Here is a 54,260-nt window from a genome sequence, read left to right as displayed (position 1 = left end):
TCCCCCAGCACCAAAAGCATGGCCGATTTCACTTCATAAGGGATATCATCGGGTGATTTCCATGCCGGTTCATCACACCATCTCAAACAATAATTTAATGCGCTTTGAGCATAAAATAGAATCTGCTCATCACGATCATCACCGCTGTATTCGAGATGCTGTTTTAATAAAGAAAGAGGAATGACATCTAAGATATTCATGATGTAATACGGGATAGTTACCTACCCCGACCTATTACTTAAGCACTTCTTCCAGACGTTGGAAAAGTCCCTTTGATTAAGGCTTGAGGGCGATAATGGGCTAATGCTAAACGCTCTTCACACAAAATGGTCAGCATATTCTTCACAAAGTTATCACGATCTTCTCGACTCACTTCGATAACTGCATTCATTCGATCCCATACTTGAGACGCCAAATCAAATGCACCAACAGTAAACTCACCTTGTTTTTGTGCTTTTGTTGGAACAACAGGTAATCCCCACATTACATTTGAAGTAAACGCTTGTGGGCCCCCGAAAATATAACGCCCTTCTTTATCTTTCATTAACGCAATTGCATGCCAATCACGAGGATTTAAAATAATACCAGAGGCGCTAAATTCAGATTCTGTTACCTGATAAATGGCATGAGCAATCAAGTCAGCATGCGTGTCGCCCGTAGCACTCAACGTGGTATCATAAGCAGTGGCAACATGGTTAATCCCCGTCAAATTATCCGCTGTACCGTCACCATTGAGTAATTGCTCCTCTTCCACTAATGCTAAGCCATACAATAAGCGGTTATTAACGTAAGACTGTAACTGCACAGCATCATCCATCACTTGGCGAGACGCTTGGATCCAATGAGCAATAGTGATCACATTTGCCGTTTGTTTTTCAAAAGTCAGATTAGATTCTGGTTTTTGAGCCTTTTCTTTCACGGGTACCGCGCTATTGGTAAACAATTTTTCACGTACATATTCCAGTGAGTTACTGGAAATACGACCTTGAGCTAATAAATCGCGGATAACTAAACGACGCATACCCGGCATAATAATACCCGGTACTTGCATCGGCTGAATGAGAACACCGGCTGAGCTCGCATCACTGCCTAATGATTTATTAAAGGTTTTCACTTCATAAGAAGCCTGACTCCCATTCCATGATTTTGTCAGCGCTTCTGCTGCTCGCTCAGAAAAATCTTTTTTCGCATTAGGATCATCAGCACTCGTTGCTCCTTTCTGTTCTAAATCAAACAGACGTTCACCGGCTTTTTTTAATTCCTCTTGAACTAAGGCTAAATCTGTTTGTAATTGCTTTGAAACTGCGCCAGTAGCTTCAATTTCTTTCTTCTGTGCATCGAAGAGTTCTTGCACCTTTTTTTGTGATCCTTCGATGGCTTCTTGGATAATAGCTAAGTCAGACATATTCTATCCTTTCAGATTAAATGCATTAATTTGGTTAACAATGGATGCGACTAGGGATTGTTGAGTGTCATCGGACTCACTCCGAATAGCGGATTTGAAGCGGGAAATAAAACCAACTGCTTCTGATTTTGATAAACCGGCTGACTCTCTCAGCCAATCCTCAATATCTCGGATCGTTAATAACCCATCGATGCTCTTGAGTGATGAAACCTGTGCTTGGTCATTAGCGGGAAATGTACAAATACTAATTTCACGTAACAGGGAGATATTTTTAAAAATACGGCCTGAAGGTGTTCGCTCAAAATCATTACGCAGACAACCAAATCCGATAGAAAGCCCGTCAACCGTGCCATGCTTCATTGCCGCTTTTAGATCTTGAGCCGCACTATGACCGGGTGTCAGTTGTCCTCTCACACGTAATCCTTTTTGATCTTCCTCCATGTACTCCCATTTCCCCACAGGAAGCTCCCAGACTCGATGGTTATAAAACATAGCAACTTTTTGTTTTTGCTTATCTAAAACATGCTTAAACGCACCGGGTAAAATAATGTCACCATCGAGATCTTGATGACTAAATACAGAGGCATAACCTTCGAAAACGCCTTGTGTGCCATCACCCGTAAATTTGATTTCCGCTTCATCAAAATTTAGTGTTTTTCTAATATCAGGCATTGAACCCCCATAAATAATTAAGCCCCACTTTCGTGAGGCTCTTTATTGAGTTGGTTAATCGGTAAATATTGTGCTTGCCGGTAAGCGACATCTCCACCTTCAAGAGGAGGATAATTATCGAGCCGTCGCATTTCATTAATAGTTCTTAGCCCCGATTCTCCCATCGCTTTCATAAACGCGGCGCGTGAAGTGGAATCGCCTCGCAATAATCCATCAAGGTTATGTTCAGCATGGTATTTCCCCACCTCGGGTGGTTTTAGAAGCCAACGTGCAATGCAGTTTTCCCATCGGGAGATATAGGGTTGTAAGGTATATTGAAGAAAGCCTAAGTTTTGTTGCTCAATACCTGTTCCCCAACTTGTTGATTTTTCAACATCACCGACTAAATGCGGGGGAACACCAAAGAAACGTGCTAATTCACTGACTTGAAATTTGCGGGAAGACATTGTTTCTGCATCTTGAGGACTAACACCAATATCTTGTGCTTGAAATCCCCCTTCTAAGATCCACAATCGTTTTTTAACGGGGCCACCCGCAATTTCTTTGAAATTCTCTTCAAGTTGGCTACGTTGCTCTTTATTTAATACCTTATCACCCGTTGTTAGAATTTTAGGAGACTTAGCCCCATTGGCATAAAACTCACGTTGTTGATCTTCCATCGCAACGGCCGTGCTTGCTGTCTTACACGCGTAAGCAATAGGCGACAATCCGACTAACCCATTAAAACCAAATCCTTTTAAATGAAAAATTTCATGTTGTTTAAATTTCGCAAACTCATAATCACGCTGATATTTATAGATAATATTCTTCCCCTCCATGCGTACATCCATATTGGCAGACAGCAGAGGAAGCAAGCTGATCACATCACCGACTTTATTTCGCTCAATCAACGCGAAAGCATTACCATAAAAGCAAAGCTGCATAGTCATTGCCTCTCGGAATTCTTGAGCCGTCATATATTGATTGGGCGAATATCGCAGTAATCGAGCCAATGGGTTACTTAAATCAACTTTGGTTCTATTTCCCTGTTTATCCGTTTCGAACACATCCAGTGGCAAACAAGCCGTTAACGTCGAAATTAAGCTAACACAACGCCAAACCGTTGATATTTGGAGTATTCGCTCATCATTTACAGAAGAATCACCAAGCGAGCCTTGCGCTGAGATAACGCCTGATTGTGAACCTTGTTCAGGTGTCACGAGTCTTCCCCCAACAAAGAAGGAAGCCAGACGCGCAAACCAACCATGATTAGTGCGCAAATCGATTGAATATTGTTTATCTGTCATCACATACTCAATGGGTTAGAGAAAAAATCTTCAAGGTTGCCATCATCAACCTCACCTTCCGCAGCACCAATCGCCATTGCTGATGCCACCACACCATCAATTCGACCGGTGCTTTTTTTCTTGGCAAAGACGCGGTTATCTTTTTGGTCAGCCTCAAGCACAGCGGATGCGGCATTCCATCTCAAACAAGGATTGGTGTGGATCTCAATCTTCTTGTCATCAATGAGCTGTTCAAATAGTTCGATAGAGTGTGGCATCCATAGCCCTGAGTCCTTAGCTTTGTAATATCCTTGTCCATGCGGAGTTAAAGGAACCGTCACACCCGCTTCATCGAGTTTGGGTTCAAGGTATTTAATGCGATAAGGGTCAAAGGCAATGGCTCTCATGCTGACGTGCATCGCCATTTCAGCAATGCGTTCTGCCACAAATTCATATCTCACCGCATTCCCTGGCGTGGTATGCATAAAACCTTGCCTTACCCATAAGTCGTAAGGCACTCGGTCGGTTTTCGCTCTATCCAATAAGGTGTCTTTGGGTGTCCAAAATTCAATGTAAAGACGTTTGAGGCGAGGAAAATACAAGGCTAATGCGGTTAAATCTTTGGTTCCCGATAAGTCCAGCCCGCCATAACATTCTTCACCTTGAAGATCATCGAAGGTGAACGTATTTTCACACTGCATCCATGTTTCACTGTTAATCCATGGATTATCGGCATCCACCCACTGACAAAAATTAAGCCGACGCACAATGCTTTCTTTTGCGGGCATACCTCGAGCTTGTGTCACTTGTTCACGTAAGTAGCGATCAGAAAAGGTGTAGCCCAATGACGGATTGGCTTTCTCCCAGCAAGACTCATCCTTAAAGGGATCATCGCCCTCATCCAGTGAGCAAATATAGGAAAAGAAGCTGTCGTCTTCGATAGTACCTTCGGCGACTTTTCGACCGTATTCATGGTAGTCATAACACACGCTGGTTTTATCATGGCCACTATTGGTGATCATAAATATCAAGGCTTGTCGCCGACCTTTAGTACCCGCTCGCATCATCTCAACGGCAGTATTATTTTTGTGCTCATGAATTTCATCAATCAACGCACAATGGGGACGAGGCCCTGATTGCCCATCATCTGAGCTAATCGGGCGAAAGAATGAACTCGTTTTCAAATAAGCCAAGTTCCACTCTTTACCTGTTCCGCCTGATTTGGTGATCCGCTGACTTAATGCGGGAGATTGATCAACCATCGCCACCGCATCACGAAATAAAATCATGGCTTGGTCTTTTTTCGTGGCTGCCGCATACACTTCGGCACGCGGTTCACTGTCGGCGACTAAACAATACAGCCCAACGCCACCCGCCATCGGTGATTTTCCTGAGCCTTTGCCTGATTCAACGTACACCATGCGAAATCGGCGTGTACCGTCAATCATTTTCCAGCCAAAAATGGAGCCAATCACAAAGCATTGCCAAGGCAATAAAATAAACGGTTTTCCTTCATGCTCCCCGCCATTGAGCTTTAAGACTTTCGCGAAAAAATCGATCACTCTTTTGACGGCCTCGACATCCCAGACTAATCCTCGTTGCTCGGCTTCGTTTAAATCTTTAAGATGACGCGCACATGCATGACGAATATCAGGCCCCGCTAAGATTTTTCCTTGATGCACGTCTTGCGCGTATTGCGTTGCGGGATCAACCGAAATATTGGTTGAGCGGATCTTCCTCTTCTTCTCCACCATCCATCTTCACCTTCGAACGAGCGGCGGGGGTTAAACCAAACTCGACTAAATAACTTTTAAAACGGCGATCTGCATCAGCTAACATGGCAACGGCAGGATTCGCTTTAATTAAAAAATCCCCTGATTGCGTTTTTGTGGTGTATGTCCGACCTTCAATCGCAATGGTGTCTCGCAATTGAAGAATATCGGCGTAGATATCACACAGCCGTTCTAATGCCAGCGTGTCAGCCACAGTTAAAACACCCATTCCATCGAGTAGTAAGGTTAATTTTGCCCACGCCATTTTCCCCCAATCCGTTAAATGTTCGGGCGGGCTTGGAATTTCACGTTTGGGCTGGGGTTCTTTATCGTTGAGTTTTCGTTTTCCCGGATTACCGGTGACCACCTTCAAGTGGGTCGGTTTCGGGCGTCTTCCTGCCATCGGAACCTCCCAGAAAAAAACTTTTCATTTCGCGGTTGTGCACACAAATGAGGGTGCTAGGTAATCAGGGCAAAAGTGTTTGAACTTTTACCCTGCCCCCACCCTGTATTTCATGGTGTTATTGATGCCAATGAGAATTGGGATCGAGTGGAATGCCATCCGCATTACAACCTATGACTTTGCCACTCTTTTCGATACGTTGTTTGGTTGAGTTATGATGCAGTTCGCATAAGCTTTGAAAGTTCTTTGCGTCCCAGAATAAGGCTTGAGCTTTTGCGATACGTTCTTTATCACCTGATTCAAGTGCTTCTTTAAGGCGATGCGGAATAATGTGGTCAACTACGGTGGCAGCAGTAATACGTCCTTGCTCTTGGCACATAACACAAAGTGGATGTTCATTGAGAAACGCTAATCGCACCTTTGCCCAGCGACCACCATAGACATTGCGTTTTTTCATGGTTTATTTCTGACTGCACCATGTTCTGTTATTTAACTCACTCATGGCTTTTGACCATGCTTGACGTTCAGCTTCCCTTGCTTGCATTAACTCAGTAATGATGGCATCTTGCCGATCAGCTTGTCGGTGCAACTCTGCCAATTGAGTTTTGATGCCCTGCTCTAATTTATCGATTGTAAGCACACCACCAAATACCGCATCTCCTGACACTGATCGCGCTGATTCTGACTTCACACCAATATCTTGCATTAGCTTTTTAATGTGAGTGAGTTGCTCTTCTAACTTATCTAACTCCGTCATCTCAATTTTGTTAGGGATGTTGATAGTGAGCTTTTTAGGTGCATCCAAGTTACCTATAACAAACTTAAAATACCCATCTCGATCATAATAACCTTCATAAGAATTCGTCTTAACATCAACGGAGCCATCATGTTTAATATTCACAATCATTAAATTTCTCCAATAAAAAAGCCACCAGCGGTTAACTGATGGCTATCTATATAAACTCTATCAACATCACTCAATGAATCACATTTATACACAACATTTCTGACCTACTAACCTTAGTAAAGTAAAATGAATCCTAACTTTTTATGGCACGAGGTTTGTTCATGCGTAAATTCATTGTAACCAAAAAGCACATATCCGAATTCCCCAATCCAATCAATTTCAACAAAGGAGACACTATATCAATTGGTGACGAATATGTAGGTGATGAAGGGTGGGATAACTGGATTTATTGTAACTTTAATGAAATTCAAGGATTCGTCCCTAAACAACTCATTGATTTTATTGATAACAATCAAGGGGTAGCCAATGAAGACTACACAGCACATGAGCTTTGTGTTGCTCCTGGTGAATTACTTTTCTCATCAAGAGAGTTAAATAATTGGATTTGGGCTAAAAATGAAAATAATGAGAAAGGTTGGGTGCCACTTTCAAATGTATCAGAAATCATAGAGTAATCATTACTATCTAATTAATAATTTTGTTTTCTATGTTTTTTAACTTATGTTGCAGGGCCTTATTTTAGTAATTATACTTAAATTTCTATCAACCCAGAGTTGATATCTAATATTCATTTTAACCGCCCTGTGGGAGCTCAAACTCACAAGGTTATTTTTATAGATTAAAACCCCGCAATGATACCGAATATATTTAACCCACTATGTTTTAATCAAAAACATTATTAATAATTGAAGTGACTATCGCTGTACTTAATGCGATCAATACCAAATCATTTCCAACAATGCGCCATTCGTAACCAGGATAGTAAGGTAATTGGCTAAGCATTTTTTCAGGAACCATTTTCTTCGCAATACCCGGAGGCAATGGCTTTCCTCTTACTAAATTTTTAGCAATACCTGGAGGGAGTGATGAATATCCAGTAAATCCACCATTCAACGCAATTGCTCTAGCCTCATAATAAGATAGAGAAATTGAGAAAGAGGTTTCATTATCAAAGTGATTATTTTGTGATTTATTATGCCATTTGTTTGGCTTCTCTCCTTGATATCCTTTATTTTGACCTCTTCCATGCCCATTATCTGGATCTGCATAAGAAGAAACAGATATCATCGACAAACCTATAATCACCAACAATAAGTTACTTATTCTAGAAAGAATACCCATGACTATGACCTCAGCAATTAATTTTTCACAGAATATCCTTCGAGTTACACAACTACCATAAGTAATACTCCTAGAAAAAATAGCTGACAGGTGTCATTGTTGCTAACTTAGTTGCGAATACATAACTAAGTCTTTTTTTATTTCAAACACTCCAGCCTTATATAATCTTGTAGCCCTAATATCATCTGCTCTGACTCTGCAATTCGCTCTATGAGTAACCAATAATTTCTGATAGCGGTGTTAGTAGGTCGGGCGGTGGTTGCATAAGCCAAGCTGGTGGAGGGAGTGGTTTTGCTTTTTGGGCACTCGGCTTTGATATACACCCGCTCAGGATGACGCTCACTAATATCACGCAAGCGACTAATTTCATTCTTAACATTCACTAACTCCTGCGTATATTGAATATCCAGTTGGTTTAACCGCATTATGCGTGCTTGATAATCAGTATTAATAGATTTCTGTTCTTCGAGAGCCACTGTCAGTTTTTTGTTGGTATCTATCAGTGAATTAATCCTGTTAGCTTGCCTGTTAATCACCCAATAGCTACCCACAATAATGCCTACCATCGCGATGATGGTATAGAGTTTCCCGTATTTCATGATTAGTACCGATGATATGAGAGTGCAATCTGACAGCGTTTTTCTAAACTAACTTGGTCTTTAGTACATGAGTTATCAATCAAGAGATAAATACCACCAGCGACTGTAATGAGTAATGCAAGAATAAAGCCGATAATGATGATTAAAGGTTTCCATGACATAGTGCTGACTCCGCCTCTCGACGACTGACAAGCCCTCGCCAAACCTTTCCTCCTGCATAAACCCAACGTTTTATTTCTTCACAGGCACCCGCACTATCACCCGCGTTTAATTTCTTGAGTAATGTTGAGCGAGCAAATGCTGTCGTTCCCACATTAAAAGTAAAGGAATATAAAGCAGCTTTGGTGTAGTCATCGAGTGGTACTTTGATTAATGCATCGACTTGCTGTTGTGTCTTAATAAAATCGTTTTGTAAAAACGCATCACATTCTTGTTGTGTGTATCTCTTACCTTGAATAATGTCTTTACCTGTGTGTCCGTAACAAACCGTTAGAACACCCGCCACATCACGATAAGGTTTATAACGCACACCTTCAAAATGGGCTATTACTACTAATGCGATGACTGTTGCTCCCGCAGTTGTTAGCGCCGCTATTTTCTGTTTGAGAGACATTAAATATCCTTTGGCGCTTTCACCATTAATTCAGCAAGCCTTTTTAACGTTTCGGTCGGGTTTTGTGGGTCAACATGACGAACAAGCTCTTCAAATAATTGAGTGCGTTTTCGTTGCTCTCGACGAGTCATAAAGTAAGTGGCTAAACCCAGAACCATGCTGAACGCCATCCCGATAACAAATCCCCATTCATATAAAGAGAGGCTTGCAAAAAATGCCGTTAGGCCTGCTGTTCCGTAAGTAACATTAGTTAATTTTTCCATACGCATAGTCACCCCCAGAGGAGTGTCCGTTGATGATGAGTGTGAGAGAGTTAAATATGTGAAGGTGAAACTTGAACTAACGTTATGATTTAGATTAAAACGAAAGTTTACAGTTCTATTAAGGATAATGTTTTTACAAAAAAAACTTATTTGACTTAGTGCAAATTTCTATATTAGTAAAACGAGTAAACTATGAGAGATGGCTAAAGTTTAGTTGATATATAGCTAATCTATTTTAGTTATCGATTGCTTCTAATTATTATATAGTATCGCTATTAAAGCCTTCGTCCGAGGGCTTCTTTTTTATAAATCTCATGAAACGATCGTTACTCTCCCTAAATCACAGCATTCATTATCTAAGGTAAGGTTGTCTCTTCTAAAATTTAAGTAATACCTTTAGAAAAACTGTTTTTAAAATTCTTTTTACTCACAATATGAGTAACATTATCTTAATGTGAATTTCTCTTGGAATATGTATAAAATATTTTTCTGATATATATCCATAGCATAATACAAATAACAAAAACATTAAAAATCAAAAAGTTAGATAATGACAATACTCCACCATGAATAAGCATTGGTATTAAATTAAGTAGTACAATGGTAAATATCAACCAAGCTATTCTTATTGATTTAAACATTACTTTTGATTCATGTTTATCCGCATCCGCTATAAGCTTATCTGGTTCTTTAATTTTCATATCGCCTCTTATTGTTATTCAAGCCTCATCAATATAAAAATAATACTTATTAGTCTTTTTACTTTAAAGATGTTTTTATTATAAGATCACGATCATTAAAAGACTCATATATTAGATAGCTTATAAAGTTAATTTAAACCAATAAGTTACATTCAAGAAAGACTAGCATATTTTGAATGAATTAATGTTAATAAACCTTCAGGCAATTGCTCTTCCAGTGACGCATTAGAAACAATCACAAGACCATACATAGATATCCATGTATTCGTTTGTTGTAAGTGCCCTTGAATAAATTGCTTCGCTTTCTCTAACAAAAACACACAACTCTCTTGTGTGTTTTTACGCCAATAGGATTCAATCGCCACCAGCAATGGAGCACCAGCATCACTAATTTTTTGCAAGCCGATTCGATATTGCTTTTTACCTGCGGGAGATGTCGTACAAATTAGTTGTGTGAGTTGTTGAGTTTCGCCATCAGCCGTATGGATATTCGCCGTTAAAATGACGGAGGTATTCTTTTCACTGTCTGTTTCTGATGCATAGTGAAGACTAAACTGTAATTCGCTTATCTCTTTTGACATAAATATTTACCGATTTATTTAGATGAAACAAATTGATATTTTTATATTACAATTAATTATTTTTGTAATATAGTTATTGAATTTTCATTTTATTTTGTTTATTAATAATAATGTCATTAATGCTGTAGATTTATATATTCTAATTTGTTCATTTAGTTAATATGATCTCTTTTTTATATGTTACATAAATCAGCATGATTTTCCGTTTAATTCGTTTAATCCATCTATCCCAGATGGATTTTTTTTATCCTTACATAATGAAAATATCCTCATGAAATATGAAAGGATTAAATTAAACAAAGTCTAATAAAAATACATTCTAGAAATTATAAGCTTATTTATTAAATCACACTCAAACTAAAAATGATAAATTAATAATTCCAAATGATAATTTTCATTCTTTTTGTTGTTTTTTACTTACTTCGTGTTATTTTCAATAATGTACATTACAACTCACATTAATTCTTCCTTTTCCCACCTACTTACCGTAGGTGGTTTTTTTATTTATCAACGTTTTATTTTTTATTATTCAAGCTATCTTTATTAATGATTTTTTACATTTAAAATTAGGAAATTAAAAATATAAATTTGTGATCAAAATCAATAAAATCATTAACAACAAATATTGACCATTATAAAAAAATAATTTATTAATAATATCGAAATTAATTATTTATACAAAATGTGTAATCATTGATTTCAAAAATACTTATTTAAAACAAGTATTTAAATTCCTTCCTACTGCATATTTTATTTGTTTTTTTAAATCCATCTCACTCAGATGGATTTTTTTTATTATTCTTGTTTTTATGATTTTTTGATATTTTTTTATTACAACCCTTCTTTATTACCATATAGTTATTGCATTTTTATTTTGTTTATTTTATTAATAATACTGTTAATGCATTAGATCTCATTTAAATATTTATTTCATTTAATTGTCCTCTTTTTTGTAGATATGTTCTCTTCATTATATGATTGGTACTAGTTGTACTTTTAATCCATCTTCTCCTGATGGATTTTTTTTATCCTTAAAAATCCTTACCCATAAAAAAGATACGATTATTTTTATAATACTTTGATATTTTTTTATCTCATCTTAATAAAAAAAACAAAAACCATAGAAATTTAAATTATTTTATAATATAAAGAAAATTCATAATCTTTTTCTTATTATAACTATATAACCCACTTCCCCCAACTCATCTTGGGGGCTTTTTTTATTGGATGATTTACTTAATAAATCGGCTTTGTCTATTTTTACATTTTTACTGAGGTCAAATTGTAACGTAAATTGCCCTTGGGATATGCATCAGTGGATCCATTTATCATTGTCTTCTTCTGGTTTTTCTTCTTTTTCCTTTCAATCAATAAACGACTTCCTTTTAATGACAGAGGTTCATTTCACCATCTATTTCTAAGGCATACTGTAAACTAAAACTATAATCCGCCATAACATTTACCGATTTATTTTAGTTAATAAGGTGCCGACTCACAGCTCTTGTGTGAACGGTATAAGTGAGTGTTGATTCTGTGGTCGGCGTAGACGGAAAGGCTACAAAGTAACCTTATTTAATTTAGGGTTGAATATATTGATGAGAATAATTATCATTACATACATATCAAATTGACAGGTTTGATATGAATTAGTACGACATGACTTACATTGCTTCTTGCGTTTATTTTATATGCCGATATGACTCCTAGCGTATCGGCATTTTTTTATTGTATTGAGTAATTATAGTAATAATTTAGATGTTATATCCTGACACAGAACTAAATCTAATCTGACAGTTCTCTCAGTGCCAGAAGCGTATATTATTTCAACCACGTAACGATAATTCTAACACTGCAAATATGTGCTATATTCATCCTACTGATTATCTAAATTTATGATATTAACGCATACTTTAATACGTAGATTCACGAGGTTTCTATGGATGTATTCGTCACTAAAAGTACCTTATATTCTATATCTGGAGTATTAGACATAGACTATGAAAGTTCATCTAGAGCAAGTAAAGCTATTGATGAAATAATAAAAAAATACTCAACAATTCCAATACTAACTACTCCAGAAAAAAAGGCGTTAGCTAGAATGATAGTAGTGAATACCATTTTAAATTCAGAAACACCAGAAAATATAAAAACTAAAGTTAAAAAAAGTATATACGAGAAAGCAAAAAAAGAACGAGTAATTTTTTTACATAAAAATCCGACATATCACTACTACAATAATTGTCCTAAAATTACGTCTGATTACAAAAATTTCACCATTCCTGATGAAATACCAGAAGATAGAATTGATGAATATAGACTTTTTTTCATTGAAAACATGGAGTTGTTTTTTCAGAATGTAGACGTGTTTTATCTAAATGTCGCTCACAAATTTGGTGTTAAAATTAGTGCTGTTGGTAGAATGAATCATAGGAACAGTGGTCGCTCAAACACTCAAGATATGTTGAAATTACTTGAGTCAGATAATGAACCATGTACAGAAAGTATTTTAAAAGCATTGGCTTTATTTCAAGAAAATAAAAAGTTAATAAGAATGTTTGGTAATGCCTCCCATTTACGTGATAATTATTTAAGATTGAAAAGAATAAATGAGGAAGAACATTCTATTATAAGTGAATGGCACCATATAAAAGATAAGGTAAAAGGTGATATATTCCAAAAAATCACAAAAATAAATAAAATAACTGACAATATATTCTCAGACAAGATTCTTGATGCATTAGGTTTTTTTCCATGTACAACCTGCTTAGAACTAAAGAAAAAAACTTTACTTTGAATTGATTGAGATATAAAACCAATTTTCCAATTGCGCTCTACCTACATGATCTGTCAATCAAACTCTCTGTTAATACAATTTAGAACCCCTGACAAAAACAATTAAGGCTACACATTTGCGTAGCCTTAATCTTATTCACATTATCTAACTCAATTAACTTTTATCTTTATTCTCTATCGCTATTGTTTGCCGTTTTTCTTCTTCAGGTAATTCATACTCAATAGCAATAGTCAGAAGTCCACTTGATAAATCGGCTTTTTCTATTTTAACATTTTTACCGAGGTCAAATTGCAATGTAAATTGCCCTTGAGATATGCCTCGGTGGATCCATTTATCATTGTCTTCTTCTGATTTTTCTTCTTTTTTCCCTTCAATCAATAGACGACTACCTTTTAATGAAACCGATAAGTCATTTTCTTGATATCCAGGCACACTTACTGTCAGTTCATAATGGTTATCATCAATCTGTTTCAGGTTATAAGTCTGTACAGGTGATGCAATGGGCTTACTGCCTGTTAACTGACTAAACAGGCGATCTATTTGATCAAAACGGTTTGAAAGTAAGTTGTCAGATAATGTTGGGAATAATGAAAAAGGTTTAATGTTAGGCATATAACTCCTCCTTCAGTATTTAGTGAATTATGGGTGGTATCTTATTTACCCAAAATATAAATATGAACGAGCAAGTGTTTTTCAAGCCCTAAAACCTAAATTTTTTATCTTTAGCCAATATGAGATTGTAGATAGCAAAAACCCCGCCGAAGCGAGGTTTTATATATTCAACTATTTAATGCTTAACTCATTTGAGCTGTCATCACACTTTTGCAAAAGATACATTTTGCGCCGTGTGGATTGTTCACTGTGACATCAAATTGTGATGTTCTATATTGTGAACTGCTACAACAAGGGCATTTAAAATAGAGGCGAATAGTAATAGCGCCTTTAGAGAGCCACCACATTGCCTGCTGCTGGGCCTTTCATACCATTTTCCATGGTGAATGAAACTTGTTGGCCTTCCGCTAATGTTTTGAAGTTATCACTTTGGATTGCAGAGAAATGTACAAAGACATCTTTGCTGCCATCAGCTGGAGTAATAAAACCAAAACCTTTACCTTCATCGAACCATTTTACTGTACCAGTCATTGTATTAGACATAGAATTTCCTTTAATTTATTTAATTTGCCATAAGGCATATGCGGTTTGTTTTGTATTTTTACTTATGGGAATTAATTAGAAGGAATTCACAATGAAGAGGTATCGAGGATAACGCTAAACGGGAACAACTTTAAACTTACTAACATAAATAGGTCTGTACTTCCAAACCAATGACGCTATTAAGCCATAGAAAAATGCAGATAGCAAACTTTATTTTTTAGCGATGAAACTACTTGTATACTATCAAAAATAAAACCCTACTAATATTAACGAAGACTTCAATCAATAAGGTTCTGTAGTCGGCGTAAGCAGGCAGTAAGGCGACTAAAAGTAAACTTCTTTAATTTAAATGACCCGTCCTAAATAATAAAAAGACCACTCAAGTGGCCTATGTAAAAAAGTATTACTAATTGATTACAATAGTTTATTTATGACAAAGTGTTTTAACTGCTTGGAGCGTGGTCCCTAGTTTTCTTACATAAATATCAGAACCAGCTCCGCTATCTGAGTGGGCCACCATTACAACTTCAAACATAGTACCTTCCTCATTTATGTCCATTTCAACCCACTCGCCAATTCTAGGGTGGGTCTTATAAAGTTTTACTCCAAGTCCTTTAGGAGTGTCAGAGGAAACATCTATTGTTATTAATTCGTACATCATGCCTCTCTTAATCTTGCGTTGAATTATGCGTCTAAATCTGCATCTGAAGACAACCACTGCAATATGAGATCAACCATCTGGTATAGAGTAAAAATCAATAATGTAAGCGATAAAAATGGTAAATATGTTGGTAATAGCAACACATAATGATTAGATGAAAACCCAAAAAGAAACTGGGATATAGACGTCAAAAAGCAACTTGATATAGCGAAAGCTAGAACCCATGATATAACAACTAAAGGCTCATATAAGTTTTTCTTTTTAAAAACAATCAATCCATTTTTCTTTTGCCAACTTTTTTTTGCAATATCAATATATTCTTTAGAATCAAACATTTTTTCTTTTAAATTAATAACGACAAACGTCAGCAATGATAACAAAAAAGAAGCTACTGCAAGGAATGCCGTAAAAATATATCCACGAATGCTTTCAGAATATACTTTTACAACTCTTTCCCAAGCACCATCATTTATATCAAAAAGTACATATATAACCACGGCATACAAAAAAGCGGAAATCCCTAATGATATCAGTACGTTGAATAAAACTCTTTTGTTAGGCTTCATAATTGTTACCTATCATTTTTGCTGTGATGTTATTAATTTGTTTTTATCTACCTTATCTATCAACACATCACATAAGCCAATATTTCCGAAATCGCTCATTTTCACATTATCTAAATCTTTTAAGTACTCATCATGTTCAATTGTATAGATACTGTTTATTGTATCTATAACATCGATCGTTTCACCATCCATCGCGCCACTATATCTACCTTTGACACTAATTGATGACCCATGTTCCTTTTTTAGCTCTTCGATGTAATCATGAAGCTCTTCTTTGTTTTTTCTAATCTTCATTGATACACCATCTGTTCTAAAGCTTAACCTAACAGTTTTAGCTTTTTCATAACTCGACCCATTAAGAATACGGTCTCTCACTGTTGTACCAGTTAGTGTAACATTGAGCTCATCGACAAAGTCAAATTTAGATAATTTATCCATCAAAGTCGAGTTATCAACCAATCGTTGTATGTCAAACCTTTCTTTTCTAGGCACTCTTTTAGCTTTAGCTCTTACTTTTTCATAAAAGAAATTTCTTAACTTGACATCAAGACGAGCAAGCCTCATTGAGCCTTCATTGTAAACATATACTCCAGATAGATTGTCTTTTCTAAATAACAGTATGTTACACTCTAAAATGCCATTCCCATCTAATTCTTTGTAGCTTAGCAGTAGTTGATCAAGAGTATCAAACTCAGCTTGACAAAAAGATTTTGTCTTTTTCATAGTTATAGCAACAAAGATAAAGTGATTATCTCTTTCAAATGTAGAGAACATGACCTTTCTATCAACGGTCTCATAATCCATTTGATCTTTATACACATTAGCAAAATCATGAAAGAAATCAGTCACTGGATAACTAGCGACTGACGAACGTATTTTTATTGGAGTACAATAAACTTTCATTAATTTATCTCATATAAAGTAATAATAATTATATATGAGATTAATTGTACAATGTTCAAAATAACAATCAAATATAATAATCTTACTTCACCGCTGAATAATCTCACTCAAAATAAACAAAAAACACTATTGCTGAAGTTCATAGACTAATTGGTTTTGATGTTAGTCTTATCACAATATCAATTATTTTACGATCGTAAAGTCTTTATATAACTTTTTTTACATATCGATCCATTTCCAATGGAATCTCAAGCATCATCAACATTCCTTCAATGATACCTTCCGCTTTTTGTAGTTTTTTTCCAATGTAAGTATCAGAGCAATGATGTTTTTTGGCTAACTGAATGAAAGTCATTCCAAATAAATAATAATCAAGTAAGAGATCATGCATATCACTATTTTTTTTATTTAATTGGGCCATACAACTGGAAATTATCATTGCATCATCTTCACAGCACTGAGGACGAGATTTTACTTTATTAGGTATTAATCCTTTAAAACCTGTTGCGATAGAATACCATTGAACTGATTCAGTATTATCAGCACACCACGCTCCCCAACGCGATAAAACTTCCTGCATATCTCTCATATTTAGCCCCCCCGTGCCGTATACACGTTAAACCAATGCCCCTATTCCTAATGAACGGTTTAAAAAAGAAAATAACAATTCGATTTGATTGCCATAAGTGGCTTCCCACAATTTCGGATCACGATGCAACTCATCATGATGTTGCCGACATAATGGAATAGTGAATAAGTCATGAGCTTTCGTTCCCATGCCTCCCATACCATGGCCGATGATATGATGTGGATCATCAGCTTGTTGTCCGCAAACACAACAAGGCTGTGTTTTTACCCATTGAAGCCATTGGGTATTCTCCCAACGGCGCATTTTAGGTTTAAGAAGAAATGAGGCTGGAGGTTCCGGATCGACAGTCACATTAATAACGGGTTTTATGGTATCTAAACGCGCATTCATTACTGATAGTGCTGTCACTTCATTTGGAACAATATCAGCTTCAGGAAAACCGCCATGCACCCTACGCTCTTTAGGTTTATCAGACCAATTTAGAATACGACGCAATATGGCATCAGGTAATTCATCAACCAGTTTATGCATCACGGCAAAAGCAAAAAAATCAGGTATCGTCAGCGAATGGTTATCATTTAATCTCAAACGACTGCGAATAGTGTCTATCATCCAAGCAATACGATTTTTATACGCTAATTCAGCAACCCACCCCGCCGATGAATTACGAATATGATTATCATGGTACCAACAAGTCCGTATCGCACCGTCTTTATGCCATGTGGTTGTTAATTCATGATGATGATAACTGTCATGCTCATCGTTGATCTGGCAGCAATGGATATTTCTGCATACCCACATATTCATCGATGCCAGCTCGCCCATAGCTTGGATCACTTTTTCATTATTCAAAAAGCCAATAATGTCCTTGTTATTCAATAATGGTTGTTCATTCCCTGTTAATGCACCAGAAGGCCATTTATCTAAACTCTTTGGTACATCACTAATAATCACACGAGAATGTTGTTTAAGTTGCTCAAGCAACTCCGCTTCAGGCTTCAATAAAACAACACCAAGATCGGACTGAATATAGGGTGTTAATAATAATTTCATACACTCACCTGTTTATTCAGCATCACCATACGGATCAATTCATCCGTTTTACTTTCAAAGAAATGGGGTTGAGTTTCACGAGGATTATTAGGGCTGGTCATGTTCTTCCCAAACTGACAACCTCGAGCAGTCACAGACCAGAACTCTTTCACTTTGTTTGCGGTTTTCGTACTTGGACGAGATAAACGTTCAACAATGCCAAGATCGGCTAATCGTTTATAAGCTTGTTGCGCTGAAATAGGTAATTGATATTTTCTAATCAGTGTTGATAAAGCTACTGTTGGACGACTTGAACCATCCATTGATCCGCTTGGCGCATCAATCGCATACACAGGGGCTAATTCGGGTAAGCCTGCCATGGCTTGTAATTTTTGATACGCCCCTAGTTTCGAAGAGTTTGAGAAATTCAGGCTTTTAGCCATCGATTCAAGCAATATAACCCCAGCTTGAACTTTATCGGCTAACTTTTCGTCGTGTTGCTGTGTTATCAATGCATCAAAAGTACGGATCACTTTTAAATGAAATGAAGGACTTATCCACATTGCATAGGCATACACTAATTCTTTGCAAACATACGTTCCTTGGTTAAGTCCACCAACAATGGTCACAATGGGAACCGCTCCTGTGATCTCAGGAGCGGTTGAAATTTCATCAATCAACTCTTTAGTTTGAGTCAAAGCACTCCAATTCGACGGTTGATGCCGTTTTTCACCACCTGAGACTCGATGAAGGTCATTTAAACAATAACGCCCTGCGGTATCTCGACGAATTTGAACACCATCAATAACAATTAGTCCATTCATGTTATTTTTCTCCACTCTCGTTTATAGCAAAACTTCCTGAGCAACTTGTTCTGCGACTTGTTGCCAAATACCTCGCCACGCAGCTAAACCTGCAACTTCATTCATTCGACCTAGACCATTTTTCTTTGCCTGAATAGCGGCTAATTCTTGGATTTTATTTTTAGGTTTCCAACCTGTACCCCAGATAAGCCGGAATGTTTCATCACGCTCTACGGAATCGATTGTGATTTTTTTCTTACCCGCCAAACGTAAGGTTAAATCATCCCATTGAGCCCTGAGTGTACGAGGACACTGAACATTCTTTTTCCAAAAATCATCTTGCGTAATTCGTTTATAGAACTGACAAATTTCTTTGTGAGTATGCCCATCAATCGTTGTCATTAAGCGAATATCATTAGCCCAATCAGTGAAATTTGGCTCTTTAGGCGTTTTTAATCCCATCTCTTGAAACACTTCGCATTTACGACTGAATAGCCATGTAGCGCACTTCAAATCGTCAGCGGAGCCCCATTTTTGAAAATTGGCGCTGTAAATCACAGCTTCAGGATAACGAGTTAAAAAATCATTTTTGGGCTGGTCGCTGGATTCGCCAGAATTCTGCGACGAAGAATGATTTATTAATGGATCATATTTTGAAGTTACTGATGGATCGCCCTCAGGAGCTGGCGGGTCAAAATCCCTATTTTTGCTCGATTCTGAAGGAACAGAATTTGATGCAACAAATTTTGATGGGTCAGATCCTGATGCGTCAGGTTTTGACACGTCAGATTTTGTTGGTTGAAAAAGCGCTTTCTTTGCTGATTGGTATAGTTTCTCTACATTCAGCTGATAGATATTGCTTGCGTTGCGATTGCCTTTTCTACGCTTTTCGCTGGTTAACCATCCTTCTTTTTCCAACTGTTTTATTGCTGTGCGCACCGTGCTTTCACCCGCACCAATTTGGCGAGCAATCGTCACAACAGAAGGCCAACAAATACCTTCATCATTAGAAAAATCAGCTAATCTTGCCATGATAGCGACTGATGTGAGTTTTAAACCTGCATGGGCGCAACCATCCCAAACATAACTAGATAATTTAACACTCATAAGAGGCCTCACTTAACTCGGGTATATCTCTCTTTAAATCTTTGAACCGGCTCGCATTGTTCGTATTCACAACCATCAATCATAAAAATAACGCGCTGTTTTTCTCGATCATAACGAATGACATGAACAAGGACCCCTCGAGGGTTTCTGTAATAGCGATCAAGACGATTGGGATCTTCATTTCGCATTGCATTTTCCTCCACTCAAGAAATAGAAATCAGCCCATGACTTTTTCAGTGTCCTCTTATCTACCAAATCGATATTTTTTCGGTAGTTGTGTGATCGATTGTCACTCGGTATGCTTTCTACATAGCGAAATGTTCCCTCTTTAGTTAAGGGTAAACAGCGAAATTGCTTTTTAGGTATTAGATGCGCTAATCTACTCATGCTTATTTCTCTTCACATCATTGAAATTGGCAACCGAAGCCAGAGGCCGTATACCTTTGGCTTCACCCTTTCTTAGTCGCTTCCTGTTTTTCACCGTATAACACTTTCAGTGAATCCAAGAACCCAATTGCATACGCAAAAACTTTTCCTGCTTTTCGATAAATACGCCCTATTTCTTCATCCGTTAAAACACCATCAACAAGGCTTTCTTGAATTAAAACGGCGAGTGAACCTTGCATAGCAGCCAATGTCATTCGCATATCAAACAACTCTACTTGATCTATCTTTTCTGCTTCTATTTTTGGTAATGCACTCATGCCATGGCGATCTAGATGATATTCCACCAGCAACTTAGTGCCTGAAATGTCTTCCATAGCTTCTTGTTCATCAATATCAAAGAAACGACAGCCATTTTTTTCGTATAACTTGTTATTAAACGTCTCGAGTGACATACCTAAAGCCCCTGCCATAGCAGAACGTCCACCCGGCAGTGCTTTGCACATTTCTTTAATAACTTCTTTAATTGAATGTTTGCTCATATCTACCTGCTCTATCTTTTATTGGTAGTTAATTGCCTTATGCTGTTTTGGTATTTTTTCTATAAAGTTCAGGGTTATATTTAAGTTTTCCCTCTGTTAGTAAGTCAGCTTCAATTGCTCGATTTTTAGGTATTAATTGACCTGGTCTTTTCTTCCATTGATAAAAGGCTTCTGGCGTAATTTTAAAAAAACTAGCGACTTTGCTAGCATCACCAAAGTAAACTTCAACTTCACTAGTTGTCATAAGTACCTCCAATATAAGTTTTATTAGATATTAAAATATAAGTTTTCTTTTATCAATAAAAACTAAGATAACTTAGTTAAAAACTAACCTCGGAATGAAAATGGATACTGTTGGAAGCAGAATAAAAAAGCTTCGTAAGACAACCAAGACGACACAAAATGAACTAGGGAAATACTGTGGCGTATCTGGTGTTGCGGTTGGCTATTGGGAAAAAGATCTTAATTTGCCAAATGGTGATGCTCTAATAAAGCTTGCTCAATTTTTTAATACAACTGAGTCTTACATCCTTTACGGCATATCATCGAAGGAAAATATTTCTGTGATTACAACAATGAGAAAACTTCCCGTTTTGTCATATGTACAAGCAGGTAAATTCACTGAATACCTAGCAACAGAGATTTATGATGAAACATTGGAATATCTAGAAACTTCTTTAAAGGTATCACCTTCAAGCTTTGCCCTTACAGTAAGAGGTGATTCGATGACTAATCCCTCGGGTATGCCTTCTATTCCAGAAGGTGCAAAAGTTATTGTTGATCCCGCAGCAGAGGCAATTAGTGGCAAAATTGTAGTCGCTCGCCTTACAGGAAGTGACGAGGTAACAATTAAAAAATTAATTATTGATGGCCCTAATAAATACCTATCTCCACTCAATCCCCGCTATCCAAACATCCCGATCAATGGCAATTGTGAAATTGTTGGTGTTGTAAAGGGTGTTCAGTACGAATTGTAATCTCATTATCACGCAAATCTAAATTTACTTAGATTTGTGTTGACATGAAATATAAGTTTTATTAGATTTGATTCTAACAAAACTTAGTATTAGATGAAGAGTCTTTCCAACTTCATAGAAAACAGCAGAAACCGCCACAACTTGAGGTAAGCAATAATCAAGTTCAATAATTGAAACATCAAAAAATAAGTTTTATTTAAATTTACCATTAATCAACATCAGGGAAATTTAATCTCGATTAATTCGAGAGGGATCTTTATTACTTAAATTATGTGGAGAGAATAATGTCTTATATTGCAACTGCAACGAATAAGCACTTCTATTACCTCGATGTACGGATCGAGGATATAGATATTCAAGACATCGCGACAGGTTTAGCTAATGAATGTCGCTTTAATGGACAGATTGATAATTTCTATTCTGTTGCTCAGCACTCGGTATATGTCAGCTATTTAGTTGCGCCTGAATATGCTTTAGAAGCCTTACTTCATGATGCCAGTGAAGCCTATGTAAAAGACCTGCCATCACCGCTTAAAAAGCTATTACCTGAATATAAGGAGATAGAAAAAAGCATTGATGCTGTTATTCGTCAAAAATATAACTTGCCACCCGTTATATCGGACGCTGTACATTTAGCCGACTTAATGATGTTAGCAACTGAAAAACGAGATTTAGAAATTGATGTGGGTAGCAATTGGCTAATGCTTGAAGGTATTCCTACGAGTGATTTTATTGTTAATCCATTAACCCCACTACAAGCCAAAGTTTTATTTTTACGTAGATTTAATGAATTAAGTAAAAGGAGCTAAATAAACAGTTCTAAAAAGTTTAAATAAATACCACCAGCATAATTAACGTCTATTTAAACTGTATACGGCAGTATGGAGAGAAAATATGTCAAGAATGGTGACTCTTGAAGCGTGGGCAAGGTTGGAATTTGGAGATGCCTCTCCTTGCATGACGGTATTACAAAAATACGCAAAGAATAACCTTATTGCACCACCTGCAATGAAAGTTGGCCGCAAGTGGATGGTTGATAGAGAAGCTCGTTATGTGGGCTATCTGTCTCTCCCTCAAATTCCTACTAAATCAACGGAACGACTTAAGAGGATAATTACAGATGGCTGCTCGACCACGAACCCATAAAATTATCATCCCTAATCTATATCGAAAGTTAGATAAACGTAACGGCAAAATTTATTGGCAATATAAACACCCTATCACCGGTAAATTTCACAGCTTAGGCACCGACGAGCAAGAAGCGAGAGAAACCGCCATTCAAGCCAATACAATTATTGCTGAACAACATACTCGACAGTTATTAAGTATTAATGAACGGTTATCAAAAATTAAAACAAACAAGTCTGAAATATCTGTCGATATATGGATGGATAAATATTTAGATATTCAAAAAGAAAGATTAGATATTGGTGAATTAAAAATTAATTCTTATCGACAAAAAATGAAACCTATTAATTTATTCCGTCAGTATTGTGGTACGAAAATATTAAAAGAGATAACCGCTTTAGATATTGCTGAAATAATAGATTCCGTCAAAGTATTAGGACATTCAAGAATGGCGCAGGTTGTTCGCATGGTGCTTATTGATGTATTTAAAGAAGCTCAACATGCTGGCTATGTTCCGCCTGGTTACAATCCTGCGAAAGCAACTAAACAACCACGGAACCGAGTGAAAAGAGAACGCATGACATTGGACGAATGGCGGACTATTTATCAGCAAGCCAAGAATCACCCTCCTTACCTGCAATGCGGCATGTTGCTGGCCTTAACCACAGGTCAGCGGATCGGTGATATCTGTAAAATGAAATTCTCTGATATTTGGGATGACATGTTACATATACAGCAAGAGAAAACAGGCAGTAAGTTGGCCATCCCTCTCTCGCTAAAATGTGAGGCTATCAATCTTTCCTTAAGGGATGTCGTTGCTCAATGTCGTGACGCGGTTGTGAGCAAATATCTCGTGCATTATCGGCATACCACCGCACAAGCGAAACGAGGTGAACAAGTCACGCCAAATACGTTAACCACAACATTTAAAAAAGCGCGAGATAAATGTGGGTTAACTTGGGAAAAAGGTACAGCACCTACTTTCCATGAACAGCGATCTTTATCTGAGCGACTTTATCGAGAACAAGGAATTAATACACAAAAATTATTGGGGCATAAAACACAAAATATGACCGATAAATACCACGACGATAGAGGAAAAGAATGGCAAATTATTGCTGTTTAATTGAACAGTTTTGGGGAAGAGTTTTGGGGATATTTTGGGGAAGAATTTTATAGTGCAAAAAATAAACGGGAACTAATAAGCTCCCGTTAACTATTTATCAAATCAACAATTACATATGTTTGATAATCGCGTCACCAAACTCGCTACATTTCAGCAGTTTAGCGCCTTCTAATTGACGTTCGAAATCATAAGTTACGGTCTTAGCGGCAATCGCGCCTTCCATACCTTTAATGATTAAGTCAGCAGCTTCTGTCCAACCCATGTGGCGTAGCATTATATAAACCCGCTATTATTAACTATTTGTTTATTAAGGTATATTTACTCTTCATAGACCTAAAAGACAATGGTTATGCCTTTTTATAACTATTTGATTACCATAATACTTTTATTGGTTTTGATAACCACAGATTCAGCTTCCGCTGGCATATCACATCATAATATGTTTTATACATCTAAGTCAGTATTTGATATGCAAAAAATCAGCAAGAACAGAACTCTAGACAGTCCATATCAAGTGAATAAAGCTAACCGAGAGTAAACTTATTGCCTTTCTCTTTCTGTCAGCTCAATCTCTGGATATTCTCAAAATAATAACGCTTATCTGTACTCATCGAAAATATATATTTCTTAGCAGGAACAATTCAAAGCCGAACGACTAATACAATGCTCTAGCTGTATTGGCTACAATGGAAAACCTTTAATACATAGATACCTTAAATTGCAAGTATAATTATAAAAGACAACGATACTGATGTTAGTGATAAAGATTAAGTGCGAAGAACTTACAATAGCTCAACGCACCTCAATAAAAGGTCAGGATTCATGATCTAGAAGGGGGAATTTTTATCTAATCAATTTTTTCTAATTATACTTTAAAAAATTTATTATCTGAAGATAGTTCAAGAATCGAGTTATCTGCTATCAGCTTTAAATCTTCTTCATCAGAGAATTTATCACTTAAGATGGATACAATATATTGGCCTTTAATACTATTTGCTTCTGAAAATATGTCTCTAATTTGATTTACATCAACATCTTCAATACTATCATGAATAATAAAAGTTGGTCTTTTTAACTTTACTTTATTAACAAATTTAATATACGCTAAATCAAAGGCTGTTATTTCTCCTTTCTTTTTACCACCATTACTATTTGGCGTAATACAAGATATATCAAAATTACACTTCCCTTTATCCTTATCAAAGGATAGATCAAAAATATATCTTTCGTTATATATTTCTTTAGTTAAATCGCCAAAAAATTCATTAAATATCTCAATATTTTTTTCTAGACCTTTAACAGCTAAATCTATATCTAATAGTAATTTCTCTCGGTTTTCTTCTAAGACCTTTATTTGATTAATAGTGTCATTTATTCGTGCAAGATTGGTCTCTATACTCGAATAATTTTCGCGCAAGTCAGTTAATCTATTGTAGAGTTGACTGATAGACTTTAATGTTTCAGGTTCCTTAATTGTTTTAAATAGAGAGGATTCTGATTCGTGTAATATATTTATTTCCGTATTAATTTGCCTAATTTCCTGTTTTTTCTTTAACAACTCAGACTCAAGAAAAGTAATTTTATTATTTATAACATTATTGTGAAATAAAACCATTTCTTCATATGATTTTTTAAGTTCGTCTTTAAAATAAACACCAGCAGAACGATAAATATCAATCAAGTCATCTTCTACAATCTGAGTTACGTTATTTTTGAGTGATAAAATTGAGTCTTCAATATTCTGTACACGCATATTCAACGTAGCATATATCAAAGAGTAATTACTGATAGCGGCCTGTATTTTTGATAATTTTTTTAAACTAAAATCATGGCTATCTTTAAAATCAAAGTTCTTGATATTTTTTTCAGCCTCTAATATTTCTTTTTTAAGAGGTTTTATCATTTTTGATAGAACAGTTTCCCTATGAGGATTTCTATATGCAGCTAAATATGTCTTTTGTTTTTTAATTTCTTTATTACAATCTTCTTTCTTCTTTATCAGTGGTAATCCATTGAAACCAAATAAGAATAAATATAGTAAATCATAAGCATCTGCAGTTGTGTTGCCATGTAAGAAATTAAGAGTTTTTTGCATTTTTTCATTCGTATTTCTAATGAATTTATGCGAAACATTTCTCAATGTTGGCTTTTCGGTTGTTAAACCAAAAACCGACTGTGAAATAAAATCTGAATACTCTTTTTTGTCAACTTCAATATCACCTACAAAATACTTTGATTTTTTTTCATCCGTGGAAATTATTCTTGATACAGTTGTATTTTTATTCTCAACTGTATCGTAGTCTAATTTAAACAACAATGTACTTTCATTAATCAATGAAACTATTTCAGGAATATCCTTTCTAAATTCAGCATCATGGTAAATATCATTACCAGAAGACATAAATAAGTAATCCAATACTCTTGACAATGTTGATTTACCGACACTATTACCACTCTCCTTTCCTGAAGTTCGTTTATTGACTATCAAATTAAGACCATCTTTAAATTTAACTTCCCTCACAACTCTATTATCTTTTAATATAGTGAGTTTATTGAGCCTCATAAATAATGCCTCCATTCCCATCTAACTGAACCGTACCAATAACAAATAGCCAATCTAAAGAATAAAGAAAAAGATCAAAAGATAATTCAAATAGATCATTAACCCTATCATATAGATGAGAAATATTAATAATCCTCGAATTATTGGCTCGAAAACTTCGCAAAATCAACCCACCAATATATATAGGATTAGCTTTAGGATCCGTATCAATTGTAATCATTAGGGTTCTCCAATACAATGCATTCGATAATTGAATAACTAACAATCATCTTAATCCCATAATCAATATCTTCTTGTAAGAATTCCGTTCCTAAATCAGAGCAAGAATTAACAGTCTCTTTAGCCAACAATATTACCTTATCCACGATATTATCTGAGTTTTTCTTTATAATATTCATATCGTACGGCTTTTCATAAAGTCCGTATACCCCTAATGCCTCATTATAATAGATTCTAAATTGTCTTTTGAGCTTCGCGCTACCTTGATAAATTATACTATCTAATGTTTGTACTGAATTATCTACCAACAATGCATCTTCTTTATACAACTCTGCAACCCATCGATTTCTTTTCAGGTCATTGAATGAAATCTTGACATTAATTTCTGATGCTGTTCTTCTTAAGCTTGGTCCTCCACCTACAGAGCTGGAAATAATCTCAACCAATTTTCCAATAACACTTGCTCGCAAGACTCTTGGTTGATTATTTATGAGTACTGGTCCGGTATTACCGTTGAAATTAACACCTGATGACATAATTACCCTCGATTATCTATATTTACAGGACCATTATTATCTTGAAAATATTGAGATCGTTCTCCTTGACTTACAGTGTTTTTATTTGTGGTAATCTGTGAGTTTAGCTCATTAATTGTTATATTAAGTTGTTTAATCTTATTGTTTCTCTTAGTCACTTGTATAGTTTGATATATAGCAATGACACCAGAAACAACGCCAACTAAATATCCAAAACCACTTACATATTCGTTGGCAAGTATTGATGCAACCATTTGTAACTCCATTCTAAGCTTGAAAAATTTAAAAAAACTTTCTACTGAGTGTAGCAAGCTTAAGATAATAAATGAATGATCATTGGTTGCTATTACTACGCTGATCTCATTTCACTAAATTTCCAGATACTAGTGAACAGTTTTCACACTCCTATTTTAACATTTGATGTTTCTGGCCACATACATAGCAAAATTAATAGCCTTATAGAATACAGATGCATCAATATTACTCATATAATCTACGTTTCATATTTAAAAAACATCAGAACTATATAAGTACAATAAACTAAAAAATAACTAGAAAACAATCAGTTAGTTTCAGCCACATTAGGGATCATCATTATATCTCTAGCTCATCCACGAGCTAAAAACCGGATTCGTTATCAATTTCTAATATCTTATTGATATTCTGCGCTTCTTTCTTCTCACACATTCTTACGTTATAGACTGATTTCTCTAGCATCTGTATACACCCAAAAATAAAATGAACATTATGAATATCTATCAAATTTTCATATTTGCAAAAATATGATCAATCAGTTTAAATTCATTCCCCATTCAATTTTAATTGATTGATTTTTTAATTAATAGATAGATAATCTTGAAGAAAGTAATTTAATGATTGTAATTTTTATTAAGATCGCGTTAAGGGTATAAAATGAAAACCTCAGAATTAATTAAGCAATTACAAGAAATAGATAAAACCGTACCTTTTGATGCTGATATTGCCACTGGTGATGATTGGATGCCTTGTAGTATTGATAAGGTTTACCATAATCCCCCTCATACATACATTCAATTTAATTCCTACGATACAGATGAAATGTGGGAAGATATGCAAGAAAATAATAGGCGAACATCTATTATCGAGCTATCAACACGAGCTAATGCAATAGAAGACGTAGTAAAAATGATAGAAAATAATCCTTCGCTTACAATATTAGATATAATAAAAGAATTAAATACTCGCTCGAAAAGAATGTACGAAATGGCTAATTCGTTGAAAAAAAATGACTAGTTTATATTTAATAATCCCCCCTTACCTTTAACAAGAATATATGAAGGATTTTTATTTAGTTATGATGATTCTGATTGGACACCAATCTGTACTAGTGCCCAGTCTTATTCAAAATTCGTATTCGGTTAGGCTAGTTTTCTTTTGCAATGCATCTTTGAGGCTATCGTTTAATTTTTCACCTATTGATACAGCATCGTTTATCAACTTATCTAAACTTTGCTTCGTAACCTCTACCAGTTTACCATCTTTATCCTTACCGCCACGATGTACTAAATGGTTACGTGTTATCGTTGCTATTTCAATATTCTCTATTGGCCAATCTCTCTGGATATTAATACCAAACGTTGCCTTATATCGTTTAACAACTATATTTGCATTATGCCAACTTGTACTAATTAAATGCTCTTTTATTGCTTTTATTAGCTCCTCTCTTATTTTTCCAATAGATTCTCCTTTGAATGGCAAAGCAGCAATTTCTTTGCTTACTTTAAATTCAGTTTTCCCTTTTTCTATGCAATTAGAAATATAAGAATCATCTTTCTCTATAGAGTTGATAAATAGTTCAACATAAAGTGTTTCTAAGGCTGTAATAACGTTGGTAAATAAAATACCAAGTAGATGTTCTTTTTGAGTATTAGTATGCTTGCTCTCTGCTAGAATTTTTATTTTCTCAATATTATCAAGAAACTTACTGAAAGGATGCTTGGAAGATATTACCGCGTTGTACAAATCTTCATCATACCAATCATCAATATTATCTGGCCGGCCAGACCAATCCCAACATATCTCTTGTAACTCATCTACTAATTCTTGGATATACTCAAACTTTACATGTTCCCCAAATACCGCCTCTAGTTCTTCACTTGCATCATATGGACCACCATAAACATAATAATATCCACCCTCACGGCTTTCATGAGGGCAAGAATCTGCAGGATCCTCGTAGTTATCGAAAAACCAGTTGCGCATTATCTCGATCTGCTTCAATTTACTTTTATACTGTAAAGATGAGAGTCGTATTTTTGAGCCATCTAGATTAAAAATCATTTTCATTATGTAATGCCTTTTTGAATAATTTAGAAATCTTTTTATCACTCCATCGATTAATATAGCATGACATAACAGTACAGCCTCACATATAAACTAATATCATTAATTATTACAGCAATATAACGTTCTCACCTTAACCGTACTACTCTTTCATCTTCTCTTCTTTTTGCCTACGTTCCTCTTCCGTTTTCTGCGCTTCTTCCATCTCACGCATTCTCACGTTATAGATTGATTGCTCTGGCATCTGTACACGGACAGAAATAAAGCGGCCATCAGGAATATCAATTGGGTCTCCGTCATTGAAACCGTCAATTTCATTATTAGCAAACTCTGGTGCGTTAGGATGAGTACGATGATACGTTTTAACGAGAATAGAACCGTCCTCATTTACTTCAGAGTTAACCCAAATAAGAGGTTGTTTATTGACATCAAGTGGAATTTCAATACCGCCATCAACACCGCCCCAGCCTGCATCTGAGTTAAAACCTAATACACCCTCGATAAGATATTCACCCTGAGCCACTCGAGTAACAGTTGCACCTTCTGATTCGTCGTTAGTTGTAAATGTGCCGTCAGGATTGATGTCGATGATTGGAGAGGCGCGTTTAATAAAACCATTGCTATCAGTTGTTGTATTAGCCTCGCTATATATCTTCCTTACCCTAGTAAACCCATCACTAATACGGACATCTGAATAATATGAATATGTAACGCCAGTTGACGCATTAACAAACAAGCCAGCTTTAATTGTTGAATTATAAGCAAGGTGAATGCCGCACCCATGATTTGTAAAGAGGTTAGTCCCGCTACCACCACCCTGCATAAAAAAAGAAGTGTGATGGGTGTTTTTTAAATCATCATTAGTAAATGTTGGGTTTATAGAACCTAAACCATAATCACCAACTAGCATCATTGTGCCCGCTTTTCTTTCAGGGAAGCGAACAGTATACCCAGCCCCATCATAGGAACAATAAAGCCCATATGGCATGCCTTTTTCAGCTTTCAGCAACCCAAAATAATTTGTTGGATTAGATTTATCAAAACTAAACAAACCATTATGTGACACTAATTGCCCATCAAATTTTTGCGTATCTGATGTAGCTTTACTTGGGAAATCAATCCACTCGCTCCAAATATTTCTATCACGAAACCTAGATGCTAACCTTCTACCATCCGCACTAAATTGGAATTGAACAATAGTCCCACTACCGTCTCCGCCTTGACGAACACCGACCCACATAGGCGCATATTTGTCATAGTAATTTGTTGAATTAGTGCCACCACCAGCATAAAATCCAGCATTGGAAGCGCTGTTAGCATTCTCAAAAAACGGGGGGGATATACCAGATGACGTTGCACCAGCACCAACACCAAAATCCCCAATATGTACTGTTTTATTATCATCCGCTTTTTTACTAATATCCCCTTGCATCTTCTTAATGCTATCTAGCGTAACAATCTCACCGTTCGGCATTTCAATTTTTGTTTGCCCAGTCTGAGTCATCCATGTATTCATCGCATCGAGAAAATATTGTGTGTATGCATTTATTGCAACCATCGTTCTTGCTGCATCACTATTATTATCGGGTTCTGTAACATGAATTGAGAATGTAGTGTTCGTTGCTGTAGCTAATGCGGGATGTGCTAATACTAATTCAGTATCGGAATTAACCGATTTAATCATATACGGAATATTAGTATTTCCTGATTTAATTAAAATCGTCATTCCGATATTAATGGCGGGATTATTATTTTTAAATTTAGTACCAGTTCCGCGGACAATAGCAGACCCTGACACTGTGTTAACAGTGCCTGTTGTGTATATCATGATTTATTTCCTTATTGCTTGCAGGCTAATAGTGTTATTTTGAAATATCTATCTTCGCTGTCATATCTAAATATACCCGGTGTATTTGCTTTTAACGTTGTTGATGGTGAATTCCAATAATAAAAATCATCGACTCGTCCACCATTTTTAATTTCAAAGAACTTATCATCGTTTAACCATAATCGACACCACTTACTATTATGTGTCGTCGCTATAGTGACTACTTGAATAACGCGGTCAAAAGATTGTGCTGGTATTGTAATTGTTTCTCCATTACCAAGAGAATAAAACTTAACTATATCGCCTTCGATATTCTCTACTTTTAAAGTGCCCTTAATTTCACAATCCTTATCAATAATCACATTATTCATTGTGCCTTTAGTGGCTTTAATTTCTCCTCTAAATTTTGCATTATCAAATTCAGCGTATCCGTTTTTATTAATTATCCAGCCTGATTTTCCCGCCACATAATTATTTGATTGAATGACATCCCCTATTTTTGCATTTGTAATAGAACCATCTTCGATAAATAAATCTCGAACAAAGAATTGTCCATTTTTGGCATACATGAATAATTCCATCTTGCCATTTGCGGGGTTGTACCAAGCGAAATTATTCGCGTTATAACCAAAGAATGATTCAAGCTTGCCATTCTTAACTTGAGCACTAATCACTTGCCCTGCTGCGTTATATTTAACTTTGTCATGAACAATCGTGATATTAATTGAGTGCGTGACAACACCATCACCAGTTTGACTAAACTCGGCCTGCATTTTTTGGTTAATCATGCCCTGCTGTTTACCGAATTGAGCCTGTACCTGCTCTTCAGATTTAGCCATTGCTTCGTTTGTTTTACTGATAGCCTCCTTATTTGTCACGACATCCGCAGCAATACGCCCCATTTCCTTATCTGTATTGCCTAACTTCTGATTAGTATTAGCTAAATCTTGATTGGTACCATCAATGCGTTTATTTGTTGCATCATTAGTTGTTTTTAACTCAGTGCGGATCTCCGTAGTTGTTTGACCGAACGCCTTATTTAGCTCAGTAATTGAAGTTTGAGTCTCTTTAATTGCAGATGTGTTATCACCAACCGCAGAGTAAATTTCTTTAACTTCCTGTGCCCATGCTTCGTTATCCGTTGCACGAACTTGCCATAGTTCTTTAATTCCAGCTTGAGATTGACCGTGTTTCACTAACAAACTACGTGATAGTTGAGAGTCAGCGTTACTAAGAATAAGTGCTGTCTCAGCATTCCAATCCAAGCGTTTACTAAGTTGTTGGCCGGCTTCCGATGACATGAAATGTCCATCTAGCTCTGGCAATATTGTACCTACATCAAACTCCGATTCTCCCCGAATAAACTCAGTCCACTCAGATTGATTGCCTGTTTTATCCACTAGCCTTGCTCTAAAATAAAACGCGATACCTGCTGCTAGACCAGCCATTTCATATGTTCGCGATGGGTATGGAACATCAGATAACAGCATCAGACCTTCACCATCATTGGTTTTGCTGTACTGAATTTCAGTTTTTAATGTATCACTAGTGTTTTCACCAAATCCCCAGTCTAACTTAATGCCAAATACTAAGGGCGACGCTCTAAAGTTAACCGGTTTGGGTGGATTACCCATTTTGCCTGTTAACGTTTTTTCGTCAGAATACCCCCACCCGCTTGAGATCTCAGAAGCATTAATGGCTCGAACACGGACTAAATATCGACCTGAATAAACATTAGGAATCTCAATAGAGTTAATGGAGCTACGAGGCATATTGACCCAGTTACCCTCATTTCTACGCCATTGCGCTTCATAAGAGATTGCGTTTTCAACTTGTGGCCACTGTGCTCGCATCGTTTCAATGCTAACGCCTTGGCTTACAATGGAGTAAGAGTCGATGACAATGTTTTTCGGGGCTTGCTGGTTATTAGGAGGAATAACACTAATGGGCCTTTCATCAATCAATGCGCCAGAATCAACATGTTCATATTTACTGGGATCATGCTGAATGGCGGTAATAGTAAATTGATTTGACTCATTTTCTGTAACACTGACAACGCGATATTGTTGCGCATACAGCTCTTCTGATTCGACAACCCAAACACATTCTGTCTCTGGTGTCTCACTGTACTCCGTTGTAACCGTGATCACCTTCCCTGATACTGTTTGTATCGTTCTTGCTTGCGATTGCCCTGAAGGAAGATTAAGAATTAAGCGATCACCACTTACAGCACTTGAAACGCGATCTAACGTGATATTTCTGCCATTGATAGCACTCACTCGACCACCAGTGACTTTTCCTGACAACAACTCATCAGCAACAGCGATAATGTAACCGGGTTGCGGAATGTTCCCATCTAGCCCGACAGAAAATGTCACCATTCTGTCTTTATTGTTTGTCAGTATTCCCCAGCGCCCTTTTCTATTGGCTTCACTTTGTCGGGTGCAACCAATTGCGGTAACTTCTAATTGATTAAACCCAAACCGAGAAACTAAATCAGGTTCAAACACTGGCTCCATTGCATCAGCATATCCATTTTGCGGATCTGAATACGAAACCAATGCCGTGGAATACTTTTCTTTACTGCTACTGCTTGAATAAATAAATTTGCCATCAATCACATTAGCTCGGGTATAGCTATAATCAATATCACGAGGCATATCCGCTAATGTCACAATCTGACCGCCACCCCAATAGGTCATTCCTCGAAAGATGGCTGCAAAGTCACGTAACACGTTATACGCTTCATTTCTATCTTGCACATAAACATCACAGACATAACGAGGTTCTGTGCCGTCACCACCTTTTCCATCGGGTACCAATTGATCACAATACTGCGCTATACGGTATAACTCCCATTTATCAATCTGTTGTTGATTTATTCGTTGTCCAAGACCAAATCTATCAGAGATAACAATATCGTAGAAAACCCATGCGGGGTTATTGGTCCATGCCCATTTAAAGGAACCATCCCATACACCCGTATAGGTGCGATCAATAGGATTGTAATTTGAGGGTATTCGGATTATGCGCCCTTTCGGTTTGCACGTTATTTGCGGAATAGAGCCGTTGAATTGTTTAGAGTCGAACTCAATATAAAGTAACGCTGTATGAGGATAGGTAAATTTAGCATCAATGACTTCAGTGTAGCTTTGCAAAACAACCGTATCACCGATTTTACTGCTATTAGCATCATTAGAGACTTTTCTAACACGTAGTGACCATGATGTTGTCGATTCAGGTAAATCAATTCTGTGTGCTCGCTCATAACCTGATGTCGTTTTTCCTTTTACGGCACTATCAATAACAGTTTTCCAGCTACCACCATCAGTTTGTAAATCAATGGCGTATTTAACTTCATTACCCACCAAATCCCCATTATCTTCTTGTTTGAATAATGAAGGCCACTTTAGACGAACCCGAATAGCTGATAATTGTGAATTGGTAAATGTGTGAACCCACGGTGTTTTACTCGAAATCGTAGAACCAACATTGATCTCATTTTCAGCGCTAGGTAATCCTTGAATATAAGTCTGTACTTGCGTGCCTGGTCTAAAATCCCACGTAACACCACTAAAATTTGCATTTCCTTCAGTGTCTTCTAACGGTGTGCCATCAAGAAAGATATTTTGTGCCGTTAACTCTCCGGCAAATTCTCCCTCACCCAAGGCAATGAGTAACTTTGCTTTAGCAATAGATTGTAAATCATCAGGTTGCTCAACAGGCACTCGAGGACTACCACCGCCCCCTTTTTGACCGTGAATTGTTTTTCTCATTAGATTATTCCAAATAGATTTATTGCTGATCTTCTACATAAATACCGGCAGAAATGATGGCACCACCAATAGTTCTTTCGCCATACAGCACTGGCACAGGGTAACCTTGAGAAACGGTATTAGTAGGAGAGCCAAACGCATACGAAGGTTTGTTTTCACCTTGATCTTGCATTGCAAGACCTTTCGGTTGAGGTGAAAGCATTTGAATAACACCGCCAATAGCCACTGATGCGCCAACAGCAAATAAAAGGTTACTGGCCCATAATGCGGAACCCCAAGGTAGCCATATAGCAGCAGCAACAAGGACGGCACCAAAAATAGTCTGAAAAACACCCCCTCTTTTGCTCCCCATCACAATGGGAACGATACGAATAATTTCTTCTGATATCGGTAAATTAAGATCATCAACACCGATATTCTTTTTCCCTTTAAATACTGCGTATGTTAATCCTCGTGATTTACTGGTATTTAAATACTGTTCAAATCCATTTAAGGTACAACAAAGTGCTCTGATTGCTTCTGATGTTGTCGTAATTATGCGCTGATGAGTTTTACCAAATGTTTTGCCTAATATTCCGCTTAACTCTATTGTTACCATTTTTTCTTCTTGCATAAAAACTCCATAAAAAAACCCGCACTTGGCGGGTTATTCAGTATAATATTACTGGTAGCTACAATTACTCTTTAAGTGATACGGCATATGCCATGATATATCATCCACTATTATAGTGAATTCAGGTTTAGCCCCCACATAACCACCGTATGAATTTTTAGCATTTAGCGTGTAATTAACAATCCAGCCAAAATTGACTTTACCATCGAATATACACCATCCTTTTCTTGGTTCAGTGAAAGAGTATATTGCTGACATGGGATCTTTTAAACGCCCTTCCTGATATGATTTTATTTTTCCTTCATAAAATTCTTTACTAGGTTTTTCACCATAATCAGCATTTTGCTCTTCTATCATCGTGGGTCTTGCCACACAACCCGAAATAAATAACGCTATAAAAATAACAAGTATATTTTTCATGACATCATCCCAATAGTAGAAATACCTTAACAAGGGTATCTATGGTTAATTAATTTGTCATGACTATTTTATGTTTCAATATTATAACTGTGCGATCACGCCAATAACCACCATAAGGAACTCGCTGGCTTAATCGCCCATAAAGGTGATGTAATAACATGCCATCATCCAGAATAATACCAGCATGATTTGCAACATTGGATTGAACCTGCATAACAACCATATCGCCTACTTGTGGTTCACCTTCTACTTTCATAAACCCCGCTTCTTGCCAATTATCCATATAGCGATCTTCACCTTGCTCCCACCACGGGTAATCAACACGATAATCAGGTAATACAATATTATGTGTCTGCTTAAAATAACTCATTATTAGGCCCCAGCAATCCGTAAAACCAAGCACAAATGGACGGCCAATAAGAGGAAGTTCGCCTCGAGGAAGAATTTCACGAAAATCCCCCTCGGGGTAACTGACAATATACCAAGGGATAGCCAGTGCATCACATTGAGCCTGATCTAACTCAGAAGGCTGAGTCGTAGCATCTGGATGACTATGAACAATACCAATAACGACGCCTTGGTCTTCACATAATGCATATTCTTGGGGAGAAATAACGAAGTGCTCTTGAGGTGTTGTAGCTACATTTACACAAGGTAAATACGTCTTTACTCTGGATTTTTGTACGATAACGCCACATGCTTCTTTGGGATATTCCTTTTTTGCATGAGAAAATATCGCCTCTCGTATTTTCTTTTGCATCATTATTATTTCCGTAACAACGAGGTACCGACAAAACCACCAAAAGGAAGAGGATTATTTTTACCAAATCGCGGTACACACCCCGTTTTCAATAAACCACTACACTTATCTAGTGATGGGTCATCAACAGGATTACCTTGTTTATCAAAATAACCATTTTGCCCTGCATAATCACACCCATCTCCCGATTTATATTGCCCTCGTAAACACCACGTACACATTGAATGTAGTTGCCGAGTAGGTATCATCACACCTTGTAAATCCATTGGACTCGCCAGTGTAAATTCAACAAACTCATTTGTTTCTGCACTCTTACTATCAATATAAAAGACAGATAATCGCTCTTGGGTGGGATCTGCAGAAACATTCCCATCACTAAAATTCTCCGCATCGAGATAATGAGAAAGTGTATCGTGAATAATCACTTTTGCTTTCAACATATCATCATAATGCAGACATAATGCGGTTATTGAGCTATCTAAATTAGCCACTGATAATTTAGGATTAGCACTAGATCCCGTTGTAGAGGACTCTAACCCTTCTATTTTAACTGGCCATGCCCCATATTCATTCCCTTGCCACCAAATAGACTTAGCCTCTATTTCTCCTTTAGCCTTTTGCATTTCCTCTTCCGTGATGGGAATATTGTATGCATGGAATCTCAGAATATTAGGAACACCAAATTCTGTACCATCAACTTCAAAAAGCCGGACAGTATTGCCCGGCTCTAATTTTTGATAATCAGCTGTGATCATGATTTAAATGCCTGAATAAAAACCAAAGAAAGGGTGTAATTCCCTGCACCATTCGGAATGAGTTTGTGTTCATCACAACGATACAATCCAAGTGGCTCAAGAGGTGGTTTCCAGAAAAATGACTTTATTCCTGCGTGTTTATCAATAAAGTGACGAATAGCTGAAATGTAGTCTTCATCACCCACAAACTCCATTGACCATTTCTGACTGCGTGAATTTAAACCATTGCCAGAAACTTGTTCATAACCATCCCCAAACTTGACTTTCCTTGTGTTATAAGAGACATCTTCAGTCGGATTTACACGCGGACACCAAGTGAATGTTTCCATTTTTAACGGCCTCCTCGAGTTGCATTCCAAATTAAACCACCCGGCCTAATATCTTTAGACATTAACTCTCGGTAACGGCTATCAACAAATCGGCCAATCTCCGCACCAAACTGCTCGAATCCATTCGTTGATTGAGTTTCTGAATTACCGTTACCATCAATGGTAATGTAAACCTGAGGTGCTGAATGAGCGCCCTGATTATTACCACCAACAACTCTAACCCCTAAGTTGCCATCTGCAGTTCGAGTTAATGGCATTATAGCCTCACTCCCCGCCTCGCCCATGAGTCCGAGATTAGGCGCGCCCCCCTTAGCAAAGGCAAAATAAGTGGGTGAGCTAACGATTTGATTACTATAAGAACCAAGGCTTTCTGAACTATGTACCCCACCTTTAGCATGGGCAGATACACCACCTAAAAATCCACCAACAGCCCCCATCCAACCACCAGCACCGGCCATTGCATTTAGACTATTCACTACTGCGGCATTAATGAGTACATTTTGAATAGATTTCAACACGCTAACAGACCAATCTTTCCAGCTGGCTTTATTGCCATTTAATTTATCGCTGATCGTGTCCACCATCCCACCCATAGCATTTTGAACAACAGAGGCTGTCTGAGTAGCATAATTACCACTCTCTTCAACCCAATCTTTCATTCCACGCGTTAAACCAGCGGTCCATTCAGATTCAGCAAGAGCAATACTTCGATATTTATTTTCCAATGCATCTAATGCTTTAGATCTGGCTTCAATATCTTCTGTTTTCTTTGCTGATTCATTGTAGATACGGTCTATTTGCTGGCTTTCTTCAAAGTAGCTTTTTTCTCGCGAACTCATGCTATTGGTTTGAGTCGCTAACGAGGCTTCATCGTTAAATTTGACTGTGGCTTCTTGCAGTTTTTTACGGGCCTCTTCCATATCACGATGCTTTTTGACGGCATCATCTGCTTTTTGCGTCCATTCTGCGAGAGCAACAGATGAGCGTTCAATTGCTTCTCTTTGCTTATCCGTCCATTTAGCCCCATTTTCATGTGATGCTGCATAAAGAGAAGCGGCTTTTTCACCTTGTGAAGCCCTAACCTTCTGAACCTCTGTTGCCACACTTAAATCTGCTATTTTCCGCTCATATTGTTCTGCGGTTCTTTCAGCTTCTTTTTGCGCTTTTTCATAGGCACTTTGGGTTGCCTTTCCTGTTTGAAGAGATTCATTGATTTTCTGTTGATTTTGATAAGCAACAACTTGGTTATTAATATATTTCTGCCTATTTTCAGCATGTTCGGGTGTATTTGTTAATCCCTCATCGTCAGCAGAAAATTCAGCTTGTTTAATGACCCTTGCCTCACCTGTTAATGAAGAGAGAATTTTATTTCGCTCAGAATTATCTATTAACGCTTGCTGTTTATCAGTTAATGTTGCATTGGGAATGCGCATTGGAATATTAACTAATGCCTGTCGAGTCGCTAAGACACTATTACCAATATTCATGATTTGATTGAATTTGGTTTGCTCGGCATTCATTAATAGTAGTGATTGATGGGTTTTATTTTGTTCTAAGTCCTGCTGACGTATAAGAAAATTCCGTTGACTGTCTACCGCATTTAATGCGCTTGTTGTTCTTTCTTTCTCTTGTTCCATTTGAGACAACCGTTGAGTTTCAACGGCTAATGCAGATACGGTTTCTTTTATACGCCATTGCAATCTTTCTCTTGCTACACCTTCCGGCAAGTTATCCGCTTCACGTTGAGCACTTACTATGCCACGCTCCATGTTTTTGATTTTAGCAATTTGCTTTTCGTATTCTTCAATTTGAACTTCAAGCGTTTTCTTTATATTTTTTGACTCATCATGCGACTGGGATAAAGTCATGTTAGGCATGCGTTCTTTGAGAGTATCTAGCGTATTGGCATACTCAAGGGCAGATCTTCTCGCCTCTTGCTGGCGCTGATGCATAATATACCAAGCAGTCGCTCCCGCCATCACGAGACCAGGAACTCCACCAATTAACCCCATTGCACCACCAAGAAGACGTGTTCCAACTGAAGTTACTCTATTAAGGTTTTCTTGCGCTGTACGTCTAGCTGAAATATTCCGGTTTAATGTTCCTTGTGCGGATGCCAATCGGCGCTCAGCCAATGCTTGTTGCTCAACACTTTGTGCTGCTAACCTTGCTTGTTGAGCCCGATAGACTGCTGCCCTTGCTCTAGCCGTTGATATTTTTATACCTTGCAATTGAGCTTGAGCATGTGCTATTTCACTTTTTGTTGCACGCGCAACCCCAATGGTTGCATTCGCCACACTCGTTGTCAGCCCGCCAAAATAACGCGCCAACCCCAAACCAATTAACACACCAGAAACAGAGGCTATACCATCAATATTGTTAGCGATCCCCTCCATTGCGGTTGATAGTGTGCGAGTAGCACCTGATGTTTCATTAACATTGCCGATCCATGCCATGAACGCATTTTCAATCTTCTGTGCAGACCCACTTACCGTTGTAGGCAACTGCGCAAATTCAGCACGTAACTGTTGCGTATTCGTCAGGATGGGAACAATTTTATCCATCGTGAGCAGTCCATTTTGCGACATTTCACGCAGACCACCAATCGTCGTTCCAAGCCCATCAGCGAGCATTTTTGCTAATCGACCACCATTTTCCATCACAGCATTAAATTCTTCACCACGAAGCAAGCCTGATGCCAAAGCTTGGCTCAACTGTGTAATAACAGAACTCGCTTCTTGAGTGCTGGCACCAGAGAGTTTTAATGAAGTTGCAATGGTTTCGGTGACTTTAGCAACATCACTTGAAGCATAACCCGCATCACGCATGGATTGTGCAACACGGCTGTATAGATTCGTATTCGCTGCAATGGATGTGCCTGTTCTTTGGCTCAGCGTCATTAACTCTTGCTGTGCTTGTTTAAAATCCTCCATCGACGTAGATGCTAATTTTAATCGACCACTGAGTTGACTCCATGTGTCTGCATAATTGATAAGTTGCTGTGTTGCAAAAGCCCCTGCAAATGCACCCGCAACGCCTGATACGGTATTTTTAATGGACGATAATTCACCATTTAGATCATGGATAGCGCGTTGCATTTCACGAGATGCACCACTGGCGCGTCGCCCGCCTTGCTCAATGATCCGATAATAGTTTTCTCCCATACGCGAAGCCCGCGCTATTTCAGATTGAAACGAGGAAGAATTAGCAGAAATTTTAATAATTAGTTCACGTAGTTTTGCCATTTTATCCTCGCAAAAATAATTAATTTTCTGAAATAGACTGAAAGAAATTCTCTAACCCATTAGAACTATCATCACTTTCTTGGGTTGCTTTGGGATCCCACCGTAAAAGCACATCAGAAAGCGTGCATTTACCGCCTTGAGAGTGATAAATAGAAGAAACAATATGTGCGGTTTGAATATCACTGCGAATATCACCGATGGGATTGATGCGATCAAAAGCCATCCACATCCGAAGCTCACTCAAGCTCATTTGGCGAGTGAGTTCATCAAGAGTGCGCCCCATACGGAGCGCCAATGTCATTAAAAAGAAAGTATCAGGCTGGGCTACTTTTTTTCTGCATCATCAACCGAAATAGTTAAATCGAGCGCTTGTTTTAATAAACGAGAATGCACTGGACCATAAATAGCCATTACATCGTTAATGTCTGATTCATCAAAAACGACATCCCCGTTTTCATCACGCAACACATCAATAAACATCACAACATCGGCACGTAAATTACGTTGTGCAATTTCAATGTCAGATAACGAATGTTCATCTTCAGCATTATCATGATGAATAATTTCACGCCATTTCATCCATGCAAGTGATGACGGTTCACGAAGCATAACAACCGCATTTTCCCATTCAGCAACATTCACTTTCTTTGTGCGAAAAGCGTTCTTTTCACTTAAAGCCAGTGATTTTAATGACGGTTTTTTCATGGTTATTCGCTACCTTTATTTAAATTAACAGTCCCGTTTTTAATCGGCTTAGATTTACCTTTTAAACGTAGGGTAAATGAAGCAGAAACCACACCCGAAGTAGAAACACTCCAACTGTTTTGACGCACTTCGGCTAAAAAGGCATAGCCAATCCCCGAAGGGAACTCCACTTTAAATGCATGAACTTCATCATTTTCATACGCGGTACGTAATGTTTCTTGGCCTTCATCATCAGTAAAATTACCATTAATGGTGAGCTCTGCAGGTGCGGATAATCCATTGGTAACTTCTTGCTCCTCAGAGCATAGCGTAGTGACATCAATATCTGATTTCTGCCCACCGGTATAACTGATTTCTTTTGTTGAACAAGAAATCCCTAAAAATACCGCATCAGCAGGGTTAACTTCAGTTGCGGGTAATTTCGAGACACTGATTTTAGTGCCTTGTGTTTTTTCATATTTACTAGACATGATCATTTCCTATTGGCATAAAAAAACCACCCGAAGGTGGCTTTAGTGTGAATAATAAGGCGATGCTATTGCCAAACTTGGCACTCAAATGTTGCTCTAAACAATCCTGTATCTGGCTCGTAGTCTTGTTTCTCTGAAATTTCAACAGGGCTTAATTTTGTTAAGGCATTAGCAAATAACAAGCGAAGCGTTCTCGCCTCATCAATCGTATCGGCATAAACATCAACCTGAATATTCGTCATTGTTTCGGCTTGCCCCTTCAGTACATCGCCTTTGACATCGTACAAAGAGAAGACACACCAAGGCGCTGTTATTGCAGGGTTTGATTGTGGAGCAACATACGGAAAAACTTTATCAGGTAATACAGGTGATAAAATTGCGTAGATATCCGCCTCTGTCATTTTCCTAGCGCCTCATCAATCGCTCTATTTAATTCGCTAATGGCTAAATTGGCTGCCTTATCCGATTCACGATCAAAAGTGGGACGTATAAAAGGTCTTGGCGCCATTTTAGAAGTGCCCTCTTCAAGAAAGCGCCAATAAAAGGCATTATTAGGATGATCACTTTTCATAGAGGTATCACTGTTTGTGCCTGATGCGTTACTCCCTCGAACATAAACGCCCGAAGAAACCTCACCTTTATTGCGCATTCTGTGATTACGAGTCACTATATTTCGTGCTAATTTTCCCGTCTTTCGTGGTGCGGACGTTCTGATTTCATCACGTAATAACGTTGCGGCCGCATTGGTTGCTTTTCGCATCGCTTGATGACTTTCAGCTCGGCTTAAAACATCTAACTCTCTTGATAAGTCGAGTAGATCGGAGAAATCCAAATTCATGATTGTTTAACTCCTTGTTTGCATAGCAATTCTAATCGAGTCAATTTCTCATCAGGAATGACTGACTGAATGTCATAAATTTGCTCACGCCAAACCATTCTGCAGGTACTGTTAATATCGGGTCGATAACGCATCCACACTCTAACAGTAACCTCTGACATTTCAGCATTAGCGGATATCAGCTCACGACCAGAAAGATGTTTTACTCCGCATCGCACTGAAGCGATATCAACCCACTCTTTTTTAAGTTGCCCTGAAGGTAATTTAATGGGTACGTTCTGTTGAAATATGACAGTTTGGCGCAATCTTCCTGCTTTCATGATTGCCCTCGCATGGGTCTGATACGATATTCACGCAATGCATTACATAGCGACTCGGGGAGTGATTGACCTTCACGATTCTCATACCAAAAACCAACCATTTGCATGAGCCTTATTTTTATATCTTCGGAAAGAAGTAAGCCATAATGATCACTTTCAGGTATTTCATCATCATACAATTTTCGGTTTGTTAATCTTTCCACTTCGGCTATTGCCGACGATAGATTTTGTTGAAGCAAATCATCATCCTGATCACCATCGATATAACATTGGCGTTTCAATTCATCGATAGTTGGAAATGCCATGAAACCTCCAATAAATCCTGCGACCTATCCCGATCGCAGGCACAAAAAAACCGCAATTAAGCGGTATATATGAAACTGAGATACATAAACTCAGATTATTTAGTGGCTCCAGCTTTCAGTAACTTCACAGCATTACTGTCAACCAACATAGAGCCAACGTGTTTCGTCGTATAGAAATGTACAAACGGTTTGTTGGTGTATGGGTCACGTAACATACGGACACCAATACGATCAAGAATAGTGTAACAGCGGTTGAAGTTACCAAAAGCAATCGGCACAGCGTCAGCTGATACATCAGAAAATTGCTCATTTTCTGCAATGCCATACCCTAATAATGCAGAAGGTTGCCCTAATTGCAGACCGGGTTGCCACAAGTAATTACCTTGAGCATCTTTCAGTGTGCGAACTTGGAATAATGTATTGTTATTCATCATAAACTTAGCACCTGTGCGATACACTTTTCGCATGGTATAAATTAATTTCATGACTTCATCCGCCGTGATTTCTGTCGGTTTTTTCAATAACAAATGCTGTAACTTACCCCATTCACGTTCTTTATCGCCTTTATCGTCACTGCCGTATGCCAGCAGGCCTTTAGGCTTTTTAATACCGTCACCGTGGGTAAATACCGCTTCTTCCTGCTCCGCGAATTCTGTGGCTAACTCACTGGTGATGAATTGCTCAACATTAAAAAAGGCATCATCAAGCATGGTTTGAGTTGCAGCAGGGTTACCATAGATTTCACCCCAGAACGGTTCAATAGACGCGAGTTTTGATGTGCTGGTTTCAGGACGTTTATCCACTTCACCGACCCAACCACTATTTGTGCCACCTTGATTAATCAGGCGTTTAAACTTCTCTGTCCCAACCGTAATCACATTACACTCTTGGCGCATAACCACTTCATCACGCAATGCCGTAATAATATTACGATCCAGTTCTTCGGGTACGGCATAACCGCCGTCAGGATCTGAACCGACCTGCATTGCTTTACGCTCTAATTCCGCAAGCCCATCATCTGTACCTTTACGCACAAATAATTCAAACGCGGTTTTATGCTCAGAGACATCTTTATTCGTCACGTTACCATCTGGACGTTTTACTGAAGCAAGTTCCGCTTCTAAATTGCTTTTTAATTCATCCAACTCTGATAATTTTTCATTTAAGGTATCAACGGTTGCTGATAACTTACTTTTTTCAGCTTCAATCGCATCGATACGTTTATCATTCGACTTTTTAAATTCGTCAAACTGACCTTTTAATTCCTGCGCAACTTCACTAACGTCTTTATGATCAATAGCCATAATTTTTCCTTTATTATTTAAAAATAGATTTCAATGTTTCTAATGCTTCTTGCTCAACATCACGCAGAGAAAGTGCATCGTAGCCTTTGGCCATAAAAGCCTTGGCTTGTGTTCGCGAAAGCCCAACATCGCGCAGGACTCGCTCAATACTTTTTTGTGTGGGTAATTCACCACGAGCAAATGCCGACTTCACATCACTGACTCGCGCTTCATCATTGGAAGGAAATGTCACTAAGCTGACTTCCCATAGGTCGATTTCTTTCAGTAGAAAGGCATCTTTACTGCGGTCATATTCATAATCTTTAAGAATGTAACCAATAGAAAGGCCGGAGAGTGATCCGGCCTTCATATGAGCATGTGCACGTTTAGATAAAGGATCGTCATCAATTAACAGGCGACCTTTTACATAGAGTCCGGTGCTGTCTTCTCTCATTTCGGTATAAATACCAATAGGCTCAGCCATTTGGTGTTGCCAAAGTAAGGCGGGTAATGAACCTTTTTCTTTCCACTGACTCAGGGAATTAAGAAAAGCCCCCGGCATCACAATATCGGCATAACTGTCTTTTACCCCGAAAACGGAGCCGTAGCCTTCAAACTCGCCAGAGTCACTAACAGACTTAATTTTCAATGGCACATCAAGCCGTTGTTTGGTCGTCATCGGCATGCGCTTTCTCCTCTTGTTTTTGGGTTTCTGGCTTAGTAGTCATGTTCATCGGCGTGAGATAAATATCGCCACCCTCACGCGGATTTAACTCTTCGAGTTCACGACATTCATTAGGCGAATAAATCCCCCAGTTAATGCCTGTTGAGTAGGCTTCAAATCGCGATTTCATATCACCACGTAATAAAGCGCCAGTATTAAATTTGGCATAAAAAGTCCCTTGCTTACTGGCTTTTACTAGCCCTGCATTAATACGTTGCTCTATACGAATAAGGTAGGGAACAAGTGAGTAGTTAATAAAACCAATACCCAAGTTTTCAATGTTATTGAATGTGGCGCGATCGGTGTTTTGCACCATGTGAAGGGGAACACGAAAAATACGGCAAATTTCCTCTAACTGAAACTTTCGTGTTTCAAGAAATTGCGCATCTTCAGCCGATAAACTGATTTGTTGCCACTTCAACCCCATTTCTAAAATCATCGGTTTGTGTGCATTGGCTAACCCTTGGTGCCGTTCACCGAAGTCAGATTTCAGTCTTTCGTAAGCATCATCTTTTAGATATTGATCCGTTTGTAATACACCACTTGTCACCGCACCGTTTCCAAATAAACGCGAACCATGCTCTTCGGTGGCTAATCCTAAACCAATGGCTTGACGTGCATAGGCGATCGGACTTAATCCCACTAAACCATCAAGAGTAAAAATCCGCACATGCCAGATTTCTTGCTGTGTCAGTGTTTCACTTTTACCATTTGGAAATGTCACCTGATACTCAGGCTCCCATTGGCTATTTAATTTTGGCGTGACACAACTAGGATCGAGAGGTAGTAATTCAACCACTTCGCCTAAGGCGTACACCTTATAAGCATAAAAATTCCCCCTTAAACACAAACAGGCAATTAATAATTCCCAAAGCTCTTGTGGTGTCATGTAATTATTGGGCTTAACCGCCAGTAATTTGTGTAACCGTTCTTTGGTGGCGCGTTTATTTCCTCTTTCTAATTGTTCATATAAAGAGCATGGCAACATCCCAACCGATTCTGCAAGAACACGAATACAACTAAATACAGAAGTCAGTTGCATAGCGAGTTGTGTACTCACTCTTCGACCAGAATAAGTGTCATAAGACAATCCAATTAACTCACTCAGTTCTGATGAGGTCATCTCTTTCTGAGATTTCTGAAATAACCCAGGAAAAAACATTATTCCTCCTTGTTATTTCTAGGTTGTCCAAGCGCTCTTGAAACAAGGTATGACCATAAAAGGCACAGTAAACCCGCGCAAATATACCCTATCGGTGGGTAGATTAACCAAGCGCCCCATGACAACAAAAAGGCACCCGCAATCCCAACCAATAAGGCTGTTATTGTTAAAAATTTCATTAAATTTCCTTAGAGAGAGCGTAAGCCTCGAGAAGCGAGGACATCAGAGAGGTTTTGTTCCTGATCTCCACCATTCACCAATAATCGACTCATGCCTGTAAATAGTGCAACAGGGCCGTCTATTTTGGCTTCAGGGGTTGATTTATTAGGGAAAATATTGTCGTTTTTATCCGGTTTAACTGTGACGTTCGACATCATCCAGTTCATAACAGGGTGTTGGCCATGATGAAACTTACCCGCATAAACCAGTGCTTCAATCTCTTTCATGGATTCAGAAAAGTTACGCACCGTTTGAGCAACTTCAACAAGGGGTAACCCTTCTTCAGCGAGTGATAAACTAAATTGTGTCGCACTCCACGGGTCAAAACCCAGTTCGTTTAAGTTCTCACCCGTCACCCATTCGATGATTTCTTCTTTAATTTGAGCATGATCGACAACTTCACCATCGGTTAATGTGAGATGCCCCATATCAGCCCATTTACGATAGAGTTCTGCCATTTGTTTAGAACAACGCTCAAGTCGGTCTTCTGGTAACCAAAACTTAAAATCAGCATGAACATGACCGTTATCGGGCTGTTTCCATACTTTAGCGGCCGCACAAATATCAATTTTATTGGCAAGGTCAACACCGACCCATAACGGATAAGTTTGTAATTCCTGTTGTGATGCGAGTTCAGGAGCACTATCCCACTTCATCATATCCATCCATGAAGATTCAGCCGTGACCCAAATATTCATGTGTTTGGTGAAGAAGTTAATCCGTGCAGAAACCTGCTCTTTGGCTTTCTTGGCTAAACGGCGTAAATCATCCCAGCGCTTACAAACACCGAGACCTGGATTCGCTTTTTGCCACACAGTTTCATCAAAGGGATCATCGTCTTTATCTAAGGTGTAAATAATCGCGAAAAACGAATCATCATCGACTTGGCCACGAAGCACTTTAATACCGTAATCCCGCAGTTCGTAACAAATCCCCTCTTTATTAAAGCCGGCTGTGGTGATCCCAAAAAGAAGAGACTGCAGACGCGCACCAGTGGCGGTTTCTAATACGTCCCACACATCACGAGTTTTGTGTGCATGTAATTCATCAACAATACCGCAATGAATGTTTAAACCATCGAGGTTGTTGGCATCACTAGAAAGCGGTTCAAACTTAGAGGCGGTTCTTTCTTGATAGATAGCGAGTTTATTAAACTCAAATAAACGTCCCAATGTCGCTTTGGACTTCTTCAGCATGTTCTTCGCATCTTCAAATACGATACGAGCCTGATCACGTGTCGTTGCTGCAGAATAAACTTCGGCACCGCCTTCACCATCGGCACCGGTCATATACAGCCCAATACCTGATGACAATGTAGATTTTGCATTTTTACGTGCAACTTCGTTATAAGCTGTGCGAAAACGACGAACAAAGACAACATCACCGTCTTCATCTATAACTTCTTTACCCGTTTGTTCATCAATTAACGGAATAACAAAGCCAAAAATATTAATTAAGATAAAAATATGCCAAGGCATTAAATCAATGGGCTTACCGGCCAATGCCCCTTTGACATGAGGAATAAAATTGTAAAAATCGAGTATGTGCTGTGCGCGATCTTCAATGAAATAGATGCCACGCTCAGGCCCATGCTCTAAATCATTCAAAAACCGTTGGCACGCTAAACGTACCAGTTCGCACGCAACAATTTCTCCAGCAACCACCTGTTCGGCGTACTGAATTCCATCTGCTACGATTGCCATTCATCATTTGCGCTTTTTCAAAAATGCCTCAAAAGGATCTTCTTCGGCAGGAGTGTTCATAGTGACTTTTGCTCGAGAAGCGGGAGTCATACCAAATTCACTTAACATGGCGCGAATACGTTTCCATGCATCGGCCTTCATTGCAGCGGATGGATGCGCCTTTATCATCAATCCACTTTCTGTATTGTTTTTGTAGGTATAGCCTTCTTCATCGAGAACATCACAATGATGTCGATATTCAGTGTAAGCTTCGACGAGTAACTCCAATGCCTTGGCATCCATCTGACTCATGACACCCATTGCATCAAGTTCTTCAGCAATACGCTTAAACCAATACTTACCTTGCTTAGTGAAATGCTTCGGAGTTGGGGGTACCCCTTTTGGCGGTTTTGGCTCTTTTTTATTAATCGGTCGTTTTGATGGGTTCCCCCTCACTAATTGCAGATGTGACGGGGTTTTAGGCGGTCCAGCCATAATAGAAATCTCCTATCAATAATCGCTTGGGTTCCCCAAAAAAAGTTTTCTAACCTGCGGTGATGTGAAAAGAGGTAAGGGGGCGGTCCTATAAGGCGAAAGTGGTAGAGATTTGACCCTCCCTCCTCACTATGTGTTATAATTTCAATCTGAAATTAAATATTTTTATAACTTTGTATAATCGTTATATATCAACATGTTACAAATTTGGCTAAATTCTTTCTTTCGCTGTCTTAGTTCTATGACATGGAATACATAACGACTGAAGGTTTTCTTCCGCATCGGTACCCCCATGTGCTTTAGCAATGATGTGGTCAACTGTTTTCGCTTCGGTGGCTCGTCCTGACCTTAAGCATTCTTGACACAGATACTTATCACGTTTGAGTATGCGTGCTCGTAACTTATCCCATTGGGTACCATAACCACGTTGATGACGAGACTTACCACGCTGGTGGGTTTCCCATCCTAAGTTCTGATGATCTTCACAGTAACCGTTACGTTTTGTTGTTGTCTTGGCGCATCCCTGTTTACGACACGCGCGAGGTATACGAGGTGGCATGTGATCTCCTATAACCTAAAGAGGAGAATAATCCTCATTGATTTTAAAGGTGGGATTTCTCACCTTTACTTCTGACTACACCACGTTCTGTTATTTAAATCACTTATGGCTTGCGAAAATGCTTGATGCCGAGTTTCTATTACTCTTTTTAACTCATTGATAGCAACATCTTGTCGATTAGCTTGCATGCGTAAATCTGCCATTTAAGCCTTGATGTCTGGTTCTAACTTACCGCCAGTAATTACACCGCTGAATACGGCCTCACTTGATGCACAGCACTTTAGCTTTCCCACATCAATAACAGCATCTTTCATAAAATAATTACCTGAACCTGCAATAAAGAAATCATTGCTTTGCTCAGGCTTAACGCTGACCTTGATTCCTACATCTTGCATTAGTTGCTTAATGCGGATTAGTTGCTCTTCTAACTTATCTAGATTTGCTGTATCTACCGTTACTTTTAATTTATCTGACACAGTGCTCTCCAACAAAAAAAACGGTACAATGCCCCCTGATCAAATATCAGGGTATAAATAAATATCCATTAGATTATTTGAAGTATTCAGTCCTGAGAAACTTACTAAAGAAATGGCTGATTTACTTCGGTATGAGGTTTGCATGAAACTAGAATTTAACAGTGTCAAAGTATTTTCTGAATTAATATCAGATCCCAATACATCTAATGTAAGGGTATCTCTCTACGGAATTAACAAGGATAATGGTGCAGAGGAGTTCACCATACATCTTTACGTTGATGACGTGAAAAATAAAACTATCAAAGAAATACATGAACAAGCTGAAGCTGAACTACTTGCAAGAATAGACTCATACGGAAAGTAACCGCTTTGGTTCTCCATTTGTTGCCTGTTGTTGGTTGATGATATTATCCATTGCTTGTGAAAGCGCTTTTTTAATAACGTTTGATTCACAGTTCGTTGATTCCATATCATCGAGCTGTTTTTGTAAGTCTGTAATTTATTGTCCTTGTCGTTCTACTTGTGCTTATAGTGCACGAATTTCTATTCTTTGTTGAATATTCACAACTACCTATCATTAAAAAATCCACCAGCTATTAACTGATGGCTATGAAACTTTACAAATATAAAGTGGCTATTATTTAAACAATAGCGTACTGTCATTTAACTCATTGTGTTTCACTTGAACTATAAAAATTGATAATTTTTTAATGTAATAGTTGCTCATCTCTGATGAGCTATTTTTTAAATTATAAAAATAACCCGATTACTCAGTGACAATAAAAGTCATGAATAATTATATTTTTAACAGTTTATAGTTAGTTTCCCTATTTTGATCTGCTCACTCCTATTCGGGTGAAATTACCAACCTTACATATACCTTTCTTATAGTGGCGATTATTTAATATTAAAACTATCTACCCACTTATAATTATATTTTTTTGCACAAAACAAATTAACTATAGGAGTAACATTATGGGACTTTTTGAGAAAGCTGAAGGTAAAGCCACAGAAACCCTAGGTAAAGCACAAATTAAATATGGAGAAGTAATCGATTCTCCTGAGCACATAATAAAAGGTGAGGCAAAAGAAATTTGTGGTGCTGGAAAACAAGTAACATCGCAATTACTCGATTCCGCACAAGAATGTGTCAAAAACACACAACTCGGAATTAAAAAGAATCCACTAACTTCGGTAGCCATTTCTGCAGGTGTCGGTTTTGTTATTGGTTATCTATTAAATAAAAAATAGTTTTTACAATTTTGTTTAATTCCCCTTCTCTTGTTGAGGGGGATTATCACAAACACTCCATTCTAATGTAATCTTGTAACTCTAATATCACTGACTCTAACTCTGCAATTCGCTCTCAGAATAACCAATAATTTCTGATTGTGGTGTTAGTAGGTCTGGCGGCGGTTGCATCATCATGTATCACTACGTTACCTTAATTACTTACGGCTTCCCCGTCAGCCTGATGAAATCAACCATCCTTTCTGCAGATACAAAAAACACCAGCTATTAACTAGTGGCTATGAACCTTTACAAATATAAAATGGCTATTATTTAAGCAACGGAGTACGGTTGATGTTCCAGTGAAGAGCGACCTGTTCACTTGGGCAAAATAATAAGATCCATGTTATCTAAAACATTCAGACCCCCATTAAACCCGCGGGTCTATTTTTTTACTTTCTTCGCTTCAATTTCCCGTATTGCTTTTAATTGCTCATTAGCTTTTTCTATTGTCGATAACAAGGAAGGTATCCATAACACCACTTGGCAATATGTTAAAGTTCGGACGGTAGAGGCACTAACACTGGTTGAGTCAATGTCTTGGGTATCTCTATACATTGACCGTAACTCATAGGTGTGCTTGAGCAACCCATCAGTAATATGTTGAGGAACAAGCAAATCACAAGTCGGCTCTTTTTTAAGGATCGTTCTATATTCAATGATTTTCTCCTGTGATTTTACATCTGCCTGAATGCCATAGCGGTAGGCTGTAGTCGCTATTTGATTAAATCTATTAAATTGAAATATCTGATCACTTAACAGCTTTGAGTAACTATTATTTTCTTTTGTTAATTGCTTATTCTCTACTATTAAATTATCTCTTTGAGTAATGATATCTTGTATGATGTTGGCAATATAACCACCAGTAACAACTCCTACCATCACAATGACAATGTAAATTTTCCACTGCTTCATGATTAATACCTGTGATGTGAAAGGGCTATCTGACAGCGCTTTTCTAAACTGGCTTTATCATCAACACATGAATTATCAATTGAGATATAAATGCCACCAGCGACTGTGATGAGTAGAGTAAGGATAAAACCGACGATGATGATTAAAGGCTTCCGCGACATAATGCTGACTCCGCCTCTCTACGACTGACTAGCCCTCGCCATATCTTTCCACCCGCATAAACCCAACGCTTCATTTCTTCACAGGCGCCATACTGATCACCTGCATTTAATTTCTTTAGCAACGTAGAACGTGCAAATGCTGTGGTACCGACATTAAAAGCAAAGGAATATAGAGAAGCTTTTGTTTTATCATCCAGCGGTACTTTAATCAGGGTATCAACTTGCTGCTGCGTTCTAATAAAGTCTTTCTGCAGTAATTCGTCACACTCTTGCTGTGTATATGTCTTACCTTGAATGATGTCATTTCCAGTGTGGCCATAACAAACCGTCAGAATTCCAGCAACATCATGGTATGGCTCATAACGCACTCCCTCAAAATAACCAATCACTGTTAGCGCAATGCTTACCGCACCAGCACTCGCGACTGCTGTCACTTTCTGTTTTAGGTTCATTAAATGTCCTTTTTAGCTTTAGTCAGCATCTCGCCAACTATCTTTTCTATGTCTTGCGGATCACTAGAACAATTACGGTGAACTAATTCAGCAAATAACGCTGTTCGTTTTCGTTGTTCTCGCTGTGTCATAAAATAAGTTGCTAATCCAAGGAGCATGCTGAATCCCATCCCTATTACAAATCCCCATTCATAAAGTGAGAGACTTGCAAAAAAGGCAGTTAAGCCAGCTGTTCCGTAGGTAGCATTGGTCAATTTTTCCATGCGCATAGTCACCCCCTACGGAGTGTCCGAGTTTAGTTAAAGAGATACAGATACACAGTTTTTATGTGAAGTAATCAGTATGTGATTGATACTATGATCTACGTATATAAAAAAAGGCCGCACATGGCGACCTTTTAAATGAGATACTTTAGCTTATTCTGGCTTCAATCTTTCTGCATTAGCAATATACAATGCAATAACTAGAATAAGGATTGTTCCTGAATATACGATAAGTAATTGCGGATTTTTATGTTCAACAACAATAAGTCTAATTACAGCTGTGATAGCGATGTAAATAAAATATTGCAATGGAAAGTGATAATTTGATTGAAAGTATTTAATAATTAAGGCAATAAACTCAAAATACAGAAAGTAAATGATAAGTCCATCAACTAATAAATAAATTGAAACTGGATCACTAACTGTAAACAACAAATTAGCAAGA

The 54,260-nt window shown here is 37.8% G+C and carries 71 protein-coding genes and 2 pseudogenes (1 of these 73 running past the window's edge); 9 read left to right on the top strand and 64 right to left on the bottom strand.

All coding sequences use genetic code 11. The features are described 5' to 3' along the window. From JEP71_RS16080 to JEP71_RS16045, 8 genes are all read right to left on the bottom strand, one after another. Positions 1-200, bottom strand: the 5' portion of a protein-coding gene (locus tag JEP71_RS16080; protein WP_036935210.1) for a head-tail connector protein. 100 nt of this gene lie to the left of the window's left edge; 200 of the gene's 300 nt are visible here — the first part of the coding sequence; it begins with the start codon at positions 198-200; the stop codon falls past the left edge of the window. A gap of 38 nt (positions 201-238) precedes the next feature. Next, positions 239-1,405, bottom strand: coding sequence for a phage major capsid protein (locus JEP71_RS16075; RefSeq protein ID WP_198626581.1), 1,167 nt, complete (start codon positions 1,403-1,405; stop codon positions 239-241). 3 nt (positions 1,406-1,408) lie between these two features. Next, positions 1,409-2,077, bottom strand: a complete 669-nt coding sequence (locus JEP71_RS16070) for an HK97 family phage prohead protease (protein ID WP_020946083.1) — start codon at positions 2,075-2,077, stop codon at positions 1,409-1,411. Positions 2,078-2,094: 17 nt separating this feature from the next. Further along, positions 2,095-3,363 carry a phage portal protein gene (locus JEP71_RS16065; RefSeq protein ID WP_198626580.1) on the bottom strand — a complete coding sequence of 423 codons (1,269 nt, stop codon included), beginning with the start codon at positions 3,361-3,363 and terminating at the stop codon, positions 2,095-2,097. After that, the gene (locus JEP71_RS16060) at positions 3,363-5,096 is read right to left on the bottom strand and encodes a terminase large subunit (RefSeq protein ID WP_198626579.1); all 1,734 of its coding nucleotides are present in this window, start codon (positions 5,094-5,096) and stop codon (positions 3,363-3,365) included. Before JEP71_RS16060 ends, JEP71_RS16065 begins: the two co-directional genes overlap by 1 nt. Beyond that, positions 5,050-5,517, bottom strand: a complete 468-nt coding sequence (locus tag JEP71_RS16055) for a phage terminase small subunit P27 family (RefSeq protein WP_063693331.1) — start codon at positions 5,515-5,517, stop codon at positions 5,050-5,052. Before JEP71_RS16055 ends, JEP71_RS16060 begins: the two co-directional genes overlap by 47 nt. A 118-nt stretch (positions 5,518-5,635) precedes the next feature. Then, positions 5,636-5,974 carry an HNH endonuclease gene (locus JEP71_RS16050; protein ID WP_072071139.1) on the bottom strand — a complete coding sequence of 113 codons (339 nt, stop codon included), beginning with the start codon at positions 5,972-5,974 and terminating at the stop codon, positions 5,636-5,638. Positions 5,975-5,977: 3 nt separating this feature from the next. Next, positions 5,978-6,424 (bottom strand): hypothetical protein, encoded by a 447-nt coding sequence (locus JEP71_RS16045; protein ID WP_198626578.1) that lies wholly within the window; start codon positions 6,422-6,424, stop codon positions 5,978-5,980. A 161-nt stretch (positions 6,425-6,585) separates the two neighbouring features. Between JEP71_RS16045 and JEP71_RS16040 the strand changes: the two genes are divergently transcribed. Next, a complete protein-coding gene (locus JEP71_RS16040; RefSeq protein ID WP_198626577.1) occupies positions 6,586-6,939 on the top strand; it encodes an SH3 domain-containing protein in 354 nt (117 codons plus the stop codon). Positions 6,940-7,147: 208 nt separating this feature from the next. On the opposite strand, the gene JEP71_RS16035 is transcribed toward JEP71_RS16040, so the two are convergent. The 7 genes from JEP71_RS16035 to JEP71_RS16005 form a co-directional block, all read right to left on the bottom strand. Then, the gene (locus JEP71_RS16035) at positions 7,148-7,606 is read right to left on the bottom strand and encodes an anti-virulence regulator CigR family protein (protein WP_198626576.1); all 459 of its coding nucleotides are present in this window, start codon (positions 7,604-7,606) and stop codon (positions 7,148-7,150) included. Positions 7,607-7,743: 137 nt separating this feature from the next. Further along, complete coding sequence (locus JEP71_RS16030; RefSeq protein WP_198626575.1) at positions 7,744-8,205, bottom strand: lysis protein; 462 nt, start codon at positions 8,203-8,205, stop codon at positions 7,744-7,746. 2 nt (positions 8,206-8,207) lie between these two features. Further along, complete coding sequence (locus tag JEP71_RS16025) at positions 8,208-8,366, bottom strand: hypothetical protein (RefSeq protein WP_175304872.1); 159 nt, start codon at positions 8,364-8,366, stop codon at positions 8,208-8,210. Then, complete coding sequence (locus JEP71_RS16020; RefSeq protein WP_198626574.1) at positions 8,348-8,818, bottom strand: lysozyme; 471 nt, start codon at positions 8,816-8,818, stop codon at positions 8,348-8,350. Before JEP71_RS16020 ends, JEP71_RS16025 begins: the two co-directional genes overlap by 19 nt. After that, entirely contained in the window at positions 8,818-9,087 is a 270-nt protein-coding gene (locus JEP71_RS16015) for a bacteriophage protein (protein ID WP_046334538.1), read from the bottom strand. Before JEP71_RS16015 ends, JEP71_RS16020 begins: the two co-directional genes overlap by 1 nt. Before the next feature lie 443 nt (positions 9,088-9,530). Next, positions 9,531-9,782, bottom strand: a complete 252-nt coding sequence (locus JEP71_RS16010) for a hypothetical protein (RefSeq protein ID WP_198626573.1) — start codon at positions 9,780-9,782, stop codon at positions 9,531-9,533. A gap of 152 nt (positions 9,783-9,934) precedes the next feature. Further along, entirely contained in the window at positions 9,935-10,363 is a 429-nt protein-coding gene (locus JEP71_RS16005; RefSeq protein ID WP_198626572.1) for a hypothetical protein, read from the bottom strand. Positions 10,364-12,299: 1,936 nt separating this feature from the next. Between JEP71_RS16005 and JEP71_RS16000 the strand changes: the two genes are divergently transcribed. Continuing rightward, positions 12,300-13,157, top strand: coding sequence for a hypothetical protein (locus JEP71_RS16000; protein WP_196736436.1), 858 nt, complete (start codon positions 12,300-12,302; stop codon positions 13,155-13,157). Between the two features lie 153 nt (positions 13,158-13,310). On the opposite strand, the gene JEP71_RS15995 is transcribed toward JEP71_RS16000, so the two are convergent. The 13 genes from JEP71_RS15995 to JEP71_RS15935 form a co-directional block, all read right to left on the bottom strand. Beyond that, positions 13,311-13,769 carry an Hsp20 family protein gene (locus JEP71_RS15995; RefSeq protein WP_072070436.1) on the bottom strand — a complete coding sequence of 153 codons (459 nt, stop codon included), beginning with the start codon at positions 13,767-13,769 and terminating at the stop codon, positions 13,311-13,313. 182 nt (positions 13,770-13,951) lie between these two features. Continuing rightward, positions 13,952-14,116 carry a cold shock small protein YmcF gene (gene ymcF / locus JEP71_RS17605; RefSeq protein ID WP_088495869.1) on the bottom strand — a complete coding sequence of 55 codons (165 nt, stop codon included), beginning with the start codon at positions 14,114-14,116 and terminating at the stop codon, positions 13,952-13,954. Next, positions 14,100-14,312, bottom strand: a complete 213-nt coding sequence (gene cspE / locus JEP71_RS15990; RefSeq protein ID WP_006537195.1) for a transcription antiterminator/RNA stability regulator CspE — start codon at positions 14,310-14,312, stop codon at positions 14,100-14,102. Before cspE ends, ymcF begins: the two co-directional genes overlap by 17 nt. A 424-nt stretch (positions 14,313-14,736) precedes the next feature. Beyond that, positions 14,737-14,973 carry a hypothetical protein gene (locus JEP71_RS15985; protein ID WP_232797655.1) on the bottom strand — a complete coding sequence of 79 codons (237 nt, stop codon included), beginning with the start codon at positions 14,971-14,973 and terminating at the stop codon, positions 14,737-14,739. Between the two features lie 23 nt (positions 14,974-14,996). Continuing rightward, positions 14,997-15,539: a hypothetical protein gene (locus tag JEP71_RS15980; protein WP_198626571.1), complete on the bottom strand. Its 543-nt coding sequence runs from the start codon at positions 15,537-15,539 to the stop codon at positions 14,997-14,999. Between the two features lie 12 nt (positions 15,540-15,551). Beyond that, positions 15,552-16,442: a hypothetical protein gene (locus tag JEP71_RS15975; protein WP_198626570.1), complete on the bottom strand. Its 891-nt coding sequence runs from the start codon at positions 16,440-16,442 to the stop codon at positions 15,552-15,554. Between the two features lie 205 nt (positions 16,443-16,647). Then, a complete protein-coding gene (locus JEP71_RS15970) occupies positions 16,648-17,031 on the bottom strand; it encodes an antiterminator Q family protein (RefSeq protein WP_198626569.1) in 384 nt (127 codons plus the stop codon). A gap of 27 nt (positions 17,032-17,058) precedes the next feature. After that, positions 17,059-18,084 carry a DUF968 domain-containing protein gene (locus JEP71_RS15965; protein ID WP_198626568.1) on the bottom strand — a complete coding sequence of 342 codons (1,026 nt, stop codon included), beginning with the start codon at positions 18,082-18,084 and terminating at the stop codon, positions 17,059-17,061. Beyond that, positions 18,081-18,887: a KilA-N domain-containing protein gene (locus tag JEP71_RS15960; RefSeq protein WP_198626567.1), complete on the bottom strand. Its 807-nt coding sequence runs from the start codon at positions 18,885-18,887 to the stop codon at positions 18,081-18,083. Before JEP71_RS15960 ends, JEP71_RS15965 begins: the two co-directional genes overlap by 4 nt. A gap of 21 nt (positions 18,888-18,908) precedes the next feature. Then, positions 18,909-19,973, bottom strand: a complete 1,065-nt coding sequence (locus tag JEP71_RS17600; RefSeq protein ID WP_232797654.1) for a helix-turn-helix domain-containing protein — start codon at positions 19,971-19,973, stop codon at positions 18,909-18,911. A gap of 8 nt (positions 19,974-19,981) precedes the next feature. Then, positions 19,982-20,161 (bottom strand): DUF4222 domain-containing protein, encoded by a 180-nt coding sequence (locus JEP71_RS15945; RefSeq protein ID WP_198626566.1) that lies wholly within the window; start codon positions 20,159-20,161, stop codon positions 19,982-19,984. 261 nt (positions 20,162-20,422) lie between these two features. Continuing rightward, a complete protein-coding gene (locus JEP71_RS15940) occupies positions 20,423-20,899 on the bottom strand; it encodes a YmfL family putative regulatory protein (RefSeq protein ID WP_036908083.1) in 477 nt (158 codons plus the stop codon). 37 nt (positions 20,900-20,936) lie between these two features. Next, positions 20,937-21,143, bottom strand: coding sequence for a Cro/CI family transcriptional regulator (locus tag JEP71_RS15935; protein WP_198626565.1), 207 nt, complete (start codon positions 21,141-21,143; stop codon positions 20,937-20,939). Between the two features lie 100 nt (positions 21,144-21,243). On the opposite strand from JEP71_RS15935, the gene JEP71_RS15930 reads away from it, so the two are divergent. The 4 genes from JEP71_RS15930 (at position 21,244) to JEP71_RS15915 (ending at position 24,130) form a co-directional block, all read left to right on the top strand. Beyond that, positions 21,244-21,876, top strand: a complete 633-nt coding sequence (locus JEP71_RS15930) for a LexA family protein (protein ID WP_017628378.1) — start codon at positions 21,244-21,246, stop codon at positions 21,874-21,876. A gap of 284 nt (positions 21,877-22,160) precedes the next feature. Further along, the gene (locus JEP71_RS15925; protein ID WP_036908086.1) at positions 22,161-22,685 is read left to right on the top strand and encodes a hypothetical protein; all 525 of its coding nucleotides are present in this window, start codon (positions 22,161-22,163) and stop codon (positions 22,683-22,685) included. 85 nt (positions 22,686-22,770) lie between these two features. Continuing rightward, the gene (locus JEP71_RS15920) at positions 22,771-23,022 is read left to right on the top strand and encodes an excisionase (RefSeq protein WP_198626564.1); all 252 of its coding nucleotides are present in this window, start codon (positions 22,771-22,773) and stop codon (positions 23,020-23,022) included. After that, a complete protein-coding gene (locus tag JEP71_RS15915; RefSeq protein ID WP_004251820.1) occupies positions 22,997-24,130 on the top strand; it encodes a site-specific integrase in 1,134 nt (377 codons plus the stop codon). The genes JEP71_RS15920 and JEP71_RS15915 overlap by 26 nt, the downstream gene beginning before the upstream one ends. Positions 24,131-24,239: 109 nt before the next feature. On the opposite strand, the pseudogene JEP71_RS15910 reads toward JEP71_RS15915, so the two are convergent. From JEP71_RS15910 to JEP71_RS15890, 5 genes and pseudogenes are all read right to left on the bottom strand, one after another. After that, a pseudogene (locus tag JEP71_RS15910) lies at positions 24,240-24,407 on the bottom strand (isocitrate/isopropylmalate family dehydrogenase); the annotation flags it as partial. 588 nt (positions 24,408-24,995) lie between these two features. Beyond that, positions 24,996-26,693 carry a DUF2326 domain-containing protein gene (locus JEP71_RS15905; protein WP_198626594.1) on the bottom strand — a complete coding sequence of 566 codons (1,698 nt, stop codon included), beginning with the start codon at positions 26,691-26,693 and terminating at the stop codon, positions 24,996-24,998. Continuing rightward, positions 26,680-26,913: an ABC-three component system middle component 6 gene (locus JEP71_RS15900; RefSeq protein WP_198626563.1), complete on the bottom strand. Its 234-nt coding sequence runs from the start codon at positions 26,911-26,913 to the stop codon at positions 26,680-26,682. Before JEP71_RS15900 ends, JEP71_RS15905 begins: the two co-directional genes overlap by 14 nt. Next, a complete protein-coding gene (locus tag JEP71_RS15895) occupies positions 26,900-27,448 on the bottom strand; it encodes a hypothetical protein (protein WP_198626562.1) in 549 nt (182 codons plus the stop codon). The genes JEP71_RS15900 and JEP71_RS15895 overlap by 14 nt, the downstream gene beginning before the upstream one ends. Before the next feature lie 2 nt (positions 27,449-27,450). Beyond that, entirely contained in the window at positions 27,451-27,702 is a 252-nt protein-coding gene (locus tag JEP71_RS15890; protein ID WP_198626561.1) for a hypothetical protein, read from the bottom strand. 658 nt (positions 27,703-28,360) lie between these two features. Between JEP71_RS15890 and JEP71_RS15885 the strand changes: the two genes are divergently transcribed. After that, positions 28,361-28,720, top strand: coding sequence for a hypothetical protein (locus tag JEP71_RS15885; RefSeq protein WP_198626560.1), 360 nt, complete (start codon positions 28,361-28,363; stop codon positions 28,718-28,720). A gap of 108 nt (positions 28,721-28,828) precedes the next feature. Here JEP71_RS15885 and JEP71_RS15880 read toward each other — a convergent pair whose 3' ends face one another. From JEP71_RS15880 to JEP71_RS15760, 25 genes are all read right to left on the bottom strand, one after another. Then, complete coding sequence (locus tag JEP71_RS15880) at positions 28,829-29,773, bottom strand: hypothetical protein (protein WP_198626559.1); 945 nt, start codon at positions 29,771-29,773, stop codon at positions 28,829-28,831. Positions 29,774-29,912: 139 nt separating this feature from the next. After that, positions 29,913-31,598 carry a phage tail fiber protein gene (locus JEP71_RS17595; RefSeq protein ID WP_232797653.1) on the bottom strand — a complete coding sequence of 562 codons (1,686 nt, stop codon included), beginning with the start codon at positions 31,596-31,598 and terminating at the stop codon, positions 29,913-29,915. A gap of 11 nt (positions 31,599-31,609) precedes the next feature. Continuing rightward, on the bottom strand, positions 31,610-35,374 hold the full coding sequence (gene gpJ / locus JEP71_RS15870) for a TipJ family phage tail tip protein (RefSeq protein WP_198626558.1): 3,765 nt from the start codon (positions 35,372-35,374) through the stop codon (positions 31,610-31,612). 19 nt (positions 35,375-35,393) lie between these two features. After that, positions 35,394-35,987 carry a tail assembly protein gene (locus tag JEP71_RS15865; protein WP_232797652.1) on the bottom strand — a complete coding sequence of 198 codons (594 nt, stop codon included), beginning with the start codon at positions 35,985-35,987 and terminating at the stop codon, positions 35,394-35,396. Positions 35,988-36,035: 48 nt separating this feature from the next. After that, complete coding sequence (locus tag JEP71_RS15860) at positions 36,036-36,407, bottom strand: hypothetical protein (protein ID WP_109409630.1); 372 nt, start codon at positions 36,405-36,407, stop codon at positions 36,036-36,038. A gap of 49 nt (positions 36,408-36,456) precedes the next feature. After that, positions 36,457-37,167, bottom strand: a complete 711-nt coding sequence (locus tag JEP71_RS15855) for a C40 family peptidase (protein ID WP_198626592.1) — start codon at positions 37,165-37,167, stop codon at positions 36,457-36,459. 5 nt (positions 37,168-37,172) lie between these two features. Beyond that, entirely contained in the window at positions 37,173-37,922 is a 750-nt protein-coding gene (locus JEP71_RS15850; RefSeq protein WP_232797651.1) for a phage minor tail protein L, read from the bottom strand. Beyond that, positions 37,919-38,251: a phage tail protein gene (locus JEP71_RS15845; RefSeq protein ID WP_109409628.1), complete on the bottom strand. Its 333-nt coding sequence runs from the start codon at positions 38,249-38,251 to the stop codon at positions 37,919-37,921. The genes JEP71_RS15850 and JEP71_RS15845 overlap by 4 nt, the downstream gene beginning before the upstream one ends. Positions 38,252-38,253: 2 nt before the next feature. Next, entirely contained in the window at positions 38,254-41,496 is a 3,243-nt protein-coding gene (locus tag JEP71_RS15840; protein ID WP_198626557.1) for a phage tail tape measure protein, read from the bottom strand. A 19-nt stretch (positions 41,497-41,515) separates the two neighbouring features. Further along, positions 41,516-41,779: a phage tail assembly protein T gene (locus JEP71_RS15835; protein WP_227335946.1), complete on the bottom strand. Its 264-nt coding sequence runs from the start codon at positions 41,777-41,779 to the stop codon at positions 41,516-41,518. Positions 41,780-41,820: 41 nt separating this feature from the next. Further along, a complete protein-coding gene (locus JEP71_RS15830) occupies positions 41,821-42,201 on the bottom strand; it encodes a phage tail assembly chaperone (RefSeq protein ID WP_198626556.1) in 381 nt (126 codons plus the stop codon). A gap of 2 nt (positions 42,202-42,203) precedes the next feature. After that, positions 42,204-42,671: a phage tail tube protein gene (locus JEP71_RS15825; RefSeq protein WP_036913331.1), complete on the bottom strand. Its 468-nt coding sequence runs from the start codon at positions 42,669-42,671 to the stop codon at positions 42,204-42,206. A 65-nt stretch (positions 42,672-42,736) separates the two neighbouring features. Further along, positions 42,737-43,072, bottom strand: a complete 336-nt coding sequence (locus JEP71_RS15820) for a hypothetical protein (RefSeq protein WP_196574008.1) — start codon at positions 43,070-43,072, stop codon at positions 42,737-42,739. Further along, a complete protein-coding gene (locus JEP71_RS15815) occupies positions 43,069-43,509 on the bottom strand; it encodes an HK97-gp10 family putative phage morphogenesis protein (protein WP_023582509.1) in 441 nt (146 codons plus the stop codon). Before JEP71_RS15815 ends, JEP71_RS15820 begins: the two co-directional genes overlap by 4 nt. Further along, the gene (locus JEP71_RS15810; RefSeq protein WP_198626555.1) at positions 43,506-43,829 is read right to left on the bottom strand and encodes a phage head closure protein; all 324 of its coding nucleotides are present in this window, start codon (positions 43,827-43,829) and stop codon (positions 43,506-43,508) included. The genes JEP71_RS15815 and JEP71_RS15810 overlap by 4 nt, the downstream gene beginning before the upstream one ends. After that, positions 43,826-44,134 (bottom strand): head-tail connector protein, encoded by a 309-nt coding sequence (locus JEP71_RS15805; RefSeq protein WP_023582511.1) that lies wholly within the window; start codon positions 44,132-44,134, stop codon positions 43,826-43,828. The genes JEP71_RS15810 and JEP71_RS15805 overlap by 4 nt, the downstream gene beginning before the upstream one ends. Positions 44,135-44,229: 95 nt before the next feature. Next, the gene (locus JEP71_RS15800) at positions 44,230-45,438 is read right to left on the bottom strand and encodes a phage major capsid protein (protein ID WP_198626554.1); all 1,209 of its coding nucleotides are present in this window, start codon (positions 45,436-45,438) and stop codon (positions 44,230-44,232) included. Between the two features lie 13 nt (positions 45,439-45,451). After that, positions 45,452-46,096 (bottom strand): HK97 family phage prohead protease, encoded by a 645-nt coding sequence (locus tag JEP71_RS15795; protein WP_180273015.1) that lies wholly within the window; start codon positions 46,094-46,096, stop codon positions 45,452-45,454. Next, the gene (locus tag JEP71_RS15790; RefSeq protein ID WP_023582514.1) at positions 46,074-47,303 is read right to left on the bottom strand and encodes a phage portal protein; all 1,230 of its coding nucleotides are present in this window, start codon (positions 47,301-47,303) and stop codon (positions 46,074-46,076) included. Before JEP71_RS15790 ends, JEP71_RS15795 begins: the two co-directional genes overlap by 23 nt. After that, positions 47,303-47,482: a hypothetical protein gene (locus JEP71_RS15785; RefSeq protein ID WP_109372933.1), complete on the bottom strand. Its 180-nt coding sequence runs from the start codon at positions 47,480-47,482 to the stop codon at positions 47,303-47,305. The genes JEP71_RS15790 and JEP71_RS15785 overlap by 1 nt, the downstream gene beginning before the upstream one ends. Before the next feature lie 9 nt (positions 47,483-47,491). Next, positions 47,492-49,225: a terminase large subunit gene (locus JEP71_RS15780; RefSeq protein WP_198626553.1), complete on the bottom strand. Its 1,734-nt coding sequence runs from the start codon at positions 49,223-49,225 to the stop codon at positions 47,492-47,494. A gap of 3 nt (positions 49,226-49,228) precedes the next feature. Beyond that, a complete protein-coding gene (locus JEP71_RS15775; protein ID WP_099660116.1) occupies positions 49,229-49,699 on the bottom strand; it encodes a phage terminase small subunit P27 family in 471 nt (156 codons plus the stop codon). 211 nt (positions 49,700-49,910) lie between these two features. After that, positions 49,911-50,258, bottom strand: coding sequence for an HNH endonuclease (locus tag JEP71_RS15770; RefSeq protein ID WP_198626552.1), 348 nt, complete (start codon positions 50,256-50,258; stop codon positions 49,911-49,913). Positions 50,259-50,323: 65 nt separating this feature from the next. After that, the gene (locus tag JEP71_RS15765; RefSeq protein ID WP_198626551.1) at positions 50,324-50,461 is read right to left on the bottom strand and encodes a hypothetical protein; all 138 of its coding nucleotides are present in this window, start codon (positions 50,459-50,461) and stop codon (positions 50,324-50,326) included. Further along, a complete protein-coding gene (locus tag JEP71_RS15760; RefSeq protein WP_198626550.1) occupies positions 50,462-50,734 on the bottom strand; it encodes a hypothetical protein in 273 nt (90 codons plus the stop codon). A 142-nt stretch (positions 50,735-50,876) separates the two neighbouring features. On the opposite strand from JEP71_RS15760, the gene JEP71_RS15755 reads away from it, so the two are divergent. Both JEP71_RS15755 and JEP71_RS15750 read left to right on the top strand, forming a co-directional pair. Further along, entirely contained in the window at positions 50,877-51,098 is a 222-nt protein-coding gene (locus JEP71_RS15755) for a hypothetical protein (protein ID WP_088495906.1), read from the top strand. Between the two features lie 611 nt (positions 51,099-51,709). Further along, complete coding sequence (locus JEP71_RS15750) at positions 51,710-51,985, top strand: glycine zipper domain-containing protein (RefSeq protein ID WP_109372929.1); 276 nt, start codon at positions 51,710-51,712, stop codon at positions 51,983-51,985. Positions 51,986-52,031: 46 nt separating this feature from the next. Here the strand turns inward: JEP71_RS15750 and JEP71_RS17710 are convergent. From JEP71_RS17710 to JEP71_RS15725, 6 genes and pseudogenes are all read right to left on the bottom strand, one after another. Continuing rightward, a pseudogene (locus JEP71_RS17710) lies at positions 52,032-52,160 on the bottom strand (lysis protein); the annotation flags it as partial. A gap of 248 nt (positions 52,161-52,408) precedes the next feature. Then, a complete protein-coding gene (locus JEP71_RS15745; protein ID WP_109372928.1) occupies positions 52,409-52,939 on the bottom strand; it encodes a hypothetical protein in 531 nt (176 codons plus the stop codon). 2 nt (positions 52,940-52,941) lie between these two features. Next, positions 52,942-53,100 carry a hypothetical protein gene (locus JEP71_RS15740; protein ID WP_198626549.1) on the bottom strand — a complete coding sequence of 53 codons (159 nt, stop codon included), beginning with the start codon at positions 53,098-53,100 and terminating at the stop codon, positions 52,942-52,944. Then, the gene (locus JEP71_RS15735; protein ID WP_109372927.1) at positions 53,082-53,552 is read right to left on the bottom strand and encodes a lysozyme; all 471 of its coding nucleotides are present in this window, start codon (positions 53,550-53,552) and stop codon (positions 53,082-53,084) included. Before JEP71_RS15735 ends, JEP71_RS15740 begins: the two co-directional genes overlap by 19 nt. After that, positions 53,552-53,821 carry a bacteriophage protein gene (locus tag JEP71_RS15730; protein ID WP_036904926.1) on the bottom strand — a complete coding sequence of 90 codons (270 nt, stop codon included), beginning with the start codon at positions 53,819-53,821 and terminating at the stop codon, positions 53,552-53,554. The genes JEP71_RS15735 and JEP71_RS15730 overlap by 1 nt, the downstream gene beginning before the upstream one ends. Positions 53,822-53,968: 147 nt before the next feature. Further along, positions 53,969-54,260 (bottom strand): phosphate-starvation-inducible protein PsiE (locus JEP71_RS15725; protein ID WP_198626548.1); only part of this gene is annotated, 292 nt, incomplete at its 5' end.

This window comes from Proteus sp. PR00224 (assembly GCF_016238105.1).
In the GTDB taxonomy this organism is placed as follows: Bacteria; Pseudomonadota; Gammaproteobacteria; order Enterobacterales; family Enterobacteriaceae; genus Proteus.
The sequence above is the reverse complement of the archived record's forward strand: the minus strand, read 5'-3'. Positions and strand labels throughout refer to the sequence as shown.

Excerpts from the sequence above, each read along its gene's own strand:
- JEP71_RS15905 (WP_198626594.1), bottom strand. The coding sequence starts at position 26,693 with ATGAGGCTCAATAAACTCACTATATTAAAAGATAATAGAGTTGTGAGG.
- JEP71_RS16025 (WP_175304872.1), bottom strand. The coding sequence starts at position 8,366 with ATGTCATGGAAACCTTTAATCATCATTATCGGCTTTATTCTTGCATTA.
- JEP71_RS15930 (WP_017628378.1), top strand. The coding sequence starts at position 21,244 with ATGGATACTGTTGGAAGCAGAATAAAAAAGCTTCGTAAGACAACCAAG.
- JEP71_RS15995 (WP_072070436.1), bottom strand. The coding sequence starts at position 13,769 with ATGCCTAACATTAAACCTTTTTCATTATTCCCAACATTATCTGACAAC.
- JEP71_RS16050 (WP_072071139.1), bottom strand. The coding sequence starts at position 5,974 with ATGAAAAAACGCAATGTCTATGGTGGTCGCTGGGCAAAGGTGCGATTA.
- ymcF (WP_088495869.1), bottom strand. The coding sequence starts at position 14,116 with ATGTGGTGGCTCTCTAAAGGCGCTATTACTATTCGCCTCTATTTTAAA.
- JEP71_RS15980 (WP_198626571.1), bottom strand. The coding sequence starts at position 15,539 with ATGAAGCCTAACAAAAGAGTTTTATTCAACGTACTGATATCATTAGGG.
- JEP71_RS16055 (WP_063693331.1), bottom strand. The coding sequence starts at position 5,517 with ATGGCAGGAAGACGCCCGAAACCGACCCACTTGAAGGTGGTCACCGGT.
- JEP71_RS16035 (WP_198626576.1), bottom strand. The coding sequence starts at position 7,606 with ATGGGTATTCTTTCTAGAATAAGTAACTTATTGTTGGTGATTATAGGT.
- JEP71_RS15795 (WP_180273015.1), bottom strand. The coding sequence starts at position 46,096 with ATGACGACCAAACAACGGCTTGATGTGCCATTGAAAATTAAGTCTGTT.
- JEP71_RS15850 (WP_232797651.1), bottom strand. The coding sequence starts at position 37,922 with ATGATCACAGCTGATTATCAAAAATTAGAGCCGGGCAATACTGTCCGG.
- JEP71_RS16030 (WP_198626575.1), bottom strand. The coding sequence starts at position 8,205 with ATGAAATACGGGAAACTCTATACCATCATCGCGATGGTAGGCATTATT.
- JEP71_RS16015 (WP_046334538.1), bottom strand. The coding sequence starts at position 9,087 with ATGCGTATGGAAAAATTAACTAATGTTACTTACGGAACAGCAGGCCTA.
- JEP71_RS15880 (WP_198626559.1), bottom strand. The coding sequence starts at position 29,773 with ATGAAAATGATTTTTAATCTAGATGGCTCAAAAATACGACTCTCATCT.
- JEP71_RS15735 (WP_109372927.1), bottom strand. The coding sequence starts at position 53,552 with ATGAACCTAAAACAGAAAGTGACAGCAGTCGCGAGTGCTGGTGCGGTA.
- gpJ (WP_198626558.1), bottom strand. The coding sequence starts at position 35,374 with ATGAGAAAAACAATTCACGGTCAAAAAGGGGGCGGTGGTAGTCCTCGA.
- JEP71_RS15965 (WP_198626568.1), bottom strand. The coding sequence starts at position 18,084 with ATGAAATTATTATTAACACCCTATATTCAGTCCGATCTTGGTGTTGTT.
- JEP71_RS16075 (WP_198626581.1), bottom strand. The coding sequence starts at position 1,405 with ATGTCTGACTTAGCTATTATCCAAGAAGCCATCGAAGGATCACAAAAA.
- cspE (WP_006537195.1), bottom strand. The coding sequence starts at position 14,312 with ATGTCTAATACAATGACTGGTACAGTAAAATGGTTCGATGAAGGTAAA.
- JEP71_RS16065 (WP_198626580.1), bottom strand. The coding sequence starts at position 3,363 with ATGACAGATAAACAATATTCAATCGATTTGCGCACTAATCATGGTTGG.
- JEP71_RS15815 (WP_023582509.1), bottom strand. The coding sequence starts at position 43,509 with ATGAATTTGGATTTCTCCGATCTACTCGACTTATCAAGAGAGTTAGAT.
- JEP71_RS15855 (WP_198626592.1), bottom strand. The coding sequence starts at position 37,167 with ATGCAAAAGAAAATACGAGAGGCGATATTTTCTCATGCAAAAAAGGAA.
- JEP71_RS15970 (WP_198626569.1), bottom strand. The coding sequence starts at position 17,031 with ATGAGAGATATGCAGGAAGTTTTATCGCGTTGGGGAGCGTGGTGTGCT.
- JEP71_RS16040 (WP_198626577.1), top strand. The coding sequence starts at position 6,586 with ATGCGTAAATTCATTGTAACCAAAAAGCACATATCCGAATTCCCCAAT.
- JEP71_RS16060 (WP_198626579.1), bottom strand. The coding sequence starts at position 5,096 with ATGGTGGAGAAGAAGAGGAAGATCCGCTCAACCAATATTTCGGTTGAT.
- JEP71_RS16000 (WP_196736436.1), top strand. The coding sequence starts at position 12,300 with ATGGATGTATTCGTCACTAAAAGTACCTTATATTCTATATCTGGAGTA.
- JEP71_RS16005 (WP_198626572.1), bottom strand. The coding sequence starts at position 10,363 with ATGTCAAAAGAGATAAGCGAATTACAGTTTAGTCTTCACTATGCATCA.
- JEP71_RS15900 (WP_198626563.1), bottom strand. The coding sequence starts at position 26,913 with ATGATTACAATTGATACGGATCCTAAAGCTAATCCTATATATATTGGT.
- JEP71_RS17595 (WP_232797653.1), bottom strand. The coding sequence starts at position 31,598 with ATGATATACACAACAGGCACTGTTAACACAGTGTCAGGGTCTGCTATT.
- JEP71_RS15780 (WP_198626553.1), bottom strand. The coding sequence starts at position 49,225 with ATGGCAATCGTAGCAGATGGAATTCAGTACGCCGAACAGGTGGTTGCT.
- JEP71_RS15765 (WP_198626551.1), bottom strand. The coding sequence starts at position 50,461 with ATGGCAGATTTACGCATGCAAGCTAATCGACAAGATGTTGCTATCAAT.
- JEP71_RS15775 (WP_099660116.1), bottom strand. The coding sequence starts at position 49,699 with ATGGCTGGACCGCCTAAAACCCCGTCACATCTGCAATTAGTGAGGGGG.
- JEP71_RS15800 (WP_198626554.1), bottom strand. The coding sequence starts at position 45,438 with ATGGCTATTGATCATAAAGACGTTAGTGAAGTTGCGCAGGAATTAAAA.
- JEP71_RS15770 (WP_198626552.1), bottom strand. The coding sequence starts at position 50,258 with ATGCCACCTCGTATACCTCGCGCGTGTCGTAAACAGGGATGCGCCAAG.
- JEP71_RS15790 (WP_023582514.1), bottom strand. The coding sequence starts at position 47,303 with ATGTTTTTTCCTGGGTTATTTCAGAAATCTCAGAAAGAGATGACCTCA.
- JEP71_RS15960 (WP_198626567.1), bottom strand. The coding sequence starts at position 18,887 with ATGAATGGACTAATTGTTATTGATGGTGTTCAAATTCGTCGAGATACC.
- JEP71_RS16070 (WP_020946083.1), bottom strand. The coding sequence starts at position 2,077 with ATGCCTGATATTAGAAAAACACTAAATTTTGATGAAGCGGAAATCAAA.
- JEP71_RS15750 (WP_109372929.1), top strand. The coding sequence starts at position 51,710 with ATGGGACTTTTTGAGAAAGCTGAAGGTAAAGCCACAGAAACCCTAGGT.
- JEP71_RS15925 (WP_036908086.1), top strand. The coding sequence starts at position 22,161 with ATGTCTTATATTGCAACTGCAACGAATAAGCACTTCTATTACCTCGAT.
- JEP71_RS15915 (WP_004251820.1), top strand. The coding sequence starts at position 22,997 with ATGGCTGCTCGACCACGAACCCATAAAATTATCATCCCTAATCTATAT.
- JEP71_RS15830 (WP_198626556.1), bottom strand. The coding sequence starts at position 42,201 with ATGAAAAAACCGTCATTAAAATCACTGGCTTTAAGTGAAAAGAACGCT.
- JEP71_RS15845 (WP_109409628.1), bottom strand. The coding sequence starts at position 38,251 with ATGGAAACATTCACTTGGTGTCCGCGTGTAAATCCGACTGAAGATGTC.
- JEP71_RS15840 (WP_198626557.1), bottom strand. The coding sequence starts at position 41,496 with ATGGCAAAACTACGTGAACTAATTATTAAAATTTCTGCTAATTCTTCC.
- JEP71_RS15935 (WP_198626565.1), bottom strand. The coding sequence starts at position 21,143 with ATGACAACTAGTGAAGTTGAAGTTTACTTTGGTGATGCTAGCAAAGTC.
- JEP71_RS15985 (WP_232797655.1), bottom strand. The coding sequence starts at position 14,973 with ATGATGTACGAATTAATAACAATAGATGTTTCCTCTGACACTCCTAAA.
- JEP71_RS15785 (WP_109372933.1), bottom strand. The coding sequence starts at position 47,482 with ATGAAATTTTTAACAATAACAGCCTTATTGGTTGGGATTGCGGGTGCC.
- JEP71_RS16045 (WP_198626578.1), bottom strand. The coding sequence starts at position 6,424 with ATGATTGTGAATATTAAACATGATGGCTCCGTTGATGTTAAGACGAAT.
- JEP71_RS16020 (WP_198626574.1), bottom strand. The coding sequence starts at position 8,818 with ATGTCTCTCAAACAGAAAATAGCGGCGCTAACAACTGCGGGAGCAACA.
- JEP71_RS15895 (WP_198626562.1), bottom strand. The coding sequence starts at position 27,448 with ATGTCATCAGGTGTTAATTTCAACGGTAATACCGGACCAGTACTCATA.
- JEP71_RS15825 (WP_036913331.1), bottom strand. The coding sequence starts at position 42,671 with ATGTCTAGTAAATATGAAAAAACACAAGGCACTAAAATCAGTGTCTCG.
- JEP71_RS15810 (WP_198626555.1), bottom strand. The coding sequence starts at position 43,829 with ATGAAAGCAGGAAGATTGCGCCAAACTGTCATATTTCAACAGAACGTA.
- JEP71_RS15755 (WP_088495906.1), top strand. The coding sequence starts at position 50,877 with ATGAAACTAGAATTTAACAGTGTCAAAGTATTTTCTGAATTAATATCA.
- JEP71_RS15860 (WP_109409630.1), bottom strand. The coding sequence starts at position 36,407 with ATGAAAAATATACTTGTTATTTTTATAGCGTTATTTATTTCGGGTTGT.
- JEP71_RS15940 (WP_036908083.1), bottom strand. The coding sequence starts at position 20,899 with ATGAGCAAACATTCAATTAAAGAAGTTATTAAAGAAATGTGCAAAGCA.
- JEP71_RS15890 (WP_198626561.1), bottom strand. The coding sequence starts at position 27,702 with ATGGTTGCATCAATACTTGCCAACGAATATGTAAGTGGTTTTGGATAT.
- JEP71_RS15820 (WP_196574008.1), bottom strand. The coding sequence starts at position 43,072 with ATGACAGAGGCGGATATCTACGCAATTTTATCACCTGTATTACCTGAT.
- JEP71_RS15975 (WP_198626570.1), bottom strand. The coding sequence starts at position 16,442 with ATGAAAGTTTATTGTACTCCAATAAAAATACGTTCGTCAGTCGCTAGT.
- JEP71_RS15745 (WP_109372928.1), bottom strand. The coding sequence starts at position 52,939 with ATGAAGCAGTGGAAAATTTACATTGTCATTGTGATGGTAGGAGTTGTT.
- JEP71_RS15920 (WP_198626564.1), top strand. The coding sequence starts at position 22,771 with ATGTCAAGAATGGTGACTCTTGAAGCGTGGGCAAGGTTGGAATTTGGA.
- JEP71_RS15865 (WP_232797652.1), bottom strand. The coding sequence starts at position 35,987 with ATGCAAGAAGAAAAAATGGTAACAATAGAGTTAAGCGGAATATTAGGC.
- JEP71_RS15885 (WP_198626560.1), top strand. The coding sequence starts at position 28,361 with ATGAAAACCTCAGAATTAATTAAGCAATTACAAGAAATAGATAAAACC.
- JEP71_RS15730 (WP_036904926.1), bottom strand. The coding sequence starts at position 53,821 with ATGCGCATGGAAAAATTGACCAATGCTACCTACGGAACAGCTGGCTTA.
- JEP71_RS15835 (WP_227335946.1), bottom strand. The coding sequence starts at position 41,779 with ATGGGGCGCACTCTTGATGAACTCACTCGCCAAATGAGCTTGAGTGAG.
- JEP71_RS16010 (WP_198626573.1), bottom strand. The coding sequence starts at position 9,782 with ATGAAAATTAAAGAACCAGATAAGCTTATAGCGGATGCGGATAAACAT.
- JEP71_RS15945 (WP_198626566.1), bottom strand. The coding sequence starts at position 20,161 with ATGCGAAATGAAGATCCCAATCGTCTTGATCGCTATTACAGAAACCCT.
- JEP71_RS15805 (WP_023582511.1), bottom strand. The coding sequence starts at position 44,134 with ATGGCATTTCCAACTATCGATGAATTGAAACGCCAATGTTATATCGAT.
- JEP71_RS17600 (WP_232797654.1), bottom strand. The coding sequence starts at position 19,973 with ATGAGTGTTAAATTATCTAGTTATGTTTGGGATGGTTGCGCCCATGCA.
- JEP71_RS15740 (WP_198626549.1), bottom strand. The coding sequence starts at position 53,100 with ATGTCGCGGAAGCCTTTAATCATCATCGTCGGTTTTATCCTTACTCTA.